A 43,068-nucleotide genomic window follows, 5' to 3' on the forward strand; every position below is an offset into this window, starting at 1 on the left:
TCCATCGACCCCGACCTCGCGCGGGAACTCGCACGCAACAGTCAGTGGCAGATCCTGCTCACCGAAGCAGTCACCCTCGCAGAGAAGCTGGGACTGGCTGTGCAGAACCCGGAGACCGGGGTATGGGAACGTCGCTCGGACAGTGAGAAGACAGGGGCTGCAACAGGACCCGAGGCGGGAACAGCGACGGAACCAGACGCCGACAGGGATACAGACACAGACGCCGACGCAGACAGAGACGAAGGCGTGGACTCGGCTGCTGATGCCGATGCTGCAACAGCTGCTCATGGTGATGGGGCAACGGGGTCGGCCGCGGATTCGGGTAGGGATGCTGATTCCTCGACCGCACCGACGTCGGCCAGTTCACCTGCACCTGCACCTGAGAACACCTCGGCATCGGCACCAGCCGCACCAGCAGATGAGGTCGACGACACCGGCCATATCGGCGATGCCGGGGCAAACGACGAGTCCGCACCCACACCTGCGGCCGGCCCGTCGCCAGCTCCTGAACCGGACGCCGCCGATCCTGCCCAGAAGCACGCAGCAACACGCGCAGGGGCAGCGGTGACCGACCCGCAACCAGAGCCGACGTCGGACACCGACCCTGAGACAGCTGCATCGTCCGAACCCGCATCAGCTCCACCACTAGCTGCGGACCAGACACCGCCGGCACCTGATGTCGCACCGAGCTGTTCGGAATCACGCTCATCCACAACACCATCCGGCTCCACACCACCATCCGACTCCGCAACATCGCGTCCGACGTCAGCCGAAGGCCCGGCACCAGGAACAGGCTCGGCTGCTGCCGCTGCCGTCAGTAACGGCCAACACCAGCGTCGCGTGGGATCACTGACCTCCGCTGCAGCCCTGTTCTGCACCACACACCCGTCGGCAGGGGCACACGGCACAGCCCTGCCCTCGACCTGCCCTCCGCAATTCGGCGCAACCGGACGATCCCTACAGCAGGCCACACACCCTCGGGCCTCTACCTCGGCAACGCATCACTCGCCGCTGCACTCGAAGCTGCGATCGCCGCCGACCCCACCCTCGGAAAGTCCGTTGCACGGGACCCGCTGACCGACCGAGCCTTGATCTACCGTCCCGACACCCTCACCACCGCAGCAGTCCGCCTCCGCGACCGACACTGCCGCTTCCCCGACTGCCACCGCCCCGCGAACCGCTGCCAACTCGACCACATCACCCCGTTCGATCACGCCAACCCCCTCGGCGGAGGCTGGACCACCATCAACAACCTCCAATGTCTCTGCGAGTTCCACCACACCGTCAAAACCGCCGGCTACTGGACAGCAGTCATGCTCCCCGGCGGCGCAATACTCTGGCGATCCACCTCGAAGACCACCCGAATCACCCTGCCCACCAACGGAACAGCCGTACCCATCATCGGCAACGACCTGAGGCCACACATCCCCACCAAACCCAGACGCTCCGGCATCATCGCCTACCCCGACCCACCCGATAACGAACAGCCCGAGACAGACGACACGGCACCGCCGTTCTAGTCGCGCGACAGCAGACACCCCGTCGAGGATTCCGACCCTGCGATCCATGACCGTCGCACCACACCCGACAAGCCCAGTCGATCGTAAGCCGTCACCGGGTTTCGGTGGTACAACTGCGCAACGTCAACGGTGAATTTCTCGTCGGGCGCGAACACCACAAGGTCTGCAGCGCAACCGACCTCGATGCGTCCGCGATCAGTCATGCCCACCTGATCGGCGGTGTTCGTGGCCATCCATCGTACGATGTCGGTCAGTGCACAGCCGCGGGATCGCGCCTCGGTCCACACCGCAGCAAGTGACACTTGCAACGACGCGATGCCACCCCAGGCATCGCCGAAGTCCCCGGTGTCGAACCGCTTGAGGTCGGGGGTGCAGGGGGAGTGGTCGGTGACAATCGTGTCGATCGTGCCGTCCAGCAGACCCTGCCACAGCGCCTCTCGGTTGCCGGCCTCCCGGATCGGCGGGCAGCATTTGAACTGCGTCGCTCCCGCCGGCACGTCCTCGGCGTCGAAACACAGGTAGTGCGGACAGGTTTCGACGGTTACCCGCACCCCGTCGCGCTTCGCCGCTGCAATCATCGGCAGCGCATCCGCACTCGACAGATGCAGAATGTGCACCCGGCACCCTGTCTGACGGGACAGCTCGATCACCTGCTCGATGGCCCGGTTCTCTGCCGCCCGCGGACGCGATTCCAGGAACCCCGCGTACTCACGACCCGCCGCGGACGGGGCCTCGGCGATGACCTCGGCATTCTCCGCGTGCACGATCATCAGCCCGTCGAACGACGCGATCTCGATGAGAGCCTTCTCCAGTTCCGGAATCGTCAGCGGCGGAAACTCGTCCACGCCCGACGCCAGCAGGAAGCACTTGAATCCGAAGACTCCTGCGTCGTGCAACGGCCGCAGCTGATCGACGTTTCCGGGAACTGCGCCGCCCCAGAATGCGACGTTCACGACCGACTTCTCGGCCGCAACCCGGCGCTTGATCTCCAGCGCCGCGACGTCGACAGTGGGGGGAATACTGTTGAGCGGCATATCGACGATGGTCGTGATGCCACCCGCCGCAGCCGCCCGGGTAGCGCTGGCAAACCCCTCCCACTCGGTGCGCCCCGGCTCGTTGACGTGCACGTGCGTATCGACCAACCCCGGCAGCAACACCTCGTCCGGCCCGAGCTCGACCACCGTCCCAGCAGCCGCCGAAGCATCCACATCATAGGAATCGACAGCCACGATCCGGCCGTCCCGGACAGAGATCGACGCCGAGACCTCTCGTCCGCCGATCACTGCACGAGCAGCGCGAAGAACCAGATCAGACTGCACTGGAGACACTCTGGAGCTCGGACGACTTCCACGCGATGTCAGCCGCGTCGAGCGCATCGGCGTCGAGCTCGCCGAACAATCGCAGCCGAGACAAACCGCCGTCGGGGTACACGTCGAGTCGTAGGTGTGTGTACGCCTCCGTCTCGTTCAGCAGGAAGCGGTGTCGCGTGTCCGGCTGCACCGCGGTGCGCGCGAGGATCTCGGTCCACGCCGTCGGATCCGTGATGTGTCGGCGACGAGAATCGATGGCGCTGAGCCGAACCCACCCCGGAGCGTTTCCGACGTAGTAGCTCGTGTCGACCTCGACGTGCCGAGGTGCGCCGGGTGCCGCGAGTGCAAAGACCGCGTAGTCGTTGCCGCCGTTGCGACGACGGGAGTTCTCCCAGCCCTCGCCCATGTTCCGTGCCCGCCCGGGCAGGATGATATTGGCGGGGGACGAATAGAAGGCATCCGAGCAATCGGTGAGCCGCGCACCGTTCTCGGCCGCGAGCAGGTCGATGGTGCCCCCGAGGAAGCGAGGGTCCTGCACTACCTCACCGTGCACGCGGAACCGAGCCACGCCGCCGTCCGGGTAGATGGACAAGCGTACGTGCGTCCACCGGTGCCGATCCGCCACCTCATAGGTATTCGCTGTATCACCCACTGCCGCAGACTTGTCCACGATGGTGTGCCAGTCCGCCTTCAGTACATCGTCGAGGGACGGGTAGCCCTCGATCGACGCCGCTTCGATGGAGACGAACGGCGGGTAGTTGCCGGTGAAGTGTGCGGTGTCGACCACAACGCCGTGCACGATGCCCGGTGCGCCGAGACGTACGATCGCCCAGTCGTGCCCACCCTCGTCACGACGACGTCGAGTCTCCCACCCGTCGTACACCTTTCCCTTGTGGCCGAAGTCCGCCGGATCGAACAGCGGAGCGTCGGGCTTGATCAGGTTCTCGCGCTGCGCGAACAGTTCGTCGTTCGCGGCCGAGACGCTGCCGCCGAGGGCCCGGGACGCGAGATCGGTCAACGAGGTGAAGTGCGTGGTGCTCATGAGATTCCTTCCGAAATGTTTGTGGTGGTGATCATTCGACCTACCTCGCTGAGCAGCCTGGCCGCGTCGCGCATGGAGATTCGGGGGTCCGGCTCGAGATCGGCCAACGCATAGGAGGCAACGATCCCGTGAGTGCGCAACCGATCCAGGCCGATGACGCTGCGCCCGGCGACAGTGATCACCGGAACACCCGCTTCGCGCGCTGCGTGCGCGACTCCGATGGGTGCCTTGCCGTAGAGGCTCTGCTCGTCGAGTGAGCCCTCGCCGGTGACGACCAGATCTGCGCCGGCGAGGGCACCGGCGAAGTCGATCAGCTCGAGCACGGTCTCGATACCCGGCTTGGCAACCGCACCGAGTACAGCAATGGCTCCGAACGCCGTGCCGCCAGCCGCCCCGGTGCCGGCGAGACCACTGACATCGCGTCCGATTGCGTTGCGCACCAGATGCGCCCACTGCCGCATTCCGTGTTCCAGATACAGCAGTTCCTGCGGTCCGGCACCCTTCTGCGGTCCGTAGACCGCTGCCGCTCCGGTCCGGCCGAGCAACGGGTTGTCGACATCGCACGCCAACTCGAACACCGCATTCCGAGCCGACGGCATCAGACCGGAGACATCCAGCTGCACCGCGCCACGTAAAGCACCGCCACCACGCGCGACGTCGTTGCCGTCGGCATCGAGGATGCGTGCCCCCAGCGCCGTCAGCATGCCCGCGCCGCCGTCAGTGGATGCGCTTCCCCCGAGCCCGACGACGATACGATCAGCGCCGGCCTCGAGTGCATGCGCGATCACCGTGCCCAGCCCGAACGTGCTGGCTCCCAATGCATCCGAGCGACCGCCCGGCAGAAGCTCGAGCCCGACCGCCGAGGCGAGTTCGACGACGGCAGTATCACCACGACGGGCATACGACGTATCGACCGCCTCACCGGTCGGCCCCGAGCACGTGACGGCCACCCGGTCCCACCCGGCGGTGACGGCAGCATCGACGGTGCCGTCACCCCCATCGGCGACGGGTAGGCACACCGTCTCGAGCGACGGGTCTACCGCGACCAGACCTTCGGCCAACGCGCGAGCGACCTCGGCCGCGGACAGCGAGCCCTTGAACTTGTCGGGTGCCAGCAGAATTCGCGTCATCTCTAGTCCAGCAGGAGCAGCGCGGTGGGCGCGTCCGCCGACGTGTTGGCCAGTTCCTCGAACTCACCGACGTTGTCGATCTCGGTACCCATCGAGATGTTGGTGACCCGCTCCAGAATGATCTCGACGACAACGGGAACCTTGTGCTCGTTGGCCAGAGTCCTGGCCCGCACGAGCGCCTCACCGATGAGCTCGGGCTCGGTGACCCGAAGCGCTTTGCACCCCAGGCCTTCTGCCACCTGGACGTGGTCGACGCCGTACCCCTTGGGGATACCGGGCTGAGTGTCCAAGGTGTCCTGGTGGTTGATGTTGTCGAATCCCAGCTGGACGCAGAAGTCCATGTCGAAGGCGCGCTGCGCCTGCCGGATCAGTCCCAGGTACGAGTTGTTCACCACCACATGCACGTACGGCAGATTGAACTGCGCACCGACAGCCAGCTCCTCGATCATGAACTGGAAGTCGTAATCGCCGGACAGGGCAACGACATTCGCGGTCGGATCGGCAGCCACCGCACCCAGAGCCGCGGGGATCGTCCAGCCGAGCGGGCCGGCCTGCCCGCAGTTGATCCAGTTGCGGGGGGAGTAGACGTGCAGGAACTGACCGCCCGCGATCTGCGAGAGCCCGATGGTGCTGATGTAGCGGGTATCCCGATCGAAGACCTTGTTCATCTCCTCGTACACGCGCTGAGGCTTGATCGGCACGTTGTCGAAGTGAGTGCGGCGATGCATCGTGCGCTTGCGCGTCGCACAGTCCTCGACCCAACCGGACAGGTCACGCAGCGTGCCTGCGGCACGACGCTCCTCGGCGACGGCCACGAACTGCTCGAGGGCGGCCTTGGCGTCGGAGATGATTCCGTAGTCCGGTGCGAAGACGCGTCCGATCTGGGTCGGTTCGATGTCGACGTGGACGAACTTCCGGCCCTTGCGGTATGTGTCGAGACCGCCGGTATGCCGGTTGGCCCAACGGTTTCCGATGCCGAGCACGAAGTCCGAGGCCAGCAGCGTTGCGTTTCCGTATCGGTGCGCGGTCTGCAGACCGACCATGCCTGCGGCGAGGCGGTGATCGTCCGGGATGGTGCCCCAGCCCATCAGCGTCGGGATGACCGGCACGTCGAGGATCTCGGCGAGCTGCACGAGCAAGTCCGACGCATCGGCGTTGATGATGCCGCCGCCGGCCACGATCAATGGGCGCTCGGCAGCCAGAAGCATGTCGATGGCCTTCTCGGCCTGAGCACGCGAGGCGACTGGCTTGTGCACGGGCAGCGACTGGTACGTGTCGGGATCGAAGTCGATCTCGGCCAGCTGCACGTCGATGGGCAGATCGATCAGCACCGGACCGGGGCGACCGGACCGCATCAGATGGAACGCCTGCGCAAATGCACCGGGAACCTGGGCCGGCTCGAGCACCGTCATCGCCATCTTGGTGACGGGCGCCGCGATCGACGCGATGTCGACGGCCTGGAAGTCCTCCTTGTGCAGCCGCGCAACCGGAGCCTGGCCGGTGATCGCAAGAATCGGAATCGAGTCGGCCATGGCCGAATACAGCCCGGTGATCATGTCGGTGCCGGCCGGACCGGAGGTACCGATACAGATACCGATGTTGCCCGGTGCGGCGCGGGTGAAGCCCTCCGCCATGTGCGAGGCACCTTCGACGTGGCGAGCCAGCACGTGCCGGATGCCACCGTGATTGCGCATCGACGCGTAGAACGGGTTGATCGCAGCACCGGGCAGGCCGAATGCAGTTGTTGCACCTTCGAGTTCGAGAATCTTCACTGCGGCATCGGCCGCGCGCATCCTGGCCATGTCAGTTGTCCTTACCTGTGATCGAGGAGCCCGAGAGCCGAGCGACACCGCGGTACAGCGCCGAATGATCCAATCCACCATCACCGTTGGCGCGCGCCGAGGCCATCAGCTGCGCCAGCACCGCGCCCATCGGAATCACGACGCCCGCTTCACGCGCAGCCGAGGTGACGATGCCGAGGTCCTTGTGGTGCAGGTCGATGCGGAAGCCAGGCTCGAACGAGCGGTCCAGCATCTTCTGCGCCTTCTGGTTCAGCACGGCCGAACCAGCGAGGCCGCCCCCGAGAACTTCCACCGACGCAGCCAGATCGACGCCGTAGGCCTCGAGGAACGCAATGGCCTCCGCGAGCACCTGAATGTTTCCGGCCACGATCAACTGGTTGGCCGCCTTGACCGTCTGCCCGGATCCGCTCGGACCCACGTGCACGACGGTCTTGCCGACGACGTCGAGAATCGGCTTGGCCGTGGCGAAGTCGTCCGCGCTGCCACCGACCATGATCGACAGAGTCGCGTTCTCGGCTCCGGCCTGTCCGCCGGATACCGGGGCGTCGAGGATACGGAACCCGCGCGAGGACGCGTCGGCCGCCAAGGTGGCGGTGACGTCGGGACGGATGCTGGAGAAGTCGATGATCAGCGCATCGCGTCGAGCATTGTCGAAGACACCGCCCTCACCGGTGAGAACCTCCTGCACGTCCGGAGAGTCGGGAACCATGATCGCGACGATGTCGGCGTCGTGGACGGCTTTGGCGATCGAGTCGGCCGCGGTACCGCCGGCTTCGACGAGGGGGCCGGTGCGGTCGGGCGTCAGGTTGTAGCCGACCACCTGGTGGCCTGCTTTGGCGAGATGAACGGACATGGGGCTGCCCATGATTCCGAGGCCGATGAATGCAATGGTGCTCATATCAATCCCTACTTGGTCGTGGTGCCGGTGGAAAGAGCCAGCTGGAGCCAGTCGAACGTGTTCTCGCGGGTGGCTTTGTATTCGAGTCCGACGTAGCCGTCGTAACCCCGTGCTGCCAGACCGGTGAGCTGTCCGCCGAGATCGAGGCTGCCGGTTCCCGGCTCGCCGCGGCCCGGGGAGTCGGCGATCTGCACGTGCCCGATCAGGTCGTGGTGTGCCTCGAGTGCTGCGGGAACGTCCTCTCCGTTGACGGCGAGGTGGTAGAGGTCGACAAGCAGGCGGAGGTTGTGTACGTCCTGCTCACGGGCTACGCGGCGGATAGTGGCGACGGCACCGGCAGCGGACTTCAACGGGTAGGCGGGCGCGCCGCTGACGGGTTCCACCAGCACGACGCCGCCGATCTTCGCTGCAGCTCTACCTGCGGCGGCCAGGTTCTCGATGGCGACCTCGTCCTGATCCAGCGGATCCACACCTTCGATACGGTTGCCGTACAGGGCGTTGAAGGCCCGGGTGCCCAGCTGCTCTCCGATTCCGACGGTGACGTCGATGTTGTCGCGGAACGCCTGCACCTGGGCCGGATCGGAGAGGATCCCGCGATCCCCGGCGGGCATGTCTCCCGCGGCGAAGTTCAGTCCGGTCAGCTGTACGCCCGCATCCCGGACGGCCGAGACGAATGCGTCGACGTCGGCATCGGACGGGACCGGGTTCGAGAACGGCCACCAGAATTCCACGGCGTCGAACCCCGCGTCACGAGCGCGCTGCGGGCGATCGAGCAGGGGCACATCGGTGAAGAGAATGGAACAGTTGACGGTGTACTGGAGTCGAGAGTCAGCAAAGGGGTTCATGCGCAGTGCCTTTCAGTTCTGAGGTTGCGGCAGTCCGCGGTATCGACGCCAGCTGCCGGCGTAGGTGATGTCGGTCAGCTCGTCCGGTTGCGCGTCGAGCACCCCGGGGCGGAGGCCGACGCCGAGGACCGAACGCCCGTCCTCGAGCGCAACCACGGTGAGCTCGAGCTCCGGCGGTTCGTCCGGGAGGAACGCGGTACGGATGTCGTCGAGCGGAATGTCGTACAGCTCGCCTTCGATGGCCGCACCGGCGGTGTGATCGAGCAGCAGCGCCGGGAATTCGTCCCGTACCGAGAAGAACCGGTAGTTGGGCGTGGTGCGCACCGTGCCCACGAACGGGTGCGAGGAGACGTTGTGGTGCAGGCTACCGCCGCGCATGGCACCGCCATTGCAGAAGAGCTCCGTCATGAAGTCGTTCCTTTCGGAGTCGAGCGGACCATCTGAAAGTCCGTAATACGGAATCTTAATTCCGTTTGTTTGACCGAGTGTGGCGTGCGCCACGTGGTCCTGTCAAGACCCGGAGTGGGCCCGTGCGCCCAATGCCCCGCTGCTGCAACGAGAAAGCCCTCTCTCGCGGCGGGCCACACATCGACCCTTGACACCGGCTGTGATCGGTGTCACGCTCGTTTGGTGGAATCAACATTTCGTAATGCGGAATCGCGACTGCGCGGTCCCGACGCGACGACCGAATTGAACGAGGCCCCCGAGGCCGAAGCTGCTCGAATCCTGTCGCTCTGCCTGGACGTTCCCCGTTGGGTGAACGAGGTTCTACGGCACCGACCGTTCGTCGACGACCGGTCCCTTCGCCACGCCATCACCCACGCCGCATCGCCACTGACGACCGACGAAGTACACCGAGCACTCGCGGTACATCCGCGCATCGGCGAACGGCCCGAGGGTGACGACGCCAGCGCTCGCCATGCGAGCACCGAGCAATCCGGCGTGGACGTCTCGGACGAGAGCATCGAACAACGCCTGCGAGCGGGGAACCTGGCCTACGAGAAGCGCTTCGGGCAGGTGTTCCTGATCAGGGCAGCCGGCCGCGACGCACATGACGTGCTGAAGGCCCTGGACAGCCGACTCGCCAACGACCGCCGAACCGAAGCTGCGGTAGTCGAGCACGAACTGCGAGAGATCGCGGCAGTGCGCGCGACAGGAAGCCTGGGCAATGCCTGACCACCGCAGCCACGTGACCGCTCACGTACTCGATGCCGCCAAAGGAATTCCGGCGCAGGGGATATCGATCTCTCTGACCGACGCTACCGGTGCCCAGGCAGCCCACGCCGTCACCGACGAGCAGGGCCGAGTCTCCTCACTCGGGCCGAGTGAACTGACACCCGGAACCTATCGCCTCACCTTCGACACCGGTGCGTACTTCGCGGCGCAGAACACCGAATGCTTTCACCCCGAAGTTGTCGTCACCTTCGAGATCACCGCACCCGACCAGCACTACCACATCCCACTTCTGTTGAGTCCGTTCGCTTTCACCACCTATCGAGGGAGCTAGAACCCATGACCATCGTGCTCGGAGCAAACCAGTACGGCAAGGCCGAATGCAGGCTCGTCCGCATCGACCGCGAGACGCCCCGCCACCGCATCACCGACGTCAGCGTCACCTCACAGCTTCGCGGCGACCTCGACGCTGTCCACATCGAAGGCGACAACGCCCACGTCGTCGCCACGGACACCCAGAAGAACACCGTCTACGCCTTCGCTCGCGACGGCATCGGCGCGATCGAGAACTTCGCACTCCGTCTGGGCGCGCACTTCACCGGCAACTTCGATTGGATCAGCGGTGGACGCTGGGAGATCGAGCAGTACCAGTGGTCACGTATCGCGAACGGAAGTGACGGATACGACCACTCGTTCGTCAAGGCGAGCGACGAGAAGCGGAACACGATCGTCACGGTCGACGGCGACGACATCTCCATCGTCTCCGGAGTCAACGATCTTGTGGTCCTCAACTCCACGGCGTCGGAGTTCTGGGGTTACCCGAAAGACCGCTACACCACGCTGAAGGAAACCACGGACCGAATCCTGGCCACCTCGGTCAGCGCCCGCTGGCGGTACCTCACCACCGAGCTCGATTTCGACAAGACCTTCGACGACGTCCGTTCGATCATGCTCGATGCCTTCGCGTCCACTCACTCTCTTGCGTTGCAGCAGAGCCTGTTCCAGATGGGAAAGCAGGTTCTCGAAGCACACCCGGAGATCGGCGAGATCAAGTTCTCGATGCCCAACATCCACCACTTCCTCGTCGACCTAGAGCCGTTCGGACTCGACAACCCCGGTGAGGTCTTCTACGTCGCGGATCGCCCCTACGGTCTGATCGAGGCCACGGTGGAACGCGACGATGCCCCGGACGCAGGCCGCGCCTGGGATACCGTGCCCGGATTCTGCTAGGAGCGAGACGACATGAAGCTGACGAAACGCACGCCGACCAAGACTCATGCGCCGCACGATCCCGCCCGTCCCGAGGACGAGCGGTTGTCGATCGGCAGGTCGTACGTCTACGGATTGCAGCACATCCTGACGATGTACGGCGGTGTCATCGCACCACCCCTGATCGTCGGCGGCGCAGCGGGATTGACCGGCACCGAGATCGCACTGCTGGTCTCGGCCGCGCTGTTCGTCAGCGGAGCGGCCACGTTGCTGCAGACACTCGGAGTACCCTACTTCGGTGCGAAGTTACCTCTGGTACAGGGAATTTCGTTCGCGTCCGTCTCGACGATGGTGGCGATCGCGAGCGGCCCGGGCGGACTGAACTCGGTGTTCGGAGCCATCATCGCCGCCGGTGCCATCGGCATCCTCATCACCCCGTTCTTCAGCAAGATCGTTCGCTTCTTCCCACCGGTGGTGACCGGCACGATCATCACCGTCATCGGCATCTCGCTACTGCCCGTTGCGGTTCGGTGGGCCATGGGCGGAGATCAGCAGGCCACCGATTGGGGCTCGATGTCCAACATCGGTCTCGCGGCATTCAGCCTCGTGGTGGTTCTGCTCGTCAGCCGACTCGTGCAGGGCACACTCTCGCGCCTGTCGATCCTCATCGGCATCATCGTCGGCACGGTGTTCGCGGTCCTCGTCGGCAAGGCCGATTTCTCCGGTGTGAGTGACGGTGCCATCTTCAGCTTCCCCGAGCCGTTCGCGTTCGGAGCACCGACATTCCAGGTGGCGGCCATCATGTCGATGGTGGTCGTCATCCTGGTGATCATGACCGAAACCACCGCCGACATCCTGGCCGTCGGTGAAATCGTCGGCACCGACGTCGATGCCCGACGCGTCGGCGACGGCCTGCGAGCAGACATGGTCGCCACCACCATCGCTCCCGTGTTCGGCACCTTCCCGGCCAGTGCGTTCGCCCAGAACGTCGGACTCGTGGCCGTCACCGGGATCAAGAGTCGCTACGTCGTCGCAGCCGGCGGATCGGTGCTGCTGTTCCTCGGACTCTTTCCCATCCTCGGGCTGGTCGTCGCATCGGTGCCGTTGCCGGTGCTCGGCGGTGCGGGCATCGTGCTGTTCGGCTCGGTGGCGGCCAGCGGCATCAGGACACTGTCCAAGGTCGAGTTCGACGGCAACCTCAACCTCGTCATAGTGGCGGTGGCCATCGGGTTCGGTGTCATTCCCATCGCCGTACCGGGCTTCTACGCCGCGTTTCCCGACTGGGTGCACGTGGTGCTCGACTCGGGTATCAGCGCCGCGAGCATCGTGGCCGTCGTACTGAACATCCTCTTCAACGTCGTCACCCGTGGCCAGAAGCCCTCACCCTCGGTGGTGACCGCTGCACCGCCGGTGGCGACGCGGCATCACCAGTAGAGTCCTTCGGGACGGGTACGACTACGACGGTGCGAGGTGGACTGTGGCGGCAGGTGGCGGGGTGCAGTCCGTGGAGCGAGCGTTCGAGCTGCTCGACATCATGGCCGCCTCCGGTGGATCCATCGGGATCAGCGAACTCGCCGAGGCGACCGATCTGCCGATGCCGACGGTGCACCGACTGATCGGCACACTGGTCTCCCTCGGCTACGTCAGACGCTTACCGTCACGCCGATATGCATTGGGCACCAAACTCATTCGACTGGGCGACAGTGCCTCCAAGCTCATCGGTGGATGGGCCAAGCCGTACCTCGCCGAGCTGGTCCGGATCACCCACGAGACGTCCAACATGGCCTTTCTCGAGGACGACATGGCGGTGTACGTCGCGCAGGTGCCGTCGGAGCACGCGATGCGGATGTTCAACGAGGTCGGTCAGCGCGTGTTGCCACATTCCACCGGCGTCGGCAAGGCATTGCTGTCGCAGTTGGACGACGACGCCGTCCGCGCGATCGTCGGCCGCCTCGGCATGACTCCCCGCACCGTCAACACGATCACCACCCTCGACGCGTTGCTCGCGGATCTCGCGCTGATCCGCGAACGCGGCTACGCGATCGACGACGGCGAGCAGGAGGTAGGGGTGCGCTGCTTCGCCGTCCCGGTACTCGGCGCTCCGACACTCACGGCGATGTCCATCGCGGGGCCCTCGGCTCGGGTCACCCTCGAATCGGCCGAACAGTTCGTACCCCTGCTGATCTCGGCGGCCGAGCGACTGGCCAAGGATCTCGCGAGCAACAATCCAGCTCCCTAATCCTTCAGTACTCGCGCGTCGCGAGCGAAGGACTGCACTTCCTCAGTCAGCCACACGTGCGCCGGAACTGCGCCGCCGAGTAGTTCGCGGGCCAACGACGGCGAGTCCCCGATCGGAACGTCACTGCCGGCGATGATGATATTGCCGTAACGCCTGCCCTTGAGCATCGCCGGATCCGCGACGATTGCCGTGTGCGGAAAGATACTTCCGATGGTCGACGCCTCCTGCTTCGCGAGCGACAGGTCCCGGCGGTCACCGCAGTTGACGACGTACATACCGCCGGGTGCGAGGACGCGTCGGACATGGGTGGTGAATTCGGCGGTGAGCAGCGGGGCCGGAGTTGTGGCTCCGGCGAACACATCTCGCACGATCAGGTCACGACTGTTCTCGCTCAAGGTCTCGGTCACCGCCCGAGCCTCACCGACGCGGATACGCAGCAGAGGTGCCCGCGGTAGATCGAACCATTCACGAACAAGCTCCGAAAGCTTCCCGTCGAGCTCCACGACCACCTGACGCGCACCGGGAAACTCGGCGGTGAACGAGCGTGCCAGCGTGCAGGCCCCGCCCCCGAGATGCAGCGCGCGCAGCGGGAAGGTCGAATCCCATTGCGCACGTACCAATCCCGAGATCCACCGCATGTACTCGAACTCGAGCACGGTGGGGTCGTTCATGTCGATGTGTGAACTCGGAACATCGTTGACGTTGACGACCCACCCGTCGTCCGAGAAGGTATCTCGCACCAATTCACAGGTGCCCGAATCGATCTCGAACACACCGGGTTGCAGAGCGCCGGCCGACGCCGTCGCCCGCTTCCTACCCATGGGAGTCCTCGAGCCGAAAGTCCTCGAAATCGAATCCGGGAGTGACGATGCAGCTCACCAGGCTCGGTTCGTCGCCCACCGGCTGCGCCCGCTGCCACACCGACGGAGGCACGATCTGCTGCGGGGATTCGGGCGAAACCAGCAGCGAGGTCGCGTCACCTGGCTTGTCCCCTGCACCGCCGAGATCCAGCTGCACTGGACTGCCTCGGTGGTAGAGCCACATCTCGGTGCCGCGAACGGTGTGCCAGGCCGACTGCTGACCGGGCATCAGCAGGAACAGGATTGCCGTACCTGCCGCGCGCGGGCCGGGATAACCGTCGGGCAGAGATGTCTGTGGAATCGTGACCTCGCTGCGCCAGGTCTCCTTGAACCAACCACCCTCCGGGTGGGGTGCAAGGTCCAGGCTCTGAGCCCAGTCGGGCAGCGATGTCATGCCGGCAAGCCTAGTCAGCCGAGATCTGAACCCGGAACCTGTTCCGTTCGGTATGCAGGCTCCACAGCTGCTCGGCGAGAGCCTCGGGGCTCTTCTTCGGATCGCTACCGTCGATGGCACCACCGATGATCAACTGCGACACCTGGATTCCCTCCTCGGCCAACTCCTCGTTGAGCAGCTGCGCGTACGCCGCCTGGCCTGCGAACGCGATGGACGTGCCGGTGACCGTACGACCGGGCTTCACCGCAGAGCCGCCGTTGACGAACAGAATCGTGCCTTTGTTCTCGCCGAGGAATCGCATTCCCGGTAGCACCTGATGGACGGCAGCGATGGGTCCGTAGATGGAGAACTCGACCGGGCCGACCATGTCTGCCGGGGTGGTCTCGAGTACGGGCCGCATGAAGTCCTTCTGCGGAAGCGGGCTGTATTGCAGCACCTCGATGGGGCCGAGTGTTTCGGTGACCTGCTCCAAGGCCGCGGCGATCGAGGCCGGGTCGCGCACGTCGGCGACGAAGCCCTTCGCGGATACACCGTCGGCCACCAGCTGATCGGCGAGCGAGTCGACACGGGACTGGTTGCGGGAGATCAGGCCGACCGAGAAGCCTTGGGCGCCGAACTTGCGCGCCACTGCTGCTCCGAGACCTGCACCTGCTCCGACTATTGCTATCGATGTCATGTCGAATGCAAGGACCGACGATCCTCGACTATTCCGACGACCTCCTCGAGCAGGGCCTCAGCACTCCCGTGCAACGCCGTGACATCCCCGGTCCAGCCGAGGACCCGCAGGGCGGCTTCGGCGATCCCCGCCGCATCCGCCGTCGGGTCTCGGCGCCCGTTCTCGCGGTCGGCACGCGCGTTCACCACGGTCTCCACCAGGCGAAACGGCAGGTCTTCTGTGCCCGGTCGACGCTCGGAGTCGAGTTGAACCAGCGTGTCCGACGCGATGGCCGCATACAGACTCATCAGCGTGTACCGATGGTCGCGGAAGGTCTCGAAGCGCTCGCTGCGCAGCTCGGGCAGGAGGTAGAGCGCGCCCAGATTCCATGTCGATGCGGCGAGCTGCCCGGCGTCGAAGTAGGCAAGCGCGTACATCTGGGTCGAGGCCTCGGTCCCGGAATCACGGATTCGCTGCGCAACGGCCAACGGCGCGTCGACGGTGCCGCTGAGAAGTGCGTCGAGGATGTCGTCCTTGGTGGCGAAGTGGTGATAGAGCGAGGCCTGACGCAATCCGACGGCCTCGGCAATGACGCGAGTCGAGGTGTTGGTGAAGCCGCGAGTGGTGAACAGCTCGGCCGATGCGTCGAGTATCTCCTCGCGAGCGGTGTCGCCGGGCCGCTTCTTCGTGCTCAATCTCGGTCTGCCTGCGCCGGTCATGGCCCCATCTTGTCAGGTCGACGTGTCGGTGAGATTTCTGTCATCTGATCGAAATAGACGAAACGAGCTTGTTGCACGACGGTCACCGCCCGGGAACGGCGGCGCCGAAAACTATCAACTGACAGAAACCCGCCTCGGCGATGCAGCGGGCGGTCACTCACCACCCACCTCGCCCGTAGGAGAGAACATGAGCTCGACAACACTGCCGGCCCCGGGCTCGGGTTCGGAACCGACGTCCACCACCGACCATTCGGATCTCGCGGCCCTGGGCTACGACCAGCAGCTGCACCGCAGTCTCGGCAAGTACGCGTCGTTCGCCGCTGGTTTCTCGTTCGTCTCGATCCTCACCACCATCTTCCAGCTCTTCGGCCTCGGCTTCAGCTTCGGCGGTCCGGCCTTCTTTCTCACCTGGCCGCTGGTGTTCCTCGGCCAGTTCATGGTGGCCCTCAACTTCGCCGAACTCGCCGCGCGCTATCCCATCTCGGGTGCCATTTACCACTGGTCACGCCGCATGGGCGGTGAACTGGTCGGGTGGTTCGCCGGATGGTTCATGATCATCGCGCAGATCGTCACCGCTTCCGCCGCCGCCATCGCATTGCAGGTCGTACTCCCCAGCGTCTGGGGCGGATTCCAGTTCATCGGTGAAGACACCGCGCTCACCTCGCCGAGCGGAGCTGCCAATGCCGTTGTGCTCGGATCGATTCTGCTGGTACTCACCACCACCATCAACTGCATCGGCGTGAACTGGATGTCGCGCATCAACAGCATCGGCGTCACCTGCGAGATCGTCGGCGTCATCGCGCTGGTGCTGGTGTTCTTCACCCATGCCGAGCGCGGACCGCAGGTCGTCTTCGATACCGGAAGTGCCGGAGCCGATCCCGGTTACATCGGGGCCTGGATCATCTCGGGCCTGATGGCCGCCTACGTCATGGTCGGCTTCGGCTCGGCAGGCGAGCTCGCCGAGGAAACCCGCAATCCCCGACGCGTCGCACCGCGCACCATCCGCCTCGCACTGTCGGCATCGGCTCTCGGCGGTGGCCTGATGATCGTCGGCGCACTCATGGCGGCACCGAGCCTCACCGACGGTCAGCTTGCGACCCAGGGCCTTCCGTACGTCATCGACTCGATCCTCACGTCCCCGTGGGGCAAGGTCCTGCTCATCGACGTCGCCATCGCCGTGTTCATCTGCACCCTCGCCATCCAGACCGCGGCCTCGCGGCTTATGTTCTCGATGGCCCGCGACGGTCGGCTTCCCGCGTCCGCCGCCTTGGCAAAAGTCAACTCGCGCACTGGTACTCCCATCGCGCCCTCGGTGCTCATCGGCGTGGCCTGCGTGGCAATCCTCGCGGTCAACGTCGGCAACTCCGCGATCTTCACCACGCTGTCGAGCGTGTGCATCGTGCTGATCTACCTCGCCTACATGATGGTCACCGTCCCGCTGCTGATCCAGCGACTCAAGGGCTGGCCGCACGGCGGAGTGCAGAAGGACGCCGACGGCGAGAAGCTCTTCACCCTCGGCCGCCTCGGCCTGCCCGTCAACATCGCCGCAGTGCTCTACGGCGGCCTGATGGTGATCAACCTGTCGTGGCCGCGGGCCGAGATCTTCGACCCCACCGGCGAATTCCCCTTGCTGCGGTGGGCCGCACCACTGACCGTCCTCGCCGTGATCGTCGTAGGCATCGCCTGCCTTCCCCACGGCAAAGCACACCCCAAGCCCGTCACGATCGGAGCCTGAACCATGAGCACCGCAACAACGTATTCCGCCAAAGAACACGCACGATCCCAGGCGACGGTCGCGCCCGCACCCACAGCACCGGAGGGCATCTCGGAGCTCACCTGGGCAGAATCGGTGCCCGGCGGAAGCTACACCACCAAGGTCCTGGCTCGCGGAACCCGCCTGCGTCTCGTCGACGTCGATGGTGCTGCCTGCGCCAACCTGCTGCTCTATCGCGTCGACGCGCCGTGGGAACGGCTCAACACCGCCGACACCGTCAAGGTTCCCTGGCAGGCGTACCTCAGCGCAGGCCATCCCCTGCTCTCGGACCAGGGCCGAGTGCTGGCGACCATCGTCGACGACACGTCCGGCCATCACGATGCGTTGTGCGGCACAACATCCTCCGCTACGAACACCGCCAAATACGGAGTGAGCGGGCCACATTCGTCGGCCCCATCGGGGCGTGAACTGTTCACCCTCGCCGCAGCCAAGCACGGACTCGAACCGCGGGATGTGGCACCGTCCCTGTCGTTCTTCCACGGTGTCACCGTCGCCGCGGACGGCGGCCTCGTCAGCACAGGCTCGGCCGGCCCGGGACGCTCGGTGGATCTGCTCATCCATCTGCCGGTGATCGTGTTGCTCGCCAACACCGCTCACCCGCTCGACCCCAGCCTCGAGTACCCCACAACGACACTCGACGTTCTGGCCTGGAAGGCACCCGAAGAGCTGCTCTCGCTCGACAACACCGAACCGGAATACCAGCGTGCAGTGCAGAACACCGAGACCGCATGGAAGGCAGCGCAATGACCGCGAGCACCCTCGAGACCACGATCGTCAGAGACGAAATCGCACCGGCATTCGGTCCCTGGTCTGCCATCGTCGAGGCCGGTGACGTCCTGACCATCGTCGACCTGTACGGCAATCAGGCCGTCGACACCCTGCTGTACAGCGCACACGACCACTCGCTCCGTTACTCCGCCGCCGCGACGGTCACCGCGCAACAGAACTTGTTCCTCACCACCGGAACCGTTCTGCGCAGCGATGATTCGACGCCGTTGATGACGATCGTCGAGGACGAGGTAGGCAACCACGACACCGTCGGCGGAGCGTGCTCCAAGGAATCGAACACTCTGCGCTACGGCCACCACACCCAGCACCAACACGCCTGCGTCGAGAACTTCCTCATCGAAGGTTCCAAGTGGGGTCTCGGCAAGCGAGACCTGGCCCCCAACATCAACTTCTTCATGAACGTCCCCGTCGACGCGGACGGCACCCTCGGCATCGTCGACGGCTTGTCGGCCCCCGGCAAGAAGCTCTCACTGCGTGCCGAGATCGACACCCTCGTGTTGGTCTCGAACTGCCCGCAGATCAACAACCCCTGCAACGGATTCGACCCCACTGCGGTTCAGATGATCGTGACGCGAGAGTCGGCGGGGGCATGAACGCGGTGAATTCGACAGCGGCCAAGATGACCGTCCAGCGGCCCGGAATGCTCACCACGGTCCAGGACTGGCCGGGACGCGTCGGCTACTGGAAGGTGGGCGTGCCGCCGTCGGGACCGATGGACGATCTGTCGTTCCGCCTCGGCAACACCGCGCTCGGCAACCCCGAGGGTGCACCGGGACTCGAATCGACCATGGCCGGGCCGGCATTGGCGTTCGACACCGATACCTACATCTGCGTCACCGGAGCGGCGGTGCCGGTGCGCATCGACGGAAAATCGGCACCGCAGTGGCGACCCGTGCTGGTCCCCGCCGGTGCAAAGCTGGACGTGGGCACCACCACCGGCCACGGGCTGCGGGTGTACGTACTGATCCAGGGCGGCCTGGACGTCGAGGATTACCTCGGCAGCGCAGCAACATTCACTCTCGGCAAGTTCGGCGGACACCGCGGCGGCATCCTGGGCGAGGGCGACATCATCGGACTGGCCGGCCGCTCCGACAACTCCGCCGTCCTCGGACCCATCCCGATGGAACACCTGCCGGTGCTGACGTCCGCCTGGGACATCGCCGTCACCGAAGGCCCGCACGGCGCGCCCGAGTTCTTCACCCGAGACGACATCGACACCCTCTACGCCACCCGCTACGAGGTGCACTTCAATTCCGATCGCACCGGAGTCCGGCTGATCGGTCCCAAGCCGCAGTGGGCTCGCGCCGACGGCGGCGAGGCCGGACTGCACCCGTCCAACATCCACGACAACGCCTACAGCGTCGGTGCATTGGACTTCACCGGTGACACCCCGATCCTGCTCGGCCCCGACGGACCCAGCCTCGGCGGATTCGTCTGTCCCGTTACCGTTGTCGCAGCCGAACGCTGGAAGCTCGGCCAACTTCGTCCCGGAGACACCATCCGATTCGTTCCGGTCCGGGCTGCGGCCACCGCACCGTTGGGATCGCTCGGCCTCGCCCGGCGCGCATCACTGCCCGCAGTCTTCTCCGCCGGCGGTGACGGCGACGACGGCGTCATCGCTCGACGCGACGCCGATACGTGCGTCACCTATCGCCGGTCGGGCGACGACAACGTGCTAGTCGAATACGGCGACATGAAACTTGACCTCACCCTGCGAGCGCGGGTGCACGCGCTGCACCAGCGGATCGAGGGCATCGCACCCCGAGGCCTGCTGGACCTGACACCGGGAATCCGCTCACTGCAGGTGAAGGTGAATCCCGATGTGCTGTCGATCGATTCGCTGATGGGACTGCTCGCCGAGGTCGAGGACGATCTACCCGCAGCCTCGGAACTCGTGGTGCCCAGCCGCCAGGTTCGCCTGCCGCTGTCGTGGGACGACCCGTCGACCAGGGAAGCGATCCAGCGATACATGCATGGTGTGCGCGCCGACGCCCCGTGGTGTCCCTGGAACATCGAGTTCATCAGGCGGATGAACGGACTCGATTCCGTGGCAGACGTTTTCGACACCGTGTTCGCCGCCGACTACATGGTGCTCGGACTCGGTGACGTGTACTTGGGTGCTCCGGTGGCGACCCCGTTGGACCCGCGGCACCGCCTGGTGACGACGAAGTACAACCCGGCCCGCACCTGGACGCCGGAAAATGCCGTCGGTATCGGCGGAGCGTACCTGTGCATCTACGGTATGGAGGGTCCCGGCGGATACCAGTTCGTGGGTCGAACCACGCAGGTGTGGAGCCACAGCGCCGCGCACAGTGACGGACCGTTCGAGGAGGGCACCCCGTGGTTGCTCCGGTTCTTCGACCGAATCTCCTGGTACTCGGTCGAACCCGAGGAACTGATGGACCTACGCGCCGATCTGGCGGCCGGCCGCGGCGGCGGAGTGGACATCACCGACGGTGAGTTCTCTCTCGCCGAGCACGAGAACTTCCTGGAGACCAACGCGGACTCCATCGCCGAGTTCCGCGCGAGACAAGCCGTCGCCTTCGGTGCCGAGCGCGACGCGTGGTCGGCAGCAGGCGAATTCGATACGACGAAGGGCAGAACCGATGCAGCCTGAGGTACGAGAACGAGTTCTGCAGGCCTACAAGCGGATCGCCGAGGTCGATCGGCCCGAGGTGTGGATCACCCTGCGCGACGAGAACGACGTGCTGGCCGAGGCCACGGCTCTCGAACATGCCCTGGAGGCAGGCGCAGATCTGCCGCTCGCCGGCGTGCTGGTTGCGGTCAAGGACAACATCGACGTCGCGGGTCTGCCCACTACTGCCGCCTGCCCCGAATTCGCCTATGCGCCGACAGAATCCGCCACTGCCATCGAGCGCCTGACGAGCCAGGGCGCACTGGTGCTGGGCAAGACCAACCTGGATCAGTTCGCCACCGGACTGGTCGGCACTCGTAGCCCCTACGGGGCAGTGCGCTGCGCCTGGGACCCCACACTGGTGTCGGGCGGATCCAGCTCCGGCTCCGCTGCTGCGGTGGCACTGGGCATCGCCGACATCGGAATCGGCACCGACACAGCTGGTTCGGGACGAGTCCCCGCCGCGTTCCACGGCTTGGTGGGAATCAAGGCGTCATTGGGAATCGTGCCCAATACCGGCGTGGTTCCTGCGTGTGCCGACTACGACTGCGTCACCGTGCTGGCTCACGATCTCGACAGTGCCACGGCGGCAATGAAAGTGATGACCGGGCCTACCGCTACCGATCCACGGAGCCGAGCGTGGCCCACCGACGTCCGGTTGGCCGCATCCCCGCAACCCCGTGTCGCCGTCCCGCGAGGTGAGGATCTGACGTCGTTGAGCCCGGCGTACCGTCGGGCATTCGAGGAGACGGTCGCAGGCCTGGCCGAGAAGGGCTTCACCCACGTCGAAGTCGATATCTCGGGGCTGCTCGACGCGGCAAAGTTGCTCTACGACGGAGCCATTGTGGCGCAGCGGTATTCGGCCGTCGGGAAGTTCCTCGACACCGCGCCCGCCGGGGCCGATCCCACCGTGGCCGCGATCGTCGGATCGGCGGCGGAGCCGTCCGCCCACCGGTACGTGGACGATCTCGCCGCTCTCGCCGAAGCCGAGACTGCGGCCCGCGCACAGCTGAACGGGTTCGACGGTCTACTGCTGCCCACCACCACCGAACACCCGACCATCGCTGCGGTGCAATCGGATCCGATCGGCATCAACCGTCGCCTCGGTACGTTCACCAACTTCTGCAATCTGCTCGACATGGCAGCGGTGGCGGTTCCCGGTGCCCCGACGTCGGACGGCAGTTCCTTCGGAGTCATGTTCGTCGTCCCCGCTTTCGAGGATCAGATCGCGATCGACCTCGCCGCTCGACTGGGTGGCATCGCTTCTCCGTCGCTGATCGACGACGGTATCGAGGTGTTGGCCGTAGGAGCGCACCTGCGCGGTTTTCCGGTGCACCACCAATTGACCGAACGCGGCGCACGGTTCAGCGGGGAGGTGACCACATCTGCGGACTATCGACTCGTGGATCTGCACACCACACCGCCCAAGCCCGGGCTGGTGCGGAGAGAAGCCGAAGGCGCACCCATTGCCGGAGAGCTTTACCGAATGTCCGCGGCCGCACTCGGCACCTTCCTCGCCGGGTTGCCCGCGCCGATGGGCCTCGGGCCGGTCGAGTTGTCGGACGGACGCTGGGTCACCGGGTTCTGCTGTGCTCATGACGCAGCCGAGAAAGGAACCGACATCACCGAATTCGGCGGGTGGCGCGCATACATGGCTCAAGCCGGGACCGGTTTGCCCCCGTCGGTCGCCACGCGCACAGCGAGCAGTCCGAGCACGGTACCCATGAGATAGCGCTGCATCTTCAGCCAGGTGGGCCGGACGGCGAGGAATCGGGCGATCGATCCGGCCAGCACCACGATCGCCAGGTTGACCGCCACCGCGACGGCGATCTGCACGCCGCCGAGCGTGAAGCCCTGCAGCAGAAGGTGACCGGCCGCGGGATCGACGAACTGCGGAATGACCGAGATGTACATGATCGCGATCTTCGGGTTCAGCAGGTTGGTCACCAGACCCATGGTGAACAGCCGCTGGGTCGAATCCTGTTGCAGCTCGGTCGGTTCGAATGCCGAGACGCTCCCGCGCAGAGCCTGCACCGCCAACCAGGCAAGGTAGGCGGCACCCGCGAGCTTGACCGCGGTGTACAGCGCGGGCACGGCCGTGAACACCGCTGCCAGGCCGAGATTGGTGGCCGTCAGATAGACGAGGAAGCCGACGGCCACACCTGCGAGCGACACCATTCCCGCCCGCCTGCCTTGCGAGATGCTTCTCGAGACGAGGTAGATCATGTTGGGCCCCGGCGTCAGAACCAACGCCAGAGCCACCGCGAACACCCCGATCACAGCGGAATACGAGACCATGGTGTCGAGCATGGGCGACCGAGGCCGACTGCTCCATGGCCAGTTGCCATGTCGTGGTTACCTACCCGGCGCGCACGGCCTCCGCGACCGCGTCACCTATCGCCGCCATTCCGGCCGCCGTCGGATGCAGTGGCGCAGCGGGATTCTGCGGGATGACTCCCTCGAAGTACCGCTGATCGGGAGCGACGCAGACGTCGTGGCCCACACTCAGCGCCTCGGTGTCGACGAACTCGGCACCGTGTTCGTCGGCCTGAGTCTTCAGGGCCTCGTTCATCGCGGTGATGCTGCCCTGGATGTAGTCGGCGTCCTCGGGCAGCATCGGCTGAGTGGGGAAGCAGCCACCGTCCGGCAGATACGTGCCGTAACCGACGACCAGGATCCGCGCGTCGGGCGCACGTTCGGTCACCGCGTCGAGCATGGCTCCCCAGTTCGGTGCCTTCTCCGCGATGGCTGCGGCGACGGTGTCGACGCCGCCCGCAGTGAGCCGGTCCTTGCAGACGTTGGTTGCCGACGACGCTGTGAAGGTCAGACAGCCCACGGCCGTCGACACCAGTCCGATGTCGTTACCTCCGATCGTGATGGTCACGAGATCGGTGTCTGCAGACAGAGCATCGAGCTGCACCGGAACGTCACCGCTGGACGTGGCCTGCGGAGTGGAGACGATGTTCTCGGTGATCGCACCCGAGCACGTCACATCCACGAACGAAGCGACAGCGAGCTCTTCCGCGAGAACGTGCGGGTAGTTGGAATCGGATTGCTGGCATCCCGGCGCGCCGACCTGGTCGGGAATGCGCGGGCCCGACGCGGCCGAATCCCCGAGGGCCACGTAGTCGAGCGAGGCGGAAGAGCTCGCAGTCGGCGCGGGAGATCCCGTCGTGCATGCCGTGAGCGCACAGGCAGCCGCAGCAACACCGGCGAGGATTCCCTGGATTCTCACAGCCTCGACGCTACCGCTGCCGGTAGCCTCGACCGGGTTGTCCGCACGAAACATCTACACAACGAAGGCAGGAACATTTCATGATCACCAATTTCATCAACGCGATCCTCGGCGGCTTCGGCTCCATCTCCGCAGGCAGCAGCGGCTTCGAGCTGGCACCGGGCACTCTGCCCTTCGGCCTGTAGAGAGCGGCCGATCGAGCACCCGTGCGGTGCCGACGGTTCGTCCGGCACCGCACGGGTACACGGCACCCATGACTGATCCCAAGCACGATGAGAACTCTGCCCCCGACGCCGAGAAGGACGTCACGTCAGACCCGGCCGCGGCGGCGGAAGACAACGATTGGTCGAGCGAAGGCGGCGCAATCGAAACCGGCCCCGCGACCTCGGACGAGCGCACCGACAGCAACTAGCCGGTCAGCCGGCGGGGAGCGGCCCGCAACGTGCGGACGTCGCCGTCGGCGACGATGTGTTCCACCGTTTCGCCTCGGGCACGCATCGATCCGTCGACGGTGAAGTTCACCCGGGCGTCACCGAGCCAATCCACGCCGACGACGATTCCGACGGTTCCCTTGGCGATACCGCTGCGCCACCGCACGCGTCCCAGATTTCGGACCGCGACAACGGTCTCGCCGATCTCGAAATGCCCCATGCGCCCCCCCCCGGCTCGATTCTTACCGACCAGTAGACCTCGAGCGAACTGCCTGTTCAAGCGGTGCATCCGCGCTTACCGGCGGTAGCGGCAGTGCGGTGGATGGCCATTCCGGGTCGAAACCAGTCCATTCCCCGGTTAGGCCGAGCGAATCACGCCTAACGGTATTCTCCTCTTGAATATGTTGCTGAATCGGCAATTATTCTTGCCAATGCATTGCAGTCGGCCGCAGACTTCCGGGCATGACATCAGACACTGTTCACCACACCCTGGTCGACGCGATCATCGTCGGCGGCGGCGTTGCCGGTCTCAGCGCTGCCGTGGCCCTCGGCCGGTCCCGACGCTCGGTCGTGGTCGTCGACGCCGGCGACCCCCGCAATGCGCCTGCAGCACATTCGCACAACTACCTCACCCGTGACGGCGAGTCGCCGCTCGAACTGGTCCGGCTCGGCCGCGACGAGGCACGTCGCTACGGGGTCCACATCATCGAGGGCACCGCCCGGTCGGCAATCCGCACCGAATCCGGGTTCGAGGTCACACTGGGCGACAGCTCCGTCGTGCGTGGCCGCCGCCTGTTGGTCACCACCGGCCTCAGCGATGTTCTCCCGAACATCCCAGGCCTAGCCCAGCGGTGGGGCCGCGACGTACTCCACTGCCCGTACTGCCACGGCTGGGAGGTCCGCGACCACAGAATCGGAATCATCGGTAGCCCACTCGTCGGACATCAGGCGCAGATGTGGCGTCAGCTCACCGAACACGTCACAGTGTTCGCACACCTGGCACCGGAACTCACCGACGAGGATCAGGGCCGTCTGGCCGCCCGCGGCATCGAGGTGGTGGACGAGGAGATCGCTCGGGTGGACGTCGCCGACGACGCGATCGTGGGCGTCACGCTGGCGGACGGGCGGCAGGTCCGACTCGACGCGTTGGTCGTGGGACCCAACTTCACCTCTCGCGCCGACATCCTGGTCTCGCTCGGAATCGGCACCACCGAGATGGTGATGAACGACCACGTTCTCGGCACCTACATCGAGGCCGACCCCGTCGGTGCCACCTCTGTGCCCGGTGTCTGGGTGGCGGGTAACGTCGCCGCGCCGATGGACACGGTGGTCGCTGCCTCGGCTGCCGGAGTGCGAGCCGGTGCTGCGATCAACGGTGACCTGATCGAAGAGGACGTCCGCATCGCAGTCCAGCGGAGCACGTCCGCGGTGGCGACCTGACAGCTGTGCCTCCTTAGGAGAGATCTGTCACCGAATCCACTGACCGAAGACGTATATTCACCGATGGAGGCGTCGAGAAAGAAGCGGTGTGCAGGCCGCGAGCGAGAAGGAAGTAGGTCCTTCGATGAATACGAAGGTCGCTGCGCCCTTTGCCGTCCAATCCAAACGAACAGCAGGACTGGCCGCCGTGGTCGTCGTAGCCACCACTGTCTTCGTTCTCGGCGACGCCGACGTGAGGGCCGGCGTCCTGGCCACAGTCGCCGTCGGCTCGGTGCTCGCCATCAGCGCCGCCATTCGCCGCTACCGTCCCGACGACTCTCGATGCTGGTGGGCACTGTTCGGGGCCTCGGTACTGTTCATGTTCGGCGTCTCTCTCCGTAGCGATCCCAGCACGCTGACCCATTCCTTCACGTTGCTACCCGACCTGTTCACCCTCACCGGGTACGTACTCGTCGGATACGCACTGTCGCGGTGGATCCGAGATCGCCAGTCGATCGACGACATAACACCACTGGTCGACGCGGGCCTGATCTTCCTCGGCACCCTGTTTCTGTCGTGGTTGCTGTTCATCTCACCGGCCCTCGAATCCTCGCACTCGTCGGCATCGACTGTGGTGAACGGCGTGTACCCAGCGATCGACGCAGCGCTGATCACGCTGACCACCTACCTGTTGTACTCGTCCAAACCCCGCACAGCGGCGTTGCAGTGGGCGCTGATCGCGCTGATTGCGACGCTCGTCGGGGACGTTTCGTACGCATTCGCTGCCACGACTGCCGACGCGCCGTCCTCGGGGTTGCTCGACGGTATCTACCTCTTCGCGTACCTCTCCCTGGCGATGGCAGCACTCGATCCGTCGATGCGCACCGTCTCTCAGCGGCAGGATCCGGCACCCGCCCACAGCAACCGCCGGGTCGTGTTCGTGGTGATGCTGCTGGTCGTGTGCGCCACCGTGCCCCTACTGGGCTCGGCGGTCTCCACCGGAGACCTGGTCGTGCGTTCGCTGCTGCTGGCCTCGATCCTGGTCGGTGCCTTTCTGCGCGGCGAACGCGCACTCACCAGAGTTCAGTTCGGCAAGGAGCACGCCAAGTATCTCGCGGCTCACGACCTGTTGACCGGCCTGCCGAACCGCACGATGCTGGACGAGGAATACGCCCGACACGACCGCTCGCAGGCTCCTGGACGCACCTGCGTCCTGTTCGTCGACCTCGACAACTTCAAGATCGTCAACGACTCGTACGGCCACCGCGTCGGTGACGAACTGATCGTCGCCGCGGCGCGGCGTATCCGCGCCGCCGTCGGTGCCGGCGACTCCGTCGTCAGATACGCGGGCGACGAATTCGTCATCCTGTCCCGGTGCGATCGTCTCGGCGCAGAAGCGTTGGCCCGTCGCATCATCGACCGAATGAACGAGCCGTTCCCGCTCAGCGCTGCGATGGCCTACGTCACGGCATCGGTCGGCATCGCCGATGCAGATCGACTGCACGACGCCATCCGCGAGGCCGATACCGCGATGTATCACGCCAAATCCCTCGGCGCGGCGCGCTACGCGTTCTTCGACGAATCCTTGCGCGCACGTGCCACTTCCGCGATGGAGACCACAACCGCGCTGCGCGGCGCGATCAGACGCGGCGAGCTCGAGGTGTACTACCAGCCGATCGTCGACACCGCCTCGCGCACTACCGTCGTCTACGAGGCGCTCCTCCGCTGGAACAGGGAAGGCCGGGTGAGTACCCCCAACGAATTCATTCCGATTGCCGAATCGACCGGTCTGATCAAGGAGATCGGAGAATGGGTGCTGCGGTCCGCGCTCTCGGATCTGGTGACGCTGCGCGCGCACGGTCAGGACGTCACGATGTCGGTGAACGTGTCCCCGATGCAACTACGGGACGACTCGCTGCCGACCATCGTGAGAGGACTGCTCGACGAGTACGGCCTCAGCGGAGCGGATCTGGCGCTGGAGATCACCGAAAGCGTTCTGATCGACGACATCGGCACGGCGAAGAGCCTTCTCGATCGGCTCGCTGCCATGGGTGTTCTCATCGTGCTCGACGACTTCGGAATCGGCTACTCCTCGTTGAACAGGTTGCGCGCGATGCCGATCGCACTGCTCAAGATAGACAAGTCGTTCGTGCACGAGATCGGACACTCCGAATCCGATACTCAACTGATTCGCGCGATCGTCGCCATGGCGTCGGCCCTGCCGGTGAGAACGGTGGCCGAGGGCGTCGAGACCGAGGCGCAGGCCTCGATCATCGAGTCGCTCGAATGCGGCTTCGCGCAGGGTTTCCTGTTCGGCAGGCCTGCACCCATCGCACACTGGCTGCTCGAATCGGCGCAGCGACGGTGATCACGGTGTTAGCGTCGGGCGGTGTCTGCAACCGGAATGCGCCCACTCCGCTCGACCGCTCTTGCCTGTGCTCTCCTGCTGGTACCGCTCGCCGCGTGCAGCAGCAGTGACAGCACCGGCACCGACTCCGCTGCCGAGAACAGTTGCGTTCTCGGTGCCAGCGGCGGCACCCCGGTAGGAGCGACACCAAGCGCGAGCTCGGGCGACATCTCCACCAATCCGGAAGTCGCGACCGGATATCGATCCAACATGGCACCGGTGGAGACAGCCTCGTACTCGGTCTCGACGGCAAACCCGGTGTCGACCGAAGCAGCCTGCGAGGTGCTGCGTGACGGCGGCACCGCGGCCGACGCACTGATCGTCGCGCAGACGGTGCTCGGCCTCGTCGAACCGCAGTCGTCCGGAATCGGCGGCGGTGCATTCCTGATGTACTACGACGCGGCGTCCGGCGAGGTGCAGAGCTACGACGGCCGCGAGACCGCTCCGATGAGCGCCACCGGCGACTACCTGCGATACATCGACGATGTGAACCGCACTGTGCCACAACCCGATGCACGGTCCAGTGGCCGATCGATCGGCGTACCGGGCGTCCTGCGGATGCTCGAGCAAGCCCACGACGATCACGGCGACAAGCCGTGGGGGGATCTCTTCCAGCCTGCAATCGGTCTCGCCGACAACGGAATCGAGATCAGCCCGCGCATGGCCTCGTCCATTGCCGACTCGGCACCGAAGCTCGCCCTCGACCCCGCATCCAAGGCCTACTTCCTGCAGCCGGACGGCACCGGAAAACCCGCCGGGACGGTTCTGAACAACCCGGCCATGTCGAAGACGCTGTCTGCCATCGCAACCGACGGTGCCGACGCCTTCTACACCGGCGACATCGCCCAGGCCATCGTCGATGCGACGGCCGATACCACCGCGGGCCGCACTCCGGGACAGATCACGCTGGAAGATCTCGCGGCGTACGAACCCAAAACCCGTACCGCCGTATGCACCGAGTACCGCGACCACGACATCTGCGGCATGCCGGGACCGTCGTCGGGCGGCATTGCAGTGGCGTCGACGATGGGCATTCTGTCCAACTTCGATCTGGCGCAGTACGCGCCGACGGGAATGGACGCCAACGGCGGTACCCCGACGGCCGAGGCCGTGCACCTGATCTCCGAGGCCGAGCGACTGGCCTACGCCGATCGCGACAAGTACGTGGCCGATCCGGACTTCGTACCCCTGCCCGGCGGATCCCCCGACGCCTTGCTCGACCCCGAATACCTCAGCAGCAGAGCGGGACTCATCGACGAGTCCAAGTCGATGGGTACCGCGCAGCCCGGCGACTTCGGCCCGGTTCAGTTCGCCTCGTCCACCGACCCCGAGCACGGCACCAGCCACATCTCCATCGTCGACAGCGAGGGCAATGCCGCCTCGATGACGACGACTGTCGAGTCGGCTTTCGGTTCGTTCCACATGGTCGACGGCTTTCTGCTCAACAATCAGCTCACCGACTTCTCCGCGGCTCCCGTGGCCGAGGACGGAACTCCCATGGCCAACCGTGTCGAGCCGGGTAAGCGTCCGCGAAGCTCGATGGCCCCGACGCTCGTGTTCGACCGCGGCGACGACGGCGCACGCGGAGATCTCGTTCTCGTCGCCGGATCTCCCGGCGGATCGGTGATCATTCAGTTCGTCGTCAAAACGTTGGTGGGACTGCTCGATTGGGGCATGGACCCACAGCAGGCGGTATCGATGGTCGACTTCGGTGCGGCCAACACCCCGTCGACCAACTACGGCGGTGAGCATCCGAACGTGACGGGTGAGAACGATCCCGTGGTCGTGAAATTGCGCGAGATGGGCCATCAGGTCTCGGTCGCAGACCAGTCCAGCGGACTGAGCGCGTTGCAGCGCACCGACGGCGGCTGGATCGGGGGAGCAGACCCGCGCCGCGAGGGAGAGGTACTGGGCGGATAAGTGCGAGCGTGGATAGGTGCGAGCGCGGCCAGCGGTCAACTCACGAATCGATAGCCCATGCCGGTTTCGGTGATCAGATGCACCGGAGCCGCCGGATCTCGTTCCAGTTTCTGCCGCAACTGGCCGAGATAGATTCTCAGATAATGTGTTTCACGCTCGTGCCCGGGGCCCCAGACGGTCCGCAGTATGTCCTTCTGCGATACCAGCTTGCCTTCGTTGCGCACGAGCAGTTCGAGGACACCCCATTCGGTGCGGGTCAGGTGCACGCTCTCTCCCGCTCGCACAACGGTTTTCGAGGCCAGGTCGACGGTGAAGTCCTCCGTCTCGACGACAGGATCTGCCACGGTCTGCGGGCCGCGGCGCAGAGCAGCACGCAATCGCGCCAGCAGCTCGTCCATGCCGAAGGGCTTGGTCACGAAGTCGTCGGCGCCGGCATCGAGTGCCTCGACGGTATCGGCCGAGTCGGTCCGCGCCGAGAGCACCAGGATCGGCACCTCGGTCCAGCCGCGCAGACCGGCGATGACGTCGATACCGTCGATGTCGGGTAGGCCGAGATCGAGAATCACGATGTCCGGGTGGAAGTTCGCAGCCACCCGCAGCGCCTCACCGCCGGTTGCGGCACTCACGACCTCGAACCCGCGCACGTTGAGATTGATCCGCAGCGCTCGCACGATCTGTGGCTCGTCGTCGACGACGAGCACCCGCACCTTCACCTACTCGCCGCCTTCAGCTCCACCGTCATCGTCAGCCCGCCGCCGTCCGTGTTCGATGCCGTGACGGTACCGCCCATGGCTCGGACGAATCCGCGCACCACCGACAGTCCCAGCCCGACGCCTATCGAGTTGTCGCGGTCCCCGAGGCGTTGGAACGCGTCGAACATCGTTTCCTCGGCTCCCGCGGTGATGCCGGGGCCGTGATCGACGACCGAGATGGTTGCCCGCTCGCCGTGCACCGCGGCCCTGACCGTGATGTCTCCGGTGGGCGCGTACCGGGCGCTGTTGTCCACCAGGTTCGCCAGCACCCGTTCGAGCAGGCCAGGGTCTGCCAGTACTTCGACGTCACCCACCTCGACCCGCACACGATCGTCTGCTTGGACCAGCGCGCCGCTCAGCACGTCGTCGACGAAGACGGGACGCAGACTCGGTTGCACCACACCGGCTTGCAGCCGCGAGGAGTCGAGCAAATTGCTCACCAGAGCGGTCAGCTGATCGGCCGATTCGTCGATCGTGGCGAGCAATTCCTCGGTGTCCTCGGGTGAGAACTGCACGTCGGTGCTACGCAGAGACGAGGACGCCGCCTTGACGGCGGACAGTGGCGTCCGGAGATCGTGGCTGACGGCCGAGAGCAATGCTCGACGCAGCGCATCGGCCTCGGCTAGTGCGTTGGCGCGGCTGGCTTCCTCGGCCAGCCGAGACTGACGAACCATGCCGGCAGCCTGGTTGGCCACCGCCGCGAGCACCCGCCGATCGTGCGCGCGAGTGCGTTCGCCGACGAGCAACAACGTGAAGTCGCCTGCGTCGACCTCGGTATCGGCTCCGGTTCGATCGATCGGCGCCTGCTCACCGGTGCTGCCCACGATCGACTGAGACTGGTTGTCCCACAGCGCCACACCACTCTGGCGATAGGTCTCACGGGCGCGCTCGAGCAGTGCCGTCAGGTCGGCTCCGCGGAGCACCGATCCGGCGAACAACGTCAACAGCTCGGCTTCCTGGGTCGCCCTCCGTGCCTGACGCGTCCGCCGGGCTGCGGCATCGACCAGCGCGGCGACGGCAACGGCCATCAGCAGCAGCACGACGGTGACGACAAAATTTTCCGGCTCGGCGATGGTGAGGCTGTACCGGGGTGTGGTGAAGAAGTAGTTGAGCAGGAATCCCGCGATCAACGCCGAGAGTGCCGCCGGCGCAACTCCTCCCAGCAGCGCAACGCAGAGCACCACCATGAAGAACAGAGCACTCTCGCCGCTGGAGTCGAAGTTCGGTCCGACCGTGCTCAGTACGGCGGCGGCGAGGCAGGGCACCAGTACGGCGGCGACCCACGCCAGAATTCGTCGCCGCCCCGAATCGACCTGGATGCCCCTGCGGCGGGCTTGCTCGGCATGAGTGACCATGTGCACGTCGATCTTTCCCGAGTTCTGCACCACTGCTGCGCCGATGCCCTCGTCCAGGATCCGCGCCGCGCGCGACCGTCTCGAGGTACCGATCACCAGCTGGGTTGCATTCACCCCGCGGGCGAAGTCGAGCAGCGTCGTCGGCACGTCGTCGCCGACGACGCTGTGGACGCTCGCACCGAGCCCGGCGGCGAGCCTGCGCACCGAGCCCATCTGCGCTGCCGATACTCCCATCAGGCCGTCGCCGCGGACGATGTGCAGCACCATCAGCTCCGCACTGGATTTCGAGGCGATGCGACTGGCGCGGCGCAGCAGCGTCTCCGATTCCGGTCCGCCGGTCACGGCCACCACCACGCGCTCGCGGGCTTCCCACGTCTCGGTGATGCGATTGTCCTTGCGGTACTTCACCAATGCCGCGTCGACCTGATCGGCGATCCACAACAGTGCGAGTTCCCGCAGCGCCGTCAGGTTGCCGCCCCGGAAGTAGTTGCTCAGTGCCGCGTCGACCTTCTCGGCGGCGTAGACGTTGCCGTGCCGCAGCCGACTGCGGAGCGCCTCGGGAGTGATGTCGACCAGTTCCACCTCGTCGGCAGCACGAACGACGCTGTCGGGCACGGTCTCTCGCTGCGGTACCCCGGTGATCTGCTGCACCACGTCGTTGAGCGATTCGAGGTGCTGGACATTGAGGGTCGAGATGACGTCGATGCCGGCGTCGAGCAGCACCTCGACGTCCTGCCACCGCTTACCGTGCACACTGCCCGGGGTGTTGGTGTGGGCGAGTTCGTCGACGAGCACCACCTGAGGCTTCCTCGCCAGGACGGCGTCGAGATCGAGTTCCTGCGCCGACGACCCCCGATATTCGACGGTCGCCATCGGCAGCACTTCGATACCGTCGAGCGCCTCGATGGTCCCAGCGCGGCCGTGTGTCTCGACGACCGCTGCCACGACGTCGCAGCCCCGGCTGGTCAGTCGGTGGGCCTCACCGAGCATCGCGAAGGTCTTGCCGACGCCCGGTGCCGCGCCGAGGTAGATCCGCAGCTCACCCCTGTCCGCCACAGTCTGTCTCCTCACTCGGCCGGTACGGCTAGCGCTCCTCGATGTCGTCGACGCGTATCTCGACCACATCGCGCCCGAGGATGACGCCCAGCAGGTCCGACACGGTATCGATCGCGATGGTCGCCAGCTCGTCTCCCGCGGCCTGCAGGTCGTCGCCGTACACCCCGATCACCGCGACGAACAGACCGATGCAGGCATGGTCGTCGAGGTCGAGTTCGATCTCGGTGGGCTGTGCGCCGTGCACGTCCGCCAGTGCACGACGAAGCGTCGTCTTGACGATGTGGTCACTGACCCGGAGTGAGTCCGCCGGTCCGGCAGCAGAGCCGGAGGGGAACGCGCTGTCGATCGGCCACGTCCGTCTGGTGGTGTTGCGTACCTTCGTGATGATGGACGCGCTGATGTCCACCCAATTCGGTTCCTGTGGTGCGTCCCGAAGTTCGGTGGCAGCACGCGCGAGAACCGAATCCGGCTCTAGTGGGTCCGCCATGTTGCCAACCTTTCGCTCAATGTTGCTCGTGCTCTGGTCAACTGACCACGTACTGCTCCGGCGGACAGGGTCATGATCGCGCCGATCTCGGGGTGCGTCAGGCCCTCCACCTCGCGGAGCAGCCAGCAGGCCCGCTGACGGTAGGGCAGCTCGGCGAGTGCTGTGCCCAGCTCGGCCATGAAGCTGTCGGCCTCGACATCCGCCCCGGGATCGCTGCCCGCTCCGGTGCTCTTGCGCTCGAATACCCAATCTTCAGCGGGAGGAACGCTGCGACGTCGTCGATGATCGATCACTTTGTGCGACACCAGTGAGAACAGCCAGGTTCGCAGAGCCGAGTCCCCACGGAAGTTGTCGAGGCCCTTCCACGCTGCCACGAACGCGTCCTGCACCACCTCCTCGGCGGCACCTTGATCGGACAACATGTTGCGCGCATACCGAAACATCTCCGGGCCGTAGCGCCGGACGATCTCCTCGAACGCATCGGTCTCGCCGAGCGCCGCAGCGCCGACGAGAACGCGGTCCGACGCGTCTACCCACTCCATCGGGCCCCCGTTCACTTCATCGTGGTCATCGATCACGCCAGTCTTCGATACCGGTTTACCAGCAGACGTAATCTATGACGTAGGTCACTTTATGTGGACGTGCGTTTCGACCATCGAGCTACGACCAACTCCTGTCACACACTGACGCACCAGACACCGAAACGAAGAGAGGCATTCATGAGCTCCACGACGGACACCAAGGCAACCGTATCCGCTGCAGGCGAAGGAAAGACCGACATCACCACCAAGTCGGATTCCGTGCTCGTCAGCTCGCAGGGCCGCACCACCATTGCCGATACCGTCGTCTCCAAGATCGCCGGCATCGCCACCCGTGAGGTTCAGGGAGTGCACGCCGTCGGCGGCGGAGCCAGCCGCGCGATCGGTGCTCTCCGTGAGCGCATCCCCGGTGCCCGCGTCAACCAGTCGCAGGGTGTCTCGGTCGAGGTCGGCGAGCGTCAGGCAGCAGTCGACATCGACATCGTCGCCGATTACGGCGTCTCCATCGCAGACCTCGCAGCGGGCATCCGCCGCAACGTCATCAACGCCGTCGAGCGCATGACCGGTCTCGAGGTCACCGAGGTCAACATCGTCGTCCACGACATCTACCTCGACGACGGCTCGGACGACGACGACACCACCGAGCCCGCCACCACCCGAGTGCAGTGACCGAGCCGCACATGACGGATCGTGACAAGTCCGAGGACATCGCCGACGCCGTTCTGGCGATCGACGGTGTCGTCGGGCTGCACGGCGGCATGTTCGGTGAGGCCGCGACGTACCTGCCCGGACGCCGTATCGCCGGCATCCGAAGCAGTGAGGACGGAACCGAGGTTCACGTGACGCTGGAGTTCGGTGTCGCGGTTCGCGAGACCGCCGATGCCGTGCGTCGCACAGTGGCAGCGATGGTCGACGGCCCCGTGCACGTCACCGTCGAGGACATTGTGCGAGTCTGACCAGGTGAACGAGCACGCAGCGCACAACCGAGCCGCCGAGTACAAGGCGGCTCGGCGCGCTGTGGCACGTGAACATCACCCCGATATCGGCGGGGATCCGGCTCGCTACATGGCCGAACTCGCCGAGGTCGACCGCAGGTTCGCAGTTCTTCCGTCGGCACCGATCAATGCCGCCAGCGCGCCGACCGTGTTCCGCGCCTCGCCGATCCCGTCACCACTGCGCACCCTGCCCAAGCGGATCGCTCGCATCCGAAAACGCGTCACCCGGCGCAACTACTTCGACATCTGACACCGCTGAATCTGATACCTCTGACTGGAGATCAAGACCATGACCACTGCAACCATCGGTTTGTTCGTGGGACTTCTGCTGGCCATCGCCGCAGCAGCCGGCGGTTTCACCGGCTTCCTCATCGCCATCGTCCTCGGCGGCCTCGGCTTCTTCGTCGGACGCTACATCGACGGCGAACTGGACCTGAACTCGATCATGCGTGGTCGCGGTCGTGACTGAGACAGCGGTGGAGCCCGGTGAGCGAGGCTCACTGGAAATCAAGCACAAAGCCGTCGAGCGCCTCGCCGTTCTCGCAGCTCGCGGCACCGAATCGGTCACCGACCGCAACCCCGGGCTACGCGTCCTCGGCGGACGTGACCTGCCGAAGGCCGACGTGACGATCAACGGGACACGCGTCCGTGCGCAGGTTGCCGTGGCCGTCACCTGGCCGTCGCCACTGGCGAAGGTCGCCGCCAATGTCCGCGCGGCAGTGGCAAGAGATCTGTCCGAGCTGGGCATCTACACAGTCGACCGAGTCGACGTCACCGTCCAGTGCGTGCCCGCCGAAGCCACCGTCGAAGAAGGGAGAGTGCAATGAGCGAGAAGCCGAGCAAGAAGCCGGTGGCAAACCCTACCGCCGCTGTCCCTGCTGTTCTGTTCGCACTCCTCCTCATCGGTGCCGGGGTGGTCCTCGGCCGTGAGGCATTGCTGAAGCTCGGCGCCCTCGACGGGTCCGAATGGGTCGGCCCCGCGGCTACGCATCTGGATGGGCTCACCGCGCAGAGCTGGATGCTGCCCGGCGGCATCGCCGCCGTCGTCATCGGCTTCGTCCTTGTTTTCGTCGCCGTCCGCCCACGCCGACGCACCCATCGTGCTCTCACCGAACAAGATGTCTGGCTCCGCAAGGGTGACGTCGCCGCAGTGGCTCGCGCCGCCGCTCTCGACAACGTCGGAGTCGATTCCGCGACGGCCAAGGCCGGCAACAAGAAGGTCACCGTTGCCGCGTCCACCGTGACCGGCACCGACACCTCGGCCCTGAAATCCTCGATCGTCACCTCCGTGGACGATGCCCTCCGCCCACTCGCGTCGGCACCGAAAGTCCGCACCCGAGTGCGAACGACAGGACAAGCCTCATGAAGCGCGCTACCGCATCCCTCGACCGAACAAGTACGGCGGTCGTCGGGCTCGCACTGATCGCCCTCGGCGGTGGAGCCATCGCATGGGAACGCGGCAAGTTCCCCGGCCGCGAGCGAATCGATGCCGCGTTCGTCGACACCACCGTCGATGCAGGGTGGTGGCCCTGGGCACTCGGAGCAGCCGCAATCGTCCTCGTTCTTCTCGGACTCTGGTGGCTCCTCGCGCACCTGCCGCGCCGCTCGGTCGGCACTGTCGCATTTGCCTCCACAGCAGACTCCGACGTCGACGGCAGGCTCAGTGTCGATCTGACCACCGCCGCCAAGAGTGCAGCGAAATCTTTGGCAGCCCACGAGGGTGTTGTGTCCGCTTCCGGCCGCTCGGTGTCCGACCGTGGCGAGCGGGTCGTCGAGATCACCGCAACCCTCGATCCCGCGGAGACGTCACTCGACACGGTCTCCGCAGCGGCAGCACAGACGCGCAACGACATCGTGACATCGCTGGACGGCACCCCGGCTGCAGTGCGAATCCTGTTGCAGTGCGGCAAGTCTCGGAAGCAGTCCGCTCGCGTGAGCTGATCGGCTCACTTTTCCACTCCTACACCGAATCGTCATGCCGTACGCTGTACGGTATGACGATTCTGGTCACCGGTGCAACCGGCAATATCGGCCGCATACTCGTCGACCACCTTCTGGCCGCGGGACGAACCGATGTGCGAGCGTTGACCAACCATCCCGAACGCGCGCAGTTGCCCGCGGGCGTGGAGATCGCCGAGGGGTTTCTCGGTCGGGTGGATTCTCTGCCCGACGCCCTGATCGGTGTCGATCAGATCTACCTGGCTCCGTATCCGAGCACGATCGAACCTGTCCTCGAGCTCGCCCGAGCCGCGGGGGTACGGCATGTCGTCGATCTCGCAGGTCCACCCGAGAACTGGTGGTATCCGATCTCCGTGGCGGTCGAGAAATCCGGGATGCACTGGACTCACCTGTGGCCGGGCGAATTCATGGAGAACTCGACGATGTGGGCGGAGCGAATCATCGAATCCGGTTGCGTCCGTGAGCCGTTCCCCGATGCCGCCAATGCCCCGATAGCGATGGACGACATCGCCTCGGCGGCGGCGGCCGTTCTCATCGACGAACAGACGCATCACGGTAGATCCCATGTTCTCACCGGACCCGAAACCCTCACGCGCGTCCAATTATTGGACAGAATTTCCGGCGCTGTCGGCCGCCCCTTGACCTTCGAGACGGTCAGCCGACAGGAGACCATCGACGACTTGACTCCCAGCATGGGGGACTTTGCGATCACCTATGTCGACGGGCTCGAGTCCTCGGTGGACAATCCGCAGCAGGTCGACCGAACGCTGACCGAGATCACCGGCACCGCTACGACATTCGCGCACTGGGCGCGGCGCAACGTCCACTCGTTTCGCTGATCTACCGGTCGAACTCGATCTCTCCGATCAATCCGTGATGATCCGATCCCGGGAGATCGATTCTCTCCAGTGATCGAGCGTGTCCGCTGTTGGACAGGATGTGATCGATACCCACGACAGCGGGCGTGCCCTTGTCCGTGGGATACGTCGGCACCAAGCCCTTCCCCAATTGCGCTGCGGCGTCGGAGTATCCGGCATCGAGGAGGTTGCGGAACTTCTTGTGCGAATAGGTCGTGTTGAAGTCTCCGCTGACGATCACCGGTCCGGTGCCCGACACGGCCTCCAGATCGCCTCGGAGAGTGTCCAGTTCAGCGGTCCAGATGTCTGCCGGAGTGACGTAAGCGGGTCCCGGGTGCACGGCCAGTAGCGAGATCGGCTCCGAATCGGGGACCTCGATTCGGGTCGCAAGATTCACCGGACCGTATCCGACGAGTTCGCGATTGTCGGATATCGGCAGCCGACTGTAGATCCCGGCCCCACCGCCGCCCGTCACGTACGGCCGAAGGTAACTGTAGGGAAAGAGCTCTTCCATGCCTGCGTCACGCAGACCTATCACCGACTCGTCGGTCAATTCCTGAATTGTGACGACGTCGACGAAGTTCTCGCGCGCCTGACCGACCACAGCCGCCGGATCAGCGCGTCCCACCATCAAATTTGCCTGCATCACACGCAGCCGCACACCGTCGGAGCTCGGCACCGCGTCGGCCACGTAGAGCGGTGCGTACGACACTGCACCTGCCGCCAGCACGAGCGTCGAGACTCCCGCGAGAACCCAGCGCCGCCCGATCAGCGCCACGAGTGCGCCGAGTACAACAGCGATGAACATCAACGGAACGAACGACGCCAGTGCGATCAGCACGTTGACGCGGGTGTCGGTGTAGTACACGCCCAACGCCACCAGGCCGGTGAGGATGCCCAGAATCGCGATCGTGCCGGTGAGTATCCGTACCCAGGTTCGCTGCATCGGCCCTAGGGTAGCTACGCCCGGACGCCGATGGTCAATGCTCTGAACGTCGTCCAGGTCAGCGACACCAGACCACGAACCGCCGCGAGCGAGAACGCGGTGGACCACACCGTCCGCGTCGAGGGGCCGGGCACCGGCACGCCGGCAAACCGATCGGCCAGCCAATCCAGGGTGAGGGGCGCACAGAGCGGATGTAGCGACAGGTGCTCGCTCAGCCGATCTCGCAGGTACGTCACATGGGCACCGGCTTCGTTGTACCGCTCGACCTGCCCGTCCACGTCGTCGACGGCGATGATCTGATCGTGCACCGCCTGGATCACCAGCAGCGGAGCCGTCGGGGCAATGCGACCGGGCTGGATGTCGAGGAACACCTGCACGATTTCGGGCAACGCCAGCAGATCGGCCAGCGGGACGTCGATGTACTTGTCCAGATCGTGTCGGGCCAATCGGGTGACGGCCCGGACGGTCGTCATCGACTCGACGGAATCGAGAATGCGCATTCCGTCCTCGTTGACGTACTGGCGGATGACCCGGTCCAGGTCGGGGTAGGTACGCCGCAAGCCAGCCACCACCAGCGTCGGCAACGCTGCGTGCAGCGTCGCATTGAGCCGGGTGAATGCCGATCCCGGATCTCCGACGGGCGAGCCGAGAGCGGCACCGACCAACTCGATCTCCGGCGCGTACTCCGGTGCCATCTCCGCGGCCCAGGACGTCGCGAGGCCGCCGCCCGAGTAACCCCACAGCGCGACGGGCGTGTTGTCGTTCAATTCGAGTGGCTCGAACGACAGCGCCGCGCGGATGGCATCGAGCGTGCAGAAACCGGGTTCCTGCGGCGAACCCCAGTGCCCGTCGGGGCCCTCGTGGTCCGGGATCGAGATGGTCCACCCGCGACGCAGGGCATGCAGAACCAGCAGGAACTCGAACTGTGGAACGGCACCGACGGCCTTCGAGCCACGGCGAAGCGCGTACGACGGAAAGCACGAGGACGCGACGCCGTCGATGGCGCACTGATACGACAACAGGACCGGCTCGGCGTTCCGCGGGCGCAGCACCGTCGTGACGCTGGCCTGGGGAAGACCGCCCAGATCTGCGGTGCGGTACAGCAGCTGCCACGCATCGACTCGCTGGCGTACGCGACCGAACATCGCGACCTCGACCGGCCGTACCTTGAGAATCGTCCCGGGAAGCGCCGATTCATAGCCCGCGGGCGCGGTGTAGAACGGATCGTCCTCGGGCCTGGTCGCGTCGTTGCGGAGCGGTGCTCGTTCCACCGGCCAGGACTGTTCGTCCTCCATCGATCTGTCGACGCTCATATCCCACCGCTTCTTGTCCGAGTCTCTTCGTCACACTAACTTGCCCTCGACGACCCCATTTCATGCAGCCTGCTGCCAATTTGTGATCAGGACATCGGTCGCGTAGCTCAGGTCGAGGCCCTCACCGCCCCAGTTCGGGACGATGGCGTCGGGTGCGATGCCGCCGTACTGCCGCCTGATCTCGTCGGCGTCTCCCGACACGGCGGGAGCGTGGATGATCTCGGTTCCCGAGGGATGGCGAAACGAGAAGCATTGATCTCCACGGGCTTCGATGAAGAAGTAACCGTCGTGCAGCGCTCGATGATGCTCGCCGCACAGCAGCACCAGGTTGTCGAGCGTGGTCTCACCACCGCGCGAGCGATAGGTGACGTGATGCGCATGCATGAAGCGGGTTCGACCGCATCCCGGCACCGCACAGCATCGGTCTCGAATGATCAACTGGCGCATCTGAGTTCGGCTCGGGGATTTGGCAGTCGAACTCCACCGCACAGTCTTTCCCAGCCGGCCGTGGCCGACAGTACGCATGACTGCAGAACACAGCACCTGAGCCAGCGTTTCGTCGTCCAAACCTGGCCCGTCGTCGAAATGGGCATGATCGTGACCCGCTTCCTCCATACCACCGATGTGCACCAACACCTCTGCAGCAGGGGAGACAACCGGAGAGTCCAGTGCAGCGCACACCATCTCGGCCATCGCGATCATCGCCGGAACCGGATTGGGCGGCGCAGGGGCGGCTCGGTCGGCGTCCGCCTCGTCGCCGGTTCGGGTCCGCTCGTATTCGGCCCTGGTCAACGCGGCCAGAAACCGTTTCCCGTCCTCCGGCCGAAATCGCGCGCTGAACACGAGCGAGCCGTCGTTCTCGTCCCAGCGCCACCGCCCCACACACGGATCGAGGTCGACGCCGTTGCCCCTGGTCGGACGCGTCGCCTTCTTCAGACCACGGCACAGGCGCTCGATATGCGCGGCCGGCGCATCCAGTGCCTTCTGGAGCAGCGACGCCTCGTTCTCGGCCGTGGCCACACGCGTCATCGCGCGCACTTTGGAGTACGAGATCGTGCCGCTCAGATACGCCGACGTGATCAACGGCAGCTCCCGCATCGCCTTGGCCACCCGCACCTGCTCGCGGGCGGTGTGCAGATCGACTCCCGCCCGCCACGACAACCAATGCGCACAGGACCGCAGCTCCCATGCCGCCCATCCGCGTCGAGAGTCGAATTCGCCCACCAGGATCAGATACTGAGCCGACGCCGCAGCGATCTGACCTGCCAAAGCGCAGATTTCGGACTCGATTTGTTCGATCTCGGCCGACCCTGCCTCAACCATGTCGCTCATGAACGCCCCCATTCATCGAATGCATGTTCGACAACGGTACGACGGGGCACCGACAAGAACTTCAGGCAGACAGCACTTGCGTCCCCGCGGGGACGTTATTGCGCTTGCCTTCTGGCCGGTGGGCCCGATACTGACACCAGATGCTGGTTCCGACCGAAGGGTGGTGCAGCCGTGGGGACTACCGACACCTGGGGGATTGCCAGCGCAGACTTTCTGCGGTGGTATCTGCTCGCCGCGTTTCTCGCCGTGGCCCTGGTGCTGCTGAGCAATCGGCTCGCCTCGCACCGGTCTGTTCCCGCCTCTCCTACCGGGCGGGTGCTCACGCCGCCCGAGGTCGGGGCACTCACCAACGACACGCAGGCAGTGATGGCGTCGTTGGCGATCCTCCGAGGTGCAGACGTGATCGACTCCCGGGGCAGAGTGCGGCGCGCCCTGACCGCCACCGAGCGGACACATCTGGATTGGTTCACCCGCACCGTCCTCGAGCGACTCGGCAGCGGCAAAGCACCCCTGGTTCGATCCCGACTGGTGACGAACATGTCCGTAGCGTGCGCGCAGCTGCGGAGCCAGCTCATCGATGAGGGTCTGCTGCACGGGCGGTCCGAGCGTGGTGCATCGACTGTCCGTGTGTTCCCCATCTTGTTCGTCGCAGCCGTCGGATTCGTACGGGTGATCTCCGGCATTGCGAATGGGAAACCGGTGCTGTTCCTCGTCGGCATCATCTTATTGCTGCTGCTCACACTCCCGTTCGTTCGGCGTCGACGCCGCCGCACCGCACAAGGAGACGCGGAACTCCGACGCCTTCGCGTCGAGAACGACTATCTCTCACCGCGCTCTCGTCCGTCGTTCACCGCGTACGGGCCGTCACGAGCGGGCATGTCGGCTGCACTCTTCGGAGCGGGGGCTCTGCTGATGCTCGATCCGGCCATGGCGGGTGCCCTCAGTTATGGCTCTGCCCAGGCCGGCGGAGCCGCATCGTTCGGTTTCGGCGGTGACAGTGGTGGCGGTAGCAGCGGTGACGGAGGCGGCAGCAGCTGCGGTGGTGGAGGCGGCTGTGGCGGCGGGGGTGGG

46 protein-coding genes (1 of these 46 cut by a window edge) are annotated in these 43,068 nt (G+C 65.4%); 25 read left to right on the top strand and 21 right to left on the bottom strand.

What is annotated here, in order from left to right; genetic code table 11:
• Both CH286_RS07460 and CH286_RS07465 read left to right on the top strand, forming a co-directional pair.
• A protein-coding gene (locus tag CH286_RS07460; RefSeq protein WP_094608823.1) for a DUF222 domain-containing protein crosses the window boundary here: on the top strand, window positions 1-1,077 show its 3' portion. Its footprint begins 801 nt before the window's first position; 1,077 of the gene's 1,878 nt are visible here — the last part of the coding sequence; the start codon falls outside the window, past its left edge; the stop codon is at window positions 1,075-1,077.
• Between the two features lie 11 nt (window positions 1,078-1,088).
• Complete coding sequence (locus tag CH286_RS07465; RefSeq protein WP_094608824.1) at window positions 1,089-1,520, top strand: HNH endonuclease signature motif containing protein; 432 nt, start codon at window positions 1,089-1,091, stop codon at window positions 1,518-1,520.
• On the opposite strand, the gene allB is transcribed toward CH286_RS07465, so the two are convergent.
• The 7 genes from allB to CH286_RS07500 are packed head-to-tail and all read right to left on the bottom strand — an operon-like array spanning window position 1,517 to window position 8,955.
• Entirely contained in the window at window positions 1,517-2,839 is a 1,323-nt protein-coding gene (gene allB / locus CH286_RS07470) for an allantoinase AllB (protein ID WP_441347105.1), read from the bottom strand. The genes CH286_RS07465 and allB overlap by 4 nt on opposite strands.
• Window positions 2,829-3,872, bottom strand: a complete 1,044-nt coding sequence (alc, locus tag CH286_RS07475; protein ID WP_032402220.1) for an allantoicase — start codon at window positions 3,870-3,872, stop codon at window positions 2,829-2,831. Before alc ends, allB begins: the two co-directional genes overlap by 11 nt.
• Window positions 3,869-5,002: a glycerate kinase gene (locus CH286_RS07480; protein ID WP_094608826.1), complete on the bottom strand. Its 1,134-nt coding sequence runs from the start codon at window positions 5,000-5,002 to the stop codon at window positions 3,869-3,871. Before CH286_RS07480 ends, alc begins: the two co-directional genes overlap by 4 nt.
• A 2-nt stretch (window positions 5,003-5,004) precedes the next feature.
• On the bottom strand, window positions 5,005-6,804 hold the full coding sequence (gene gcl / locus CH286_RS07485; protein ID WP_094608827.1) for a glyoxylate carboligase: 1,800 nt from the start codon (window positions 6,802-6,804) through the stop codon (window positions 5,005-5,007).
• A 1-nt stretch (window position 6,805) separates the two neighbouring features.
• The gene (locus CH286_RS07490) at window positions 6,806-7,702 is read right to left on the bottom strand and encodes a 2-hydroxy-3-oxopropionate reductase (RefSeq protein ID WP_032402223.1); all 897 of its coding nucleotides are present in this window, start codon (window positions 7,700-7,702) and stop codon (window positions 6,806-6,808) included.
• Window positions 7,703-7,710: 8 nt separating this feature from the next.
• The gene (locus tag CH286_RS07495; protein ID WP_094608828.1) at window positions 7,711-8,547 is read right to left on the bottom strand and encodes a hydroxypyruvate isomerase family protein; all 837 of its coding nucleotides are present in this window, start codon (window positions 8,545-8,547) and stop codon (window positions 7,711-7,713) included.
• A gap of 12 nt (window positions 8,548-8,559) precedes the next feature.
• Complete coding sequence (locus CH286_RS07500) at window positions 8,560-8,955, bottom strand: allophanate hydrolase-related protein (RefSeq protein WP_032385160.1); 396 nt, start codon at window positions 8,953-8,955, stop codon at window positions 8,560-8,562.
• A gap of 222 nt (window positions 8,956-9,177) precedes the next feature.
• Here CH286_RS07500 and uraD point away from each other — a divergent pair, with 222 nt between their 5' ends.
• The 5 genes from uraD to CH286_RS07525 are packed head-to-tail and all read left to right on the top strand — an operon-like array spanning window position 9,178 to window position 13,168.
• Window positions 9,178-9,723 (top strand): 2-oxo-4-hydroxy-4-carboxy-5-ureidoimidazoline decarboxylase, encoded by a 546-nt coding sequence (uraD, locus tag CH286_RS07505; protein ID WP_230592394.1) that lies wholly within the window; start codon window positions 9,178-9,180, stop codon window positions 9,721-9,723.
• Window positions 9,716-10,054 (top strand): hydroxyisourate hydrolase, encoded by a 339-nt coding sequence (gene uraH / locus CH286_RS07510; protein ID WP_032402224.1) that lies wholly within the window; start codon window positions 9,716-9,718, stop codon window positions 10,052-10,054. The genes uraD and uraH overlap by 8 nt, the downstream gene beginning before the upstream one ends.
• A gap of 5 nt (window positions 10,055-10,059) precedes the next feature.
• Window positions 10,060-10,950, top strand: coding sequence for a factor-independent urate hydroxylase (pucL, locus tag CH286_RS07515; protein ID WP_094608829.1), 891 nt, complete (start codon window positions 10,060-10,062; stop codon window positions 10,948-10,950).
• Window positions 10,951-10,962: 12 nt separating this feature from the next.
• Window positions 10,963-12,363 (top strand): nucleobase:cation symporter-2 family protein, encoded by a 1,401-nt coding sequence (locus CH286_RS07520; RefSeq protein ID WP_080734433.1) that lies wholly within the window; start codon window positions 10,963-10,965, stop codon window positions 12,361-12,363.
• Window positions 12,364-12,406: 43 nt separating this feature from the next.
• On the top strand, window positions 12,407-13,168 hold the full coding sequence (locus CH286_RS07525; protein WP_037151915.1) for an IclR family transcriptional regulator: 762 nt from the start codon (window positions 12,407-12,409) through the stop codon (window positions 13,166-13,168).
• Here CH286_RS07525 and CH286_RS07530 read toward each other — a convergent pair.
• The 4 genes from CH286_RS07530 to CH286_RS07545 are packed head-to-tail and all read right to left on the bottom strand — an operon-like array spanning window position 13,165 to window position 15,796.
• Window positions 13,165-13,989, bottom strand: a complete 825-nt coding sequence (locus CH286_RS07530; protein ID WP_094608830.1) for a spermidine synthase — start codon at window positions 13,987-13,989, stop codon at window positions 13,165-13,167. The genes CH286_RS07525 and CH286_RS07530 overlap by 4 nt on opposite strands.
• Entirely contained in the window at window positions 13,982-14,422 is a 441-nt protein-coding gene (locus CH286_RS07535; protein ID WP_094608831.1) for a cupin domain-containing protein, read from the bottom strand. The genes CH286_RS07530 and CH286_RS07535 overlap by 8 nt, the downstream gene beginning before the upstream one ends.
• A gap of 10 nt (window positions 14,423-14,432) precedes the next feature.
• Window positions 14,433-15,098 (bottom strand): SDR family NAD(P)-dependent oxidoreductase, encoded by a 666-nt coding sequence (locus CH286_RS07540; RefSeq protein ID WP_032402229.1) that lies wholly within the window; start codon window positions 15,096-15,098, stop codon window positions 14,433-14,435.
• Window positions 15,095-15,796, bottom strand: a complete 702-nt coding sequence (locus CH286_RS07545; RefSeq protein ID WP_037151922.1) for a TetR/AcrR family transcriptional regulator — start codon at window positions 15,794-15,796, stop codon at window positions 15,095-15,097. The genes CH286_RS07540 and CH286_RS07545 overlap by 4 nt, the downstream gene beginning before the upstream one ends.
• A gap of 187 nt (window positions 15,797-15,983) precedes the next feature.
• Here CH286_RS07545 and CH286_RS07550 point away from each other — a divergent pair, with 187 nt between their 5' ends.
• Genes CH286_RS07550 through atzF form a run of 5 tightly spaced genes read left to right on the top strand, consistent with a single transcriptional unit; the run spans window position 15,984 to window position 22,726 of the window.
• Complete coding sequence (locus CH286_RS07550; protein WP_094608832.1) at window positions 15,984-17,531, top strand: amino acid permease; 1,548 nt, start codon at window positions 15,984-15,986, stop codon at window positions 17,529-17,531.
• A 3-nt stretch (window positions 17,532-17,534) separates the two neighbouring features.
• A complete protein-coding gene (locus CH286_RS07555; RefSeq protein WP_094608833.1) occupies window positions 17,535-18,317 on the top strand; it encodes an urea amidolyase associated protein UAAP1 in 783 nt (260 codons plus the stop codon).
• Window positions 18,314-18,952, top strand: a complete 639-nt coding sequence (locus CH286_RS07560) for an urea amidolyase associated protein UAAP2 (protein WP_094608834.1) — start codon at window positions 18,314-18,316, stop codon at window positions 18,950-18,952. The genes CH286_RS07555 and CH286_RS07560 overlap by 4 nt, the downstream gene beginning before the upstream one ends.
• A complete protein-coding gene (locus tag CH286_RS07565) occupies window positions 18,949-20,976 on the top strand; it encodes a 5-oxoprolinase/urea amidolyase family protein (RefSeq protein ID WP_094608835.1) in 2,028 nt (675 codons plus the stop codon). Before CH286_RS07560 ends, CH286_RS07565 begins: the two co-directional genes overlap by 4 nt.
• Window positions 20,966-22,726 (top strand): allophanate hydrolase, encoded by a 1,761-nt coding sequence (atzF, locus tag CH286_RS07570; protein WP_255182599.1) that lies wholly within the window; start codon window positions 20,966-20,968, stop codon window positions 22,724-22,726. Before CH286_RS07565 ends, atzF begins: the two co-directional genes overlap by 11 nt.
• Here the strand turns inward: atzF and CH286_RS07575 are convergent.
• Complete coding sequence (locus CH286_RS07575) at window positions 22,651-23,292, bottom strand: LysE family translocator (protein ID WP_094608858.1); 642 nt, start codon at window positions 23,290-23,292, stop codon at window positions 22,651-22,653. The two genes, atzF and CH286_RS07575, sit on opposite strands and share 76 nt — an antisense overlap.
• 61 nt (window positions 23,293-23,353) lie before the next feature.
• Window positions 23,354-24,229 (bottom strand): SGNH/GDSL hydrolase family protein, encoded by an 876-nt coding sequence (locus CH286_RS07580; RefSeq protein ID WP_255182600.1) that lies wholly within the window; start codon window positions 24,227-24,229, stop codon window positions 23,354-23,356.
• Between the two features lie 253 nt (window positions 24,230-24,482).
• On the opposite strand from CH286_RS07580, the gene CH286_RS27810 reads away from it, so the two are divergent.
• Window positions 24,483-24,641, top strand: a complete 159-nt coding sequence (locus tag CH286_RS27810; RefSeq protein ID WP_165430168.1) for a hypothetical protein — start codon at window positions 24,483-24,485, stop codon at window positions 24,639-24,641.
• Here CH286_RS27810 and CH286_RS07590 read toward each other — a convergent pair.
• The gene (locus tag CH286_RS07590; RefSeq protein ID WP_032402236.1) at window positions 24,638-24,880 is read right to left on the bottom strand and encodes a hypothetical protein; all 243 of its coding nucleotides are present in this window, start codon (window positions 24,878-24,880) and stop codon (window positions 24,638-24,640) included. The genes CH286_RS27810 and CH286_RS07590 overlap by 4 nt on opposite strands.
• A 242-nt stretch (window positions 24,881-25,122) precedes the next feature.
• Between CH286_RS07590 and CH286_RS07595 the strand changes: the two genes are divergently transcribed.
• The 3 genes from CH286_RS07595 to ggt all read left to right on the top strand — a co-directional run bounded on the left by CH286_RS07595 (window position 25,123) and on the right by ggt (window position 30,406).
• On the top strand, window positions 25,123-26,100 hold the full coding sequence (locus CH286_RS07595; RefSeq protein WP_094608837.1) for an NAD(P)/FAD-dependent oxidoreductase: 978 nt from the start codon (window positions 25,123-25,125) through the stop codon (window positions 26,098-26,100).
• A gap of 124 nt (window positions 26,101-26,224) precedes the next feature.
• Window positions 26,225-28,447: a putative bifunctional diguanylate cyclase/phosphodiesterase gene (locus CH286_RS07600; RefSeq protein WP_094608859.1), complete on the top strand. Its 2,223-nt coding sequence runs from the start codon at window positions 26,225-26,227 to the stop codon at window positions 28,445-28,447.
• Between the two features lie 36 nt (window positions 28,448-28,483).
• Window positions 28,484-30,406, top strand: a complete 1,923-nt coding sequence (gene ggt / locus CH286_RS07605) for a gamma-glutamyltransferase (protein ID WP_094608860.1) — start codon at window positions 28,484-28,486, stop codon at window positions 30,404-30,406.
• Window positions 30,407-30,441: 35 nt separating this feature from the next.
• Here the strand turns inward: ggt and CH286_RS07610 are convergent, their stop codons facing one another.
• From CH286_RS07610 to CH286_RS07625, 4 genes are read right to left on the bottom strand one after another with little or no spacing between them, the layout of a single operon-like run.
• Window positions 30,442-31,119, bottom strand: coding sequence for a response regulator (locus CH286_RS07610; protein ID WP_037172334.1), 678 nt, complete (start codon window positions 31,117-31,119; stop codon window positions 30,442-30,444).
• Entirely contained in the window at window positions 31,116-33,638 is a 2,523-nt protein-coding gene (locus tag CH286_RS07615; protein WP_441347106.1) for an ATP-binding protein, read from the bottom strand. Before CH286_RS07615 ends, CH286_RS07610 begins: the two co-directional genes overlap by 4 nt.
• A complete protein-coding gene (locus CH286_RS07620; RefSeq protein WP_094608839.1) occupies window positions 33,598-34,056 on the bottom strand; it encodes a hypothetical protein in 459 nt (152 codons plus the stop codon). The genes CH286_RS07615 and CH286_RS07620 overlap by 41 nt, the downstream gene beginning before the upstream one ends.
• The gene (locus CH286_RS07625; protein ID WP_052058579.1) at window positions 34,041-34,598 is read right to left on the bottom strand and encodes an RNA polymerase sigma factor; all 558 of its coding nucleotides are present in this window, start codon (window positions 34,596-34,598) and stop codon (window positions 34,041-34,043) included. The genes CH286_RS07620 and CH286_RS07625 overlap by 16 nt, the downstream gene beginning before the upstream one ends.
• A 177-nt stretch (window positions 34,599-34,775) precedes the next feature.
• On the opposite strand from CH286_RS07625, the gene CH286_RS07630 reads away from it, so the two are divergent.
• From CH286_RS07630 to CH286_RS07665, 8 genes are read left to right on the top strand one after another with little or no spacing between them, the layout of a single operon-like run.
• Window positions 34,776-35,264 carry an Asp23/Gls24 family envelope stress response protein gene (locus tag CH286_RS07630; protein ID WP_032378652.1) on the top strand — a complete coding sequence of 163 codons (489 nt, stop codon included), beginning with the start codon at window positions 34,776-34,778 and terminating at the stop codon, window positions 35,262-35,264.
• Window positions 35,265-35,275: 11 nt separating this feature from the next.
• Window positions 35,276-35,551 (top strand): Asp23/Gls24 family envelope stress response protein, encoded by a 276-nt coding sequence (locus CH286_RS07635; protein ID WP_032402278.1) that lies wholly within the window; start codon window positions 35,276-35,278, stop codon window positions 35,549-35,551.
• Window positions 35,552-35,555: 4 nt separating this feature from the next.
• Window positions 35,556-35,840 carry a hypothetical protein gene (locus CH286_RS07640; RefSeq protein WP_094608840.1) on the top strand — a complete coding sequence of 95 codons (285 nt, stop codon included), beginning with the start codon at window positions 35,556-35,558 and terminating at the stop codon, window positions 35,838-35,840.
• A gap of 39 nt (window positions 35,841-35,879) precedes the next feature.
• Window positions 35,880-36,059, top strand: coding sequence for a hypothetical protein (locus CH286_RS07645; protein ID WP_027495126.1), 180 nt, complete (start codon window positions 35,880-35,882; stop codon window positions 36,057-36,059).
• Window positions 36,052-36,417 carry an Asp23/Gls24 family envelope stress response protein gene (locus tag CH286_RS07650; protein WP_037152512.1) on the top strand — a complete coding sequence of 122 codons (366 nt, stop codon included), beginning with the start codon at window positions 36,052-36,054 and terminating at the stop codon, window positions 36,415-36,417. Before CH286_RS07645 ends, CH286_RS07650 begins: the two co-directional genes overlap by 8 nt.
• Window positions 36,414-36,956: a DUF6286 domain-containing protein gene (locus CH286_RS07655; RefSeq protein WP_094608841.1), complete on the top strand. Its 543-nt coding sequence runs from the start codon at window positions 36,414-36,416 to the stop codon at window positions 36,954-36,956. The genes CH286_RS07650 and CH286_RS07655 overlap by 4 nt, the downstream gene beginning before the upstream one ends.
• A complete protein-coding gene (locus tag CH286_RS07660) occupies window positions 36,953-37,531 on the top strand; it encodes a hypothetical protein (RefSeq protein WP_094608842.1) in 579 nt (192 codons plus the stop codon). The genes CH286_RS07655 and CH286_RS07660 overlap by 4 nt, the downstream gene beginning before the upstream one ends.
• Before the next feature lie 53 nt (window positions 37,532-37,584).
• Entirely contained in the window at window positions 37,585-38,388 is an 804-nt protein-coding gene (locus tag CH286_RS07665) for an SDR family oxidoreductase (protein ID WP_094608843.1), read from the top strand.
• Between the two features lies 1 nt (window position 38,389).
• On the opposite strand, the gene CH286_RS07670 is transcribed toward CH286_RS07665, so the two are convergent.
• The 3 genes from CH286_RS07670 to CH286_RS07680 are packed head-to-tail and all read right to left on the bottom strand — an operon-like array spanning window position 38,390 to window position 41,997.
• Window positions 38,390-39,352 carry an endonuclease/exonuclease/phosphatase family protein gene (locus CH286_RS07670; RefSeq protein ID WP_052058517.1) on the bottom strand — a complete coding sequence of 321 codons (963 nt, stop codon included), beginning with the start codon at window positions 39,350-39,352 and terminating at the stop codon, window positions 38,390-38,392.
• A gap of 14 nt (window positions 39,353-39,366) precedes the next feature.
• Window positions 39,367-40,665 carry a lipase family protein gene (locus CH286_RS07675; protein WP_094608844.1) on the bottom strand — a complete coding sequence of 433 codons (1,299 nt, stop codon included), beginning with the start codon at window positions 40,663-40,665 and terminating at the stop codon, window positions 39,367-39,369.
• A gap of 60 nt (window positions 40,666-40,725) precedes the next feature.
• The gene (locus CH286_RS07680; protein ID WP_255182601.1) at window positions 40,726-41,997 is read right to left on the bottom strand and encodes an HNH endonuclease; all 1,272 of its coding nucleotides are present in this window, start codon (window positions 41,995-41,997) and stop codon (window positions 40,726-40,728) included.
• A 171-nt stretch (window positions 41,998-42,168) separates the two neighbouring features.
• On the opposite strand from CH286_RS07680, the gene CH286_RS07685 reads away from it, so the two are divergent.
• The coding region (locus CH286_RS07685; RefSeq protein WP_255182602.1) for a TIGR04222 domain-containing membrane protein at window positions 42,169-43,068 on the top strand (900 nt) is incomplete at its 3' end.

Source organism: Rhodococcus sp. WWJCD1 (assembly GCF_002258735.1).
In the GTDB taxonomy this organism is placed as follows: domain Bacteria; phylum Actinomycetota; class Actinomycetes; order Mycobacteriales; family Mycobacteriaceae; genus Rhodococcoides.

Coding starts and splice junctions, on each gene's coding strand:
- alc (WP_032402220.1), bottom strand. CDS start 3,872: ATGAGCACCACGCACTTCACCTCGTTGACCGATCTCGCGTCCCGGGCC.
- CH286_RS07480 (WP_094608826.1), bottom strand. CDS start 5,002: ATGACGCGAATTCTGCTGGCACCCGACAAGTTCAAGGGCTCGCTGTCC.
- gcl (WP_094608827.1), bottom strand. CDS start 6,804: ATGGCCAGGATGCGCGCGGCCGATGCCGCAGTGAAGATTCTCGAACTC.
- CH286_RS07490 (WP_032402223.1), bottom strand. CDS start 7,702: ATGAGCACCATTGCATTCATCGGCCTCGGAATCATGGGCAGCCCCATG.
- CH286_RS07495 (WP_094608828.1), bottom strand. CDS start 8,547: ATGAACCCCTTTGCTGACTCTCGACTCCAGTACACCGTCAACTGTTCC.
- CH286_RS07500 (WP_032385160.1), bottom strand. CDS start 8,955: ATGACGGAGCTCTTCTGCAATGGCGGTGCCATGCGCGGCGGTAGCCTG.
- uraH (WP_032402224.1), top strand. CDS start 9,716: ATGCCTGACCACCGCAGCCACGTGACCGCTCACGTACTCGATGCCGCC.
- pucL (WP_094608829.1), top strand. CDS start 10,060: ATGACCATCGTGCTCGGAGCAAACCAGTACGGCAAGGCCGAATGCAGG.
- CH286_RS07520 (WP_080734433.1), top strand. CDS start 10,963: ATGAAGCTGACGAAACGCACGCCGACCAAGACTCATGCGCCGCACGAT.
- CH286_RS07530 (WP_094608830.1), bottom strand. CDS start 13,989: ATGGGTAGGAAGCGGGCGACGGCGTCGGCCGGCGCTCTGCAACCCGGT.
- CH286_RS07535 (WP_094608831.1), bottom strand. CDS start 14,422: ATGACATCGCTGCCCGACTGGGCTCAGAGCCTGGACCTTGCACCCCAC.
- CH286_RS07540 (WP_032402229.1), bottom strand. CDS start 15,098: ATGACATCGATAGCAATAGTCGGAGCAGGTGCAGGTCTCGGAGCAGCA.
- CH286_RS07545 (WP_037151922.1), bottom strand. CDS start 15,796: ATGACCGGCGCAGGCAGACCGAGATTGAGCACGAAGAAGCGGCCCGGC.
- CH286_RS07550 (WP_094608832.1), top strand. CDS start 15,984: ATGAGCTCGACAACACTGCCGGCCCCGGGCTCGGGTTCGGAACCGACG.
- CH286_RS07555 (WP_094608833.1), top strand. CDS start 17,535: ATGAGCACCGCAACAACGTATTCCGCCAAAGAACACGCACGATCCCAG.
- CH286_RS07560 (WP_094608834.1), top strand. CDS start 18,314: ATGACCGCGAGCACCCTCGAGACCACGATCGTCAGAGACGAAATCGCA.
- CH286_RS07565 (WP_094608835.1), top strand. CDS start 18,949: ATGAACGCGGTGAATTCGACAGCGGCCAAGATGACCGTCCAGCGGCCC.
- atzF (WP_255182599.1), top strand. CDS start 20,966: ATGCAGCCTGAGGTACGAGAACGAGTTCTGCAGGCCTACAAGCGGATC.
- CH286_RS07575 (WP_094608858.1), bottom strand. CDS start 23,292: ATGGTCTCGTATTCCGCTGTGATCGGGGTGTTCGCGGTGGCTCTGGCG.
- CH286_RS27810 (WP_165430168.1), top strand. CDS start 24,483: ATGACTGATCCCAAGCACGATGAGAACTCTGCCCCCGACGCCGAGAAG.
- CH286_RS07590 (WP_032402236.1), bottom strand. CDS start 24,880: ATGGGGCATTTCGAGATCGGCGAGACCGTTGTCGCGGTCCGAAATCTG.
- CH286_RS07595 (WP_094608837.1), top strand. CDS start 25,123: ATGACATCAGACACTGTTCACCACACCCTGGTCGACGCGATCATCGTC.
- CH286_RS07600 (WP_094608859.1), top strand. CDS start 26,225: ATGAATACGAAGGTCGCTGCGCCCTTTGCCGTCCAATCCAAACGAACA.
- ggt (WP_094608860.1), top strand. CDS start 28,484: ATGCGCCCACTCCGCTCGACCGCTCTTGCCTGTGCTCTCCTGCTGGTA.
- CH286_RS07615 (WP_441347106.1), bottom strand. CDS start 33,638: ATGTGGTCGAGATACGCGTCGACGACATCGAGGAGCGCTAGCCGTACC.
- CH286_RS07620 (WP_094608839.1), bottom strand. CDS start 34,056: ATGGCGGACCCACTAGAGCCGGATTCGGTTCTCGCGCGTGCTGCCACC.
- CH286_RS07625 (WP_052058579.1), bottom strand. CDS start 34,598: ATGGAGTGGGTAGACGCGTCGGACCGCGTTCTCGTCGGCGCTGCGGCG.
- CH286_RS07630 (WP_032378652.1), top strand. CDS start 34,776: ATGAGCTCCACGACGGACACCAAGGCAACCGTATCCGCTGCAGGCGAA.
- CH286_RS07635 (WP_032402278.1), top strand. CDS start 35,276: ATGACGGATCGTGACAAGTCCGAGGACATCGCCGACGCCGTTCTGGCG.
- CH286_RS07645 (WP_027495126.1), top strand. CDS start 35,880: ATGACCACTGCAACCATCGGTTTGTTCGTGGGACTTCTGCTGGCCATC.
- CH286_RS07655 (WP_094608841.1), top strand. CDS start 36,414: ATGAGCGAGAAGCCGAGCAAGAAGCCGGTGGCAAACCCTACCGCCGCT.
- CH286_RS07660 (WP_094608842.1), top strand. CDS start 36,953: ATGAAGCGCGCTACCGCATCCCTCGACCGAACAAGTACGGCGGTCGTC.
- CH286_RS07665 (WP_094608843.1), top strand. CDS start 37,585: ATGACGATTCTGGTCACCGGTGCAACCGGCAATATCGGCCGCATACTC.
- CH286_RS07670 (WP_052058517.1), bottom strand. CDS start 39,352: ATGCAGCGAACCTGGGTACGGATACTCACCGGCACGATCGCGATTCTG.
- CH286_RS07675 (WP_094608844.1), bottom strand. CDS start 40,665: ATGAGCGTCGACAGATCGATGGAGGACGAACAGTCCTGGCCGGTGGAA.
- CH286_RS07680 (WP_255182601.1), bottom strand. CDS start 41,997: ATGAGCGACATGGTTGAGGCAGGGTCGGCCGAGATCGAACAAATCGAG.